Annotated in this window: 60 protein-coding genes, 3 pseudogenes and 1 riboswitch (1 of these 64 only partly in view); of the genes and pseudogenes, 48 read left to right on the top strand and 15 right to left on the bottom strand. The window is 63.9% G+C overall.

Annotation, left to right across the window (positions count from 1 at the left end; translation table 11 throughout):
• Positions 1-84: pseudogene (locus tag F4U95_RS19900) on the bottom strand (IS5/IS1182 family transposase); the annotation flags it as partial.
• A 60-nt stretch (positions 85-144) separates the two neighbouring features.
• Here F4U95_RS19900 and F4U95_RS19895 point away from each other — a divergent pair.
• From F4U95_RS19895 to F4U95_RS19815, 17 genes and pseudogenes are all read left to right on the top strand, one after another.
• Positions 145-918 (top strand): annotated as a pseudogene (locus tag F4U95_RS19895) (chloride channel protein); the annotation flags it as partial.
• A gap of 26 nt (positions 919-944) precedes the next feature.
• The gene (locus F4U95_RS19890; RefSeq protein ID WP_063690145.1) at positions 945-1,280 is read left to right on the top strand and encodes a DUF190 domain-containing protein; all 336 of its coding nucleotides are present in this window, start codon (positions 945-947) and stop codon (positions 1,278-1,280) included.
• Between the two features lie 147 nt (positions 1,281-1,427).
• A riboswitch (Fluoride riboswitch) is annotated at positions 1,428-1,504 on the top strand.
• A gap of 24 nt (positions 1,505-1,528) precedes the next feature.
• On the top strand, positions 1,529-2,920 hold the full coding sequence (locus F4U95_RS19885) for a voltage-gated chloride channel family protein (RefSeq protein WP_043060742.1): 1,392 nt from the start codon (positions 1,529-1,531) through the stop codon (positions 2,918-2,920).
• A complete protein-coding gene (locus tag F4U95_RS19880; RefSeq protein ID WP_043060743.1) occupies positions 2,920-3,339 on the top strand; it encodes a DUF190 domain-containing protein in 420 nt (139 codons plus the stop codon). Before F4U95_RS19885 ends, F4U95_RS19880 begins: the two co-directional genes overlap by 1 nt.
• A 2-nt stretch (positions 3,340-3,341) precedes the next feature.
• On the top strand, positions 3,342-3,779 hold the full coding sequence (locus F4U95_RS19875; RefSeq protein ID WP_043060744.1) for an EamA family transporter: 438 nt from the start codon (positions 3,342-3,344) through the stop codon (positions 3,777-3,779).
• A gap of 23 nt (positions 3,780-3,802) precedes the next feature.
• Positions 3,803-5,662, top strand: a complete 1,860-nt coding sequence (locus F4U95_RS19870) for an alkaline phosphatase family protein (RefSeq protein ID WP_061780587.1) — start codon at positions 3,803-3,805, stop codon at positions 5,660-5,662.
• A complete protein-coding gene (locus tag F4U95_RS19865; protein ID WP_150426783.1) occupies positions 5,659-6,237 on the top strand; it encodes a histidine phosphatase family protein in 579 nt (192 codons plus the stop codon). Before F4U95_RS19870 ends, F4U95_RS19865 begins: the two co-directional genes overlap by 4 nt.
• Positions 6,234-6,446, top strand: a complete 213-nt coding sequence (locus F4U95_RS19860; RefSeq protein WP_043060745.1) for a hypothetical protein — start codon at positions 6,234-6,236, stop codon at positions 6,444-6,446. Before F4U95_RS19865 ends, F4U95_RS19860 begins: the two co-directional genes overlap by 4 nt.
• The gene (locus F4U95_RS19855; RefSeq protein WP_043060746.1) at positions 6,443-7,261 is read left to right on the top strand and encodes an ABC transporter ATP-binding protein; all 819 of its coding nucleotides are present in this window, start codon (positions 6,443-6,445) and stop codon (positions 7,259-7,261) included. Before F4U95_RS19860 ends, F4U95_RS19855 begins: the two co-directional genes overlap by 4 nt.
• On the top strand, positions 7,258-8,076 hold the full coding sequence (locus F4U95_RS19850; RefSeq protein ID WP_229664494.1) for a universal stress protein: 819 nt from the start codon (positions 7,258-7,260) through the stop codon (positions 8,074-8,076). Before F4U95_RS19855 ends, F4U95_RS19850 begins: the two co-directional genes overlap by 4 nt.
• A gap of 3 nt (positions 8,077-8,079) precedes the next feature.
• Positions 8,080-8,709, top strand: a complete 630-nt coding sequence (locus F4U95_RS19845) for a 2,3-bisphosphoglycerate-dependent phosphoglycerate mutase (protein ID WP_076718498.1) — start codon at positions 8,080-8,082, stop codon at positions 8,707-8,709.
• A gap of 13 nt (positions 8,710-8,722) precedes the next feature.
• Positions 8,723-10,024, top strand: coding sequence for a phosphopyruvate hydratase (eno, locus tag F4U95_RS19840; protein WP_198355580.1), 1,302 nt, complete (start codon positions 8,723-8,725; stop codon positions 10,022-10,024).
• Positions 10,021-10,833, top strand: a complete 813-nt coding sequence (locus F4U95_RS19835; protein ID WP_150426782.1) for an undecaprenyl-diphosphate phosphatase — start codon at positions 10,021-10,023, stop codon at positions 10,831-10,833. The genes eno and F4U95_RS19835 overlap by 4 nt, the downstream gene beginning before the upstream one ends.
• A gap of 55 nt (positions 10,834-10,888) precedes the next feature.
• On the top strand, positions 10,889-11,275 hold the full coding sequence (gene crcB / locus F4U95_RS19830; RefSeq protein ID WP_061780585.1) for a fluoride efflux transporter CrcB: 387 nt from the start codon (positions 10,889-10,891) through the stop codon (positions 11,273-11,275).
• Positions 11,276-11,378: 103 nt separating this feature from the next.
• On the top strand, positions 11,379-11,636 hold the full coding sequence (locus F4U95_RS19825; protein WP_052814241.1) for a PepSY domain-containing protein: 258 nt from the start codon (positions 11,379-11,381) through the stop codon (positions 11,634-11,636).
• A 37-nt stretch (positions 11,637-11,673) separates the two neighbouring features.
• Positions 11,674-12,390 carry a sulfite exporter TauE/SafE family protein gene (locus tag F4U95_RS19820; protein WP_043060750.1) on the top strand — a complete coding sequence of 239 codons (717 nt, stop codon included), beginning with the start codon at positions 11,674-11,676 and terminating at the stop codon, positions 12,388-12,390.
• Positions 12,391-12,448: 58 nt separating this feature from the next.
• On the top strand, positions 12,449-13,186 hold the full coding sequence (locus F4U95_RS19815; RefSeq protein ID WP_061780584.1) for a sulfite exporter TauE/SafE family protein: 738 nt from the start codon (positions 12,449-12,451) through the stop codon (positions 13,184-13,186).
• Here F4U95_RS19815 and nhaA read toward each other — a convergent pair.
• The 4 genes from nhaA to F4U95_RS19795 form a co-directional block, all read right to left on the bottom strand.
• Positions 13,179-14,360 carry a Na+/H+ antiporter NhaA gene (gene nhaA / locus F4U95_RS19810; RefSeq protein ID WP_043060751.1) on the bottom strand — a complete coding sequence of 394 codons (1,182 nt, stop codon included), beginning with the start codon at positions 14,358-14,360 and terminating at the stop codon, positions 13,179-13,181. The genes F4U95_RS19815 and nhaA overlap by 8 nt on opposite strands.
• Before the next feature lie 326 nt (positions 14,361-14,686).
• Positions 14,687-15,232: a DsrE family protein gene (locus tag F4U95_RS19805; RefSeq protein WP_373284538.1), complete on the bottom strand. Its 546-nt coding sequence runs from the start codon at positions 15,230-15,232 to the stop codon at positions 14,687-14,689.
• A gap of 28 nt (positions 15,233-15,260) precedes the next feature.
• The gene (locus tag F4U95_RS19800; protein WP_043060753.1) at positions 15,261-15,671 is read right to left on the bottom strand and encodes an ArsR/SmtB family transcription factor; all 411 of its coding nucleotides are present in this window, start codon (positions 15,669-15,671) and stop codon (positions 15,261-15,263) included.
• Positions 15,668-16,291, bottom strand: coding sequence for a peroxiredoxin (locus tag F4U95_RS19795; protein WP_043060754.1), 624 nt, complete (start codon positions 16,289-16,291; stop codon positions 15,668-15,670). The genes F4U95_RS19800 and F4U95_RS19795 overlap by 4 nt, the downstream gene beginning before the upstream one ends.
• Before the next feature lie 72 nt (positions 16,292-16,363).
• On the opposite strand from F4U95_RS19795, the gene F4U95_RS19790 reads away from it, so the two are divergent.
• The 10 genes from F4U95_RS19790 to F4U95_RS19745 are packed head-to-tail and all read left to right on the top strand — an operon-like array spanning position 16,364 to position 23,607.
• A complete protein-coding gene (locus tag F4U95_RS19790; RefSeq protein WP_174521626.1) occupies positions 16,364-17,293 on the top strand; it encodes an MBL fold metallo-hydrolase in 930 nt (309 codons plus the stop codon).
• A complete protein-coding gene (locus tag F4U95_RS19785; protein ID WP_043060755.1) occupies positions 17,293-17,733 on the top strand; it encodes a YeeE/YedE family protein in 441 nt (146 codons plus the stop codon). The genes F4U95_RS19790 and F4U95_RS19785 overlap by 1 nt, the downstream gene beginning before the upstream one ends.
• Positions 17,733-18,158 carry a DUF6691 family protein gene (locus F4U95_RS19780; protein ID WP_150426795.1) on the top strand — a complete coding sequence of 142 codons (426 nt, stop codon included), beginning with the start codon at positions 17,733-17,735 and terminating at the stop codon, positions 18,156-18,158. Before F4U95_RS19785 ends, F4U95_RS19780 begins: the two co-directional genes overlap by 1 nt.
• Before the next feature lie 18 nt (positions 18,159-18,176).
• Positions 18,177-18,611, top strand: a complete 435-nt coding sequence (locus F4U95_RS19775; RefSeq protein WP_043060757.1) for a protein tyrosine phosphatase family protein — start codon at positions 18,177-18,179, stop codon at positions 18,609-18,611.
• Complete coding sequence (locus F4U95_RS19770) at positions 18,608-19,840, top strand: NAD(P)/FAD-dependent oxidoreductase (RefSeq protein WP_150426781.1); 1,233 nt, start codon at positions 18,608-18,610, stop codon at positions 19,838-19,840. Before F4U95_RS19775 ends, F4U95_RS19770 begins: the two co-directional genes overlap by 4 nt.
• Positions 19,837-20,619, top strand: a complete 783-nt coding sequence (locus F4U95_RS19765) for a sulfite exporter TauE/SafE family protein (protein WP_150426780.1) — start codon at positions 19,837-19,839, stop codon at positions 20,617-20,619. Before F4U95_RS19770 ends, F4U95_RS19765 begins: the two co-directional genes overlap by 4 nt.
• Complete coding sequence (locus F4U95_RS19760; protein ID WP_150426779.1) at positions 20,619-21,428, top strand: TlpA disulfide reductase family protein; 810 nt, start codon at positions 20,619-20,621, stop codon at positions 21,426-21,428. Before F4U95_RS19765 ends, F4U95_RS19760 begins: the two co-directional genes overlap by 1 nt.
• A complete protein-coding gene (locus tag F4U95_RS19755) occupies positions 21,425-22,051 on the top strand; it encodes a DsbA family protein (RefSeq protein ID WP_150426778.1) in 627 nt (208 codons plus the stop codon). Before F4U95_RS19760 ends, F4U95_RS19755 begins: the two co-directional genes overlap by 4 nt.
• A gap of 53 nt (positions 22,052-22,104) precedes the next feature.
• Complete coding sequence (locus tag F4U95_RS19750; RefSeq protein WP_246171657.1) at positions 22,105-22,695, top strand: DsbA family protein; 591 nt, start codon at positions 22,105-22,107, stop codon at positions 22,693-22,695.
• Between the two features lie 21 nt (positions 22,696-22,716).
• Positions 22,717-23,607 (top strand): MBL fold metallo-hydrolase, encoded by an 891-nt coding sequence (locus F4U95_RS19745; protein ID WP_150426776.1) that lies wholly within the window; start codon positions 22,717-22,719, stop codon positions 23,605-23,607.
• 96 nt (positions 23,608-23,703) lie between these two features.
• On the opposite strand, the gene F4U95_RS19740 is transcribed toward F4U95_RS19745, so the two are convergent.
• Both F4U95_RS19740 and F4U95_RS19735 read right to left on the bottom strand, forming a co-directional pair.
• Positions 23,704-25,473, bottom strand: coding sequence for a chloride channel protein (locus F4U95_RS19740; protein ID WP_229664497.1), 1,770 nt, complete (start codon positions 25,471-25,473; stop codon positions 23,704-23,706).
• Between the two features lie 16 nt (positions 25,474-25,489).
• Positions 25,490-25,771 (bottom strand): hypothetical protein, encoded by a 282-nt coding sequence (locus F4U95_RS19735; protein WP_150426775.1) that lies wholly within the window; start codon positions 25,769-25,771, stop codon positions 25,490-25,492.
• Between the two features lie 216 nt (positions 25,772-25,987).
• Here F4U95_RS19735 and F4U95_RS19730 point away from each other — a divergent pair, with 216 nt between their 5' ends.
• A complete protein-coding gene (locus tag F4U95_RS19730) occupies positions 25,988-26,929 on the top strand; it encodes a serine hydrolase (protein ID WP_246171656.1) in 942 nt (313 codons plus the stop codon).
• A gap of 23 nt (positions 26,930-26,952) precedes the next feature.
• Here the strand turns inward: F4U95_RS19730 and F4U95_RS19725 are convergent, their stop codons facing one another.
• Entirely contained in the window at positions 26,953-27,843 is an 891-nt protein-coding gene (locus F4U95_RS19725; RefSeq protein WP_150426774.1) for a hypothetical protein, read from the bottom strand.
• Between the two features lie 115 nt (positions 27,844-27,958).
• Between F4U95_RS19725 and F4U95_RS19720 the strand changes: the two genes are divergently transcribed.
• The 4 genes from F4U95_RS19720 to F4U95_RS19705 all read left to right on the top strand — a co-directional run bounded on the left by F4U95_RS19720 (position 27,959) and on the right by F4U95_RS19705 (position 31,802).
• The gene (locus F4U95_RS19720) at positions 27,959-29,260 is read left to right on the top strand and encodes an SLC13 family permease (protein WP_150426773.1); all 1,302 of its coding nucleotides are present in this window, start codon (positions 27,959-27,961) and stop codon (positions 29,258-29,260) included.
• Between the two features lie 51 nt (positions 29,261-29,311).
• Positions 29,312-29,509, top strand: coding sequence for a hypothetical protein (locus F4U95_RS19715; RefSeq protein ID WP_150426772.1), 198 nt, complete (start codon positions 29,312-29,314; stop codon positions 29,507-29,509).
• Between the two features lie 112 nt (positions 29,510-29,621).
• Positions 29,622-31,007: an alginate export family protein gene (locus F4U95_RS19710; protein WP_150426771.1), complete on the top strand. Its 1,386-nt coding sequence runs from the start codon at positions 29,622-29,624 to the stop codon at positions 31,005-31,007.
• Positions 31,008-31,244: 237 nt separating this feature from the next.
• A complete protein-coding gene (locus tag F4U95_RS19705; protein ID WP_150426770.1) occupies positions 31,245-31,802 on the top strand; it encodes a recombinase family protein in 558 nt (185 codons plus the stop codon).
• A 77-nt stretch (positions 31,803-31,879) separates the two neighbouring features.
• Here the strand turns inward: F4U95_RS19705 and F4U95_RS19700 are convergent, their stop codons facing one another.
• Positions 31,880-32,527, bottom strand: a complete 648-nt coding sequence (locus tag F4U95_RS19700; protein ID WP_211364021.1) for an NADPH-dependent FMN reductase — start codon at positions 32,525-32,527, stop codon at positions 31,880-31,882.
• 125 nt (positions 32,528-32,652) lie between these two features.
• On the opposite strand from F4U95_RS19700, the gene F4U95_RS19695 reads away from it, so the two are divergent.
• The 7 genes and pseudogenes from F4U95_RS19695 to F4U95_RS19670 all read left to right on the top strand — a co-directional run bounded on the left by F4U95_RS19695 (position 32,653) and on the right by F4U95_RS19670 (position 37,565).
• Entirely contained in the window at positions 32,653-32,982 is a 330-nt protein-coding gene (locus F4U95_RS19695; protein WP_150426792.1) for an ArsR/SmtB family transcription factor, read from the top strand.
• Between the two features lie 12 nt (positions 32,983-32,994).
• Positions 32,995-33,507, top strand: a pseudogene (locus tag F4U95_RS25160) (arsenate reductase ArsC); the annotation flags it as partial.
• Positions 33,508-33,525: 18 nt separating this feature from the next.
• On the top strand, positions 33,526-33,942 hold the full coding sequence (gene arsC / locus F4U95_RS24940; RefSeq protein WP_281347243.1) for an arsenate reductase (glutaredoxin): 417 nt from the start codon (positions 33,526-33,528) through the stop codon (positions 33,940-33,942).
• The gene (gene arsB, locus F4U95_RS19685) at positions 33,942-35,003 is read left to right on the top strand and encodes an ACR3 family arsenite efflux transporter (protein WP_150426767.1); all 1,062 of its coding nucleotides are present in this window, start codon (positions 33,942-33,944) and stop codon (positions 35,001-35,003) included. Before arsC ends, arsB begins: the two co-directional genes overlap by 1 nt.
• A 12-nt stretch (positions 35,004-35,015) precedes the next feature.
• Positions 35,016-35,450, top strand: a complete 435-nt coding sequence (arsN2, locus tag F4U95_RS19680) for an arsenic resistance N-acetyltransferase ArsN2 (RefSeq protein WP_150426766.1) — start codon at positions 35,016-35,018, stop codon at positions 35,448-35,450.
• Positions 35,450-36,202, top strand: a complete 753-nt coding sequence (gene arsH, locus F4U95_RS19675) for an arsenical resistance protein ArsH (RefSeq protein ID WP_150426765.1) — start codon at positions 35,450-35,452, stop codon at positions 36,200-36,202. The genes arsN2 and arsH overlap by 1 nt, the downstream gene beginning before the upstream one ends.
• Complete coding sequence (locus F4U95_RS19670; protein ID WP_211364020.1) at positions 36,138-37,565, top strand: FAD-dependent oxidoreductase; 1,428 nt, start codon at positions 36,138-36,140, stop codon at positions 37,563-37,565. The genes arsH and F4U95_RS19670 overlap by 65 nt, the downstream gene beginning before the upstream one ends.
• A 186-nt stretch (positions 37,566-37,751) precedes the next feature.
• Here F4U95_RS19670 and phoU read toward each other — a convergent pair whose 3' ends face one another.
• The 6 genes from phoU to F4U95_RS19640 all read right to left on the bottom strand — a co-directional run bounded on the left by phoU (position 37,752) and on the right by F4U95_RS19640 (position 43,122).
• Entirely contained in the window at positions 37,752-38,480 is a 729-nt protein-coding gene (gene phoU / locus F4U95_RS19665) for a phosphate signaling complex protein PhoU (protein ID WP_150426764.1), read from the bottom strand.
• Positions 38,481-38,494: 14 nt separating this feature from the next.
• Positions 38,495-39,301, bottom strand: a complete 807-nt coding sequence (gene pstB, locus F4U95_RS19660) for a phosphate ABC transporter ATP-binding protein PstB (protein WP_150426763.1) — start codon at positions 39,299-39,301, stop codon at positions 38,495-38,497.
• Complete coding sequence (gene pstA / locus F4U95_RS19655) at positions 39,298-40,131, bottom strand: phosphate ABC transporter permease PstA (RefSeq protein ID WP_150426762.1); 834 nt, start codon at positions 40,129-40,131, stop codon at positions 39,298-39,300. Before pstA ends, pstB begins: the two co-directional genes overlap by 4 nt.
• A complete protein-coding gene (locus F4U95_RS19650) occupies positions 40,131-40,574 on the bottom strand; it encodes a PstC family ABC transporter permease (RefSeq protein WP_150426761.1) in 444 nt (147 codons plus the stop codon). The genes pstA and F4U95_RS19650 overlap by 1 nt, the downstream gene beginning before the upstream one ends.
• Before the next feature lie 397 nt (positions 40,575-40,971).
• On the bottom strand, positions 40,972-42,390 hold the full coding sequence (locus tag F4U95_RS19645; RefSeq protein ID WP_150426760.1) for an ISNCY family transposase: 1,419 nt from the start codon (positions 42,388-42,390) through the stop codon (positions 40,972-40,974).
• 165 nt (positions 42,391-42,555) lie between these two features.
• Positions 42,556-43,122, bottom strand: coding sequence for a hypothetical protein (locus tag F4U95_RS19640; protein ID WP_150426759.1), 567 nt, complete (start codon positions 43,120-43,122; stop codon positions 42,556-42,558).
• Between the two features lie 264 nt (positions 43,123-43,386).
• Between F4U95_RS19640 and F4U95_RS19635 the strand changes: the two genes are divergently transcribed.
• From F4U95_RS19635 to F4U95_RS19595, 9 genes are all read left to right on the top strand, one after another.
• Positions 43,387-44,145 (top strand): LuxR family transcriptional regulator, encoded by a 759-nt coding sequence (locus F4U95_RS19635; protein ID WP_211364022.1) that lies wholly within the window; start codon positions 43,387-43,389, stop codon positions 44,143-44,145.
• Positions 44,146-44,165: 20 nt separating this feature from the next.
• Entirely contained in the window at positions 44,166-44,915 is a 750-nt protein-coding gene (locus F4U95_RS19630; RefSeq protein ID WP_150426758.1) for a LuxR family transcriptional regulator, read from the top strand.
• 73 nt (positions 44,916-44,988) lie between these two features.
• Entirely contained in the window at positions 44,989-45,603 is a 615-nt protein-coding gene (locus F4U95_RS19625) for an acyl-homoserine-lactone synthase (RefSeq protein WP_150426757.1), read from the top strand.
• An 18-nt stretch (positions 45,604-45,621) separates the two neighbouring features.
• Positions 45,622-46,533, top strand: a complete 912-nt coding sequence (locus tag F4U95_RS19620) for a phytanoyl-CoA dioxygenase family protein (RefSeq protein WP_170267507.1) — start codon at positions 45,622-45,624, stop codon at positions 46,531-46,533.
• A 130-nt stretch (positions 46,534-46,663) separates the two neighbouring features.
• Positions 46,664-47,026 (top strand): hypothetical protein, encoded by a 363-nt coding sequence (locus F4U95_RS19615; RefSeq protein ID WP_021243529.1) that lies wholly within the window; start codon positions 46,664-46,666, stop codon positions 47,024-47,026.
• The gene (locus tag F4U95_RS19610; RefSeq protein WP_021243530.1) at positions 47,023-47,706 is read left to right on the top strand and encodes a lytic transglycosylase domain-containing protein; all 684 of its coding nucleotides are present in this window, start codon (positions 47,023-47,025) and stop codon (positions 47,704-47,706) included. Before F4U95_RS19615 ends, F4U95_RS19610 begins: the two co-directional genes overlap by 4 nt.
• Positions 47,703-48,044 (top strand): TrbC/VirB2 family protein, encoded by a 342-nt coding sequence (locus F4U95_RS19605; RefSeq protein WP_150426756.1) that lies wholly within the window; start codon positions 47,703-47,705, stop codon positions 48,042-48,044. Before F4U95_RS19610 ends, F4U95_RS19605 begins: the two co-directional genes overlap by 4 nt.
• A 10-nt stretch (positions 48,045-48,054) precedes the next feature.
• On the top strand, positions 48,055-48,390 hold the full coding sequence (locus F4U95_RS19600; RefSeq protein WP_021243532.1) for a VirB3 family type IV secretion system protein: 336 nt from the start codon (positions 48,055-48,057) through the stop codon (positions 48,388-48,390).
• Positions 48,383-48,508, top strand: the beginning of a protein-coding gene (locus tag F4U95_RS19595) for a VirB4 family type IV secretion/conjugal transfer ATPase (RefSeq protein ID WP_150426755.1). 2,292 nt of this gene lie beyond the right edge of the window; the window shows 126 of its 2,418 coding nt (coding positions 1-126); its start codon is at positions 48,383-48,385; its stop codon lies beyond the right edge, outside the window. Before F4U95_RS19600 ends, F4U95_RS19595 begins: the two co-directional genes overlap by 8 nt.

Here is a 48,508-nt window from a genome sequence, read left to right as displayed (position 1 = left end):
GACCCGGGGGCGGCCATGGCTCTTGGGGAAAAATGGCTCAAGCCGTGCCATCTGCTCATCCGTCAGCCAGTACAGGTCGCTCATACTCAGTCTCCTTGCGGAGCCTGAATCATATCGAGCCTCCCATTTCAATGGGTCCTGACCCTAGTACCGTGCCTAGTCGCGGCACTGGTGGGTGACTGGACCTGTCTTGCCTGGGGCATTCATCACGGCGCCTACCATGTCGATGCGATGGTGCCGGTCGACGCGTTGCTCGTCGCCAAAGCCGGCGTCGCGGGCGTTGTATTCGGATTGGTCGGGCTGGCCTTTGCAGAGGCCAACCATGCGCTCGGCGGATGGCTGAAGCGCGTGATACCCTATGGCCCACTACGACCCGCTATCGGTGGTGTCGCCGTGATCGCGCTGGTCTGGCTATTTGGCACGCGAGACTATCTCGGCCTGGGCACGCTGGCGGCAACGCCGGGCGACCTGACCATTGCCAGCTTTTTCGGCCCCGATACGCACCCGTGGAGCTGGGCGCTGAAGCTGCTCTTTACCGTCGTTACCCTGAGCGCTGGCTTCAAGGGCGGAGAGGTGACGCCGCTGTTCTTCATTGGCGCGGCGCTCGGCAATGCGCTCGCGCCCATGTTCGGAGTGCCGACAGGGGTTTTCGCGGCGATCGGTTTCGTCGCGCTGTTCGCGGGCGCGGCCAACACGCCGCTGGCTTGCACGTTCATGGGGATCGAGCTGTTCGGCGCGGCCTATGCGGTGCCGATCGCAGTCGCGTGCTTCGTCGCCTATCTCTGCTCAGGCCACAACGGCATCTACCTGTCGCAGCGCGTCGCCGTGCTTAAGGTGCCTGCCGCACACCTCACACCCGACGCCACCCTGCGCGATGCCCGCACGCGCCGCGCTTCTCGCCGGCGCGCGCGCGCCTGATCCCGCTTCCTGTCGAAAGCTCTACCATGCCCGACCTTTTCACCGTTCAGCACCGCGAAGTCGGGATGCTGCGCATCTATCTGAAGCCGTCCGACAAGATCGGCCCGCGTCGCTTCTGGGGGGCAAAGCCGCTCTATCGCGAGCTGATTCGCACCGCGAAGGCGGACGGCATCATCAACGCCGTCGCGCAAAATACCCATTACGGCTTCAGCAATCACGAACCGATCCGGGAGAACGGCTCGGAAATTGCCGATCCGCATCTGACGATCTGTGTTGAACTGGTCGGTGATCGCGATCAGCTCGACCTTTTCTGTCGCCGTCATGGCGATCTGCTCGGCGACAAGGTGATCGTCTACAACTAACTGGAGCATTGGACGATCACGCGCCAAACTGAGCGAGCCAGAGCTTGATCGGCGTTCCCGGTTGGGAAACGACCAACGACATGGCCAAGGCTTCCCCGCAAGGATGGTATTTCGGGAATTGACGTTGCTGCATTGCAGCGACATATATCTCTTCAAGGCGATGGATTTCCGCCGGGTCGTCTGACCGAACCGCCCTAGCAAGGGCCGATGATTCCTACTTGGCGCCGCAAGGCAGCAAAGGAGGAATCGTGCGCGCGACGTTTCGCAATCTGTACCATGAGTTCAACGTGGCGGCGTTCTTTTGCGACCGGCACGACCATGCCATGTCGGTGGTTCGCTGGACGCTGATCCTGCTGCCGATGGCGGCGCTGGTCGGGACGTTGTGCGCGGCTTTCCTATGGAGCCTCGATGCCGCTACACAGGCCCGCTTCGATCATCCGTGGCTGCTGTATCTCCTGCCCGTGGGCGGGGCAGCCGTCGCGTTTCTCTATCATCACACCGGGCGCTCGGTCGAAGCCGGCAACAATCTGATTGTCGAGCAGATCCATGAGCCCGGGGGTGGCGTACCGCTCCGCATGGCACCGCTGGTGTTCCTTGGCACGATCGCGACGCATCTGTTCGGCGGCTCGGCGGGACGCGAGGGAACCGCCGTGCAGCTCGGCGGCAGTCTCGCCAGTGCCATCGCCGGCCTGTTCCGTCTCGATGCATCCGGTATTCGCATCCTGCTGATGGCCGGCGTCGCGGCGGGCTTCGGCGCGGTGTTCGGCACGCCCTTGGCAGGCGCGGTGTTTGCTCTTGAAGTGCTGGCGCTTGGCCGCGTCGAATATGGCGGGATCATTCCGTGCTTGCTCGCCGCGCTGGTCGGGGACTGGACGTGTCATGCCTGGGGCATCCACCACACGCCTTATCACATCGCCTATGCCGCCCCCGCCACGGGCGCGCTGCTGGTCGAGCCGCTGATGCTCCTCAAGGCGACGATCGCGGGCGTCGCCTTCGGGTTCGCCGGCCTCGTCTTCGCCGAAGCGAACCACGCATTCGGCGGCTTCCTCAAGCGCCGCATACCTTACGGACCGGCCCGTGCCGCTCTGGGCGGCGTCCTGGTCATCGCGCTCGTCTGGATCGTCGGCACCCGCGCCTATCTGGGTCTGGGCGTATGGTCCGCCATCCCCGGTGATCCTACGATCGCGGGCTTCTTCAGCGGCCCGGTCGATCGGTGGAGTTGGGCGCTCAAGATGCTGTTCACCGTCGTGACGCTGAGCGCAGGCTTCAAGGGCGGCGAGGTGACGCCGCTGTTCTTCATCGGTGCCGCGCTCGGCAACGCGCTGGGGTGGCTGCTCGGTGCACCGCTCGACCTGTTCGCAGCGCTCGGTTTCGTCGCCGTGTTCGCCGGGGCGGCCAACACGCCGCTGGCCTGTACGATCATGGGGATCGAGCTGTTCGGCGCCACCCATGCCGTGCCGATCGCGGTGGCCTGTTTCGTCGCCTACATCTGCTCGGGCCATAACGGCATTTACCTGTCGCAGCGGATCGCCGTGCCCAAGCGTCCCGCCCGCGCTCATACCGGCACCTTAACGCTGCGCGACGCCCGCGCATCCCGCCGTAGCCGGCGTCCTTCCAACACCGTCAAGGAGCATAACTGATGCCCCACAAGGTCACGCCCAGCGAGATCGGGATGATCCGCATCTACATGAAGCCGTCCGACAAGGCTGCGGGCGCGCGTAGCTTCTGGTCGCGCAAACCGCTGTACCGCGAGCTGGTCGCGCAGGCGAAGCGCGACGGCATTATGAACGCCGTCGCCCATCACACCCATTACGGCTACAGCAATCATGGCCCGATTCGGGAAAATGGCTCCGAGATTTCCGATCCGCACCTGACCATGTGTGTCGAGCTGATCGGCCAGCGCGGCGAACTCGAACGCTTCTGCGAGGGGCATGGCGATCTGCTCGCGGGCAAAGTGATCGTCTACAAGCATCTGGAGCATTGGAGCATCGGTCCGGGCGGCGTCCGGCATGAAGATGCGGTGCCCGCCGAGCTGGCCGATGAAACGGGGCAGGCGTGAGAGTGGGAAGCGTCAGCTCCTCCTCGTGGCTCGTCTGGGCGCTGGGTTCCGCCGGATTTGCCGCGCTGACCGCGATCTTCGCCAAGATCGGGGTCGAAGGAATCAACTCCGACCTGGCGACCCTTTTCCGCACGCTCGTGATTGTCGTGGTGCTGACCGCCCTGCTCGCGCTTACCGGCAAATTTCAGCCCCTCGGGACCATCGCGCCACGTACCTGGCTGTTTCTCGGGCTGTCCGGCCTGGCGACCGGCGCGTCATGGCTCTGCTATTTCCGCGCCCTGAAGATCGGCGACGCAGCGCGGGTCGCTCCCATCGACAAGCTGAGCGTCGTTTTTGTCGCCGTCATCGGCGTGACGCTTCTTGGTGAACACCTCTCCCTGCGGGGCTGGTTCGGCATCGGTTTGATCGGTGCCGGCGCCGTGCTCGTCGCGCTTGCCTGATGCCTTTCGAACGGAAACCAACGATGCGCTATCTCCCGATCGTCGCCGCTGCCGTCGCCATTGCCGCTACACCGGCACTCGAAGCTCGCACCGCAAAGCGCGCCCGCACTCCGCACAACGTCATTCTGGTCGTCATCGACGGGTTGAGAGGCAAGATCGTCACCCCTCAAACCGCGCCTGAACTGGTCCGGCTACGGGATGCCGGGACCTACTTTCCCAACAGCCATTCGGTATTCCCGACGTTCACGACCGCCAATGCCTCCAGTCTCGCGACCGGCCATCAGCTTGGCGATACCGGCGATTTCAGCAACACGATCTGGACGGCCGCCCCGATCGCAAGCGCGGCGGGCAGCGTCACCCCGTTCCTCGAAAACGATGCCGTGCTCGGCGAGGTCGATACGCACTTCGGCGGCAATTACCTCAACGAAACGACTGTTCTCGAAGCCGCACGCAAAGCGGGATACGGCACCGCTGCGATCGGCAAGCTCGGCCCAGCGCTTATCCAGGATCACCTCGCTCGCGACGGTATGACGACGATCATCGTCGACGACTCCACCGGACGGCCGGGCGGCATCGCGCTTTCGCCCGACACTGTCACAGGAATGACCAGGGCGGGGCTGCCGCTCGTCGCACCGGACAGGGGTGCCAACGGCCGTTCGGGGGACGCTCGCACACCCGGCACGCGCGAGGCCAATCGTGCGCAGCAGGACTATTTCATCGATGTCGCCACCCGCGTGGCGCTGCCGTCATTCAAGGCACGTCACCGGCCTTTCGCGATGGTCTTCTGGTCACGCGATCCCGATGGGACCCAGCACAATCAGGGCGACAGTCTCAACCGCCTGACGCCCGGAATTAATGGTCCGACGACCTTTGCTGCGATCCGCAACGCGGATGGAGATCTCGCAAAGCTGCGAACGGCGCTCAAGCGGCTTGGCCTAGATCGGACGACCGATATCATCGTCACGTCGGACCACGGCTTTTCCACGATCTCGAAGCAAAGCGACACGAGCCGTGCAGCACGGACGCGGTATGCCGATGTTCCTGAAGGCTTCCTCCCGCCCGGCTTTCTCGCGCTTGATCTGGCGTCGGCGCTGAATATGCCGGCATTCGATCCCGAGGCCGGCAACGCGCCGGTGACAACGGGTGCTCATCCCAGTCGCGGCAACGCACTGCTGGGGGCCGATCCCTCTCATCCCGACATCGTGGTTGCCGCCAATGGCGGGTCGGACCTGTTGTACCTGCCTGGACGCGATCCGACGCTCGCGCGCCGTATCGTCACCGCGCTGCTTGACCAGGATTATATCAGCGGAATCTTCGTCGATGATCGGCTCGGCTCGATCGCCGGCACGCTGCCATTATCGTCGATCAACCTCAAAGGGGCAGCGCTGCCCCCCGTACCGTCGATCGTCGTCATCTTCCGCTCGGCAACGACCGGCTGCGCAATACCGACGAACTGTCAGGTGGAGGTGGCGGATACGACGCTGCAGCAAGGCCAGGGCATGCACGGCAGCTTCGGCCGCGGCGACACCCTCAACTTCACAGCGGCGATCGGCCCCGATTTCAAACGGCGTTTCGTCGATCCGGCACCGGTCAGCAACGCGGATATCGGACACACGATGATGGCCTTGCTACGCCTCTCCCCGACGCCGCATGGTGCGCTGACCGGCCGGGTATTGAGCGAAGCGATGCCCGGGGGGCGGATGACCCCCTATGTCCGGGGCGAGCAGCGATCCGCTGCCGCCGGGAATGGTCTCGTCACCCTGCTGCGCTATCAGGAGGCGGCAGGCATTCGTTATCTCGACGCCGGGGGTTTTGCGGGCCGCACTCTCGGCCTGGCTGATGTGGCAGCACCTGAAGCCGCTGGCCGGGGAGCGCGTCGATGACGGGGCTGCCGCAATTCTGGCTTGTCCGTCATGGTGAGACGGCCTGGAGCCTGACACGTCAGCATACGGGTCGAAGCGACATTCCCTTGACGAAGGGCGGGGAGGAAGCTGCCCAACGCCTGAGCGAGCGCCTGCCGGCACGTCCCTTTTCGCAAATATGGTCCAGCCCGTCGCAGCGCGCGCGTCGAACCGGCGAACTGGCAGGCTTCTCCCGGAAGATCGCAATCGTCGATGACCTCGCGGAGTGGGATTACGGTGCCTACGAAGGTCGAACCACGAAAGAGATTCTGGCCGATCGCCCGGATTGGATGCTGTTTCGCGATGGCTGCCCGCAAGGTGAAACACCTGACGACATCACGGCGCGGGCGGATCGCGTCGTCGAACGCCTGCGGGCCTCCACGTCCGACATCCTGATCTTTTCCAGCGCCCATATCCTGCGGGTGCTGGCTGCGCGCTGGCTGGGGCTTCCCGCCGCGGCCGGTGCGCTCTTCATCCTCGACACCGCCAGCATCAGCATTCTCGGTTACGAGCACAATGATGCCGAGCGGGTCATTCGCGGATGGAATCTGGCATGAACCGGACTGCCCTCCTCGCATGGGCGATAGGGGGCATCTTCGCACCGCTGGGCGGGATCAGCGCCGGCATCATCACTTACGCCGAATATAGCCAGCACCGGCTTCCCAAGGGGCGGGCAGCCCGTGAGGCCCTGCGAAGCGGGGCGGTGGCGACGGTCGTCCTCCTGACGGTCACCGGCCTGTTCGGTTGGTGGGTGGGCCGGTCATGACGAACACGCATGACGATGCCTCTCCGCTCATTCTTGAGGGCGTTGTGACCGAACTGAGCGGCCGGATCATCCACGACGGTGTGGACCTCGTCATGAAGCGTGGCGAGGTTCTTGGCTTGGTCGGCGCGTCGGGATCGGGAAAATCGGTTCTGCTTCGATGCATTATCGGCCTGCTGCCACCGAAAGCGGGCACCGTCAGGCTGTTCGGAGACGATCTGTACCAGGCTGACGACCGGACGCTGGCCGCGATCAAACAGCGCTGGGGCGTGCTCTTTCAAGCCAACGCACTGTTTTCCGATTTCAGCGTTCTGGACAACATCGCGATGCCGCTGCGCGAACATCACGGTTTGCCGGAAGAGCTGATCCTGTCGGTCGCAAGAATGAAGGCGCTCGCATCGGGACTTCCCGAGGATGCGCTGTGGAAGTTCCCGTCCGAGCTTTCCGGCGGGTTGCAAAAGCGTGTGGGGGTGGCGCGGGCGATCGTGCGCGACCCGGATCTCATCCTCCTCGACGAACCGACTGCCGGTCTCGATCCGATCATGGCAGCACAGATCGATGCCCTGATCGGTGGTCTGGCAAGCGAACTAGGCCTGAGCGTGGTGGTCGTGACCCACGACCTCGATACCCTCTACACCATCTGCGACCGTGTCGCGGTTCTGTCGGATCGCACGATCCTTGCCGTCGCCCCCGTCCGTGAGCTGGAGCACAGCCAGGACCCGTGGCTCCGCAACTATCTGCTGGGCACACGGACGCGGGCCGGGCGCATAGCTGATCCAAAAGTCGTTCATCCCTCGCCACAGGAGATCATGTCATGAAGCTGCTTGCTGTCATCGTGGGCGCGGACAGCGCGCCTGCCTGTCTGGATGCGGCGGTTCTTGCCGCAAAAGCATTGGGCGACGCTTCGATCGAAGCACTCAACGTCGTCGTCGATCCCGATAGGATTCACGCCTCCAGCGATGAGGAAATCCAGTTCCAGCGCATGCGCGAACGTGATGAAGGGACCGCGCAGGAGCGTGCCGATGCGGCCCATGCCGCCTTCGTCGCGTGGAACGCCGGGGCAGGCGAGGACACGCCACGGGTATTCTGGCGGTCGGTCGTCGGCACGGAAGAAGCCGTCGTTACGAGCGAGGCCGCGAACGTCGATGCGCTGATCGTGGTCGCGCGCGAACAGAGCATGGACAGTGGCGATGCCATTCACGCAGCCCTCTTTTCCACCGACAAACCGGTCCTGATCGTACCACCGCACTGGCAGCCCGGTGCCGTCACCGCATTCAGCCATATGGCTGTCGGTCTCAGCGACAGCGATACGGCCCGCCATGCGATCAGGGAGGCGGCACCATGGTTGCGGGTGGCAAGCCGGGTCACCGCGATCCGCATCGGCGAGGATGGCGATCCGGCGCTGAAGCTCGAGGCGCTGCTCGACGAACTGTGCGTGACGCACGAACTTCATGTCGTCCCCCGACAGGGTGACAATCTGGGTGCGCAGCTCGTCGCGGAAGCCAAGGCTGTCGGAGCCGATCTACTGGTGACCGGCGCCTACCGGCACAACCAGCTCGTCGAATGGTTCATGGGCGGCACCACGCGGCATCTGCTCGCCGCAGCCGAAATCCCGTTGCTGATGGCCCATTGAACGATGAACGGAGCTGCCCATGCGCGCCTGATCCTGCTTCGACATGGAGAAAGCGAAGCCAACGCCGCCAATCGCTTTACCGGATCGGCCGATCCCGCATTGACGGCAAACGGGCGCGGACAGGCCGACGCCGTTGCCCGTCAGTTGCTGGACCGCGGCATTCGGCCCGCCCGCATCTTCCGGTCGACGCTACGCAGGTGCGCCGACACCACTGCCATCGTCACGGCCGTGACCGGCAGTCAGGACGTTCCCGTCATCGCAAACCTGGCTCTCAACGAACGCGATTACGGCGCGCTGACAGGGCTGAACAAGGCGGAAGCCGCAGATCGGTACGGCGTCGAACAGGTGCTGCGCTGGCGCCGCTCCTATGCCGATGCACCGCCCGACGGGGAGAGCCTGCGCGATACGGCAGCGCGCGTGCTCGCCTACCACATCCACGTCATGCTGCCTGCCATTATGCAAGGCGGCGCCACGCTGGTCGTGGCGCACGGCAACAGCCTGCGCGCACTCGCCATGGCGCTCGACGGCATCGATGCGGTCGGGGTCGAGACGTTCGACATCCCGACCGCCGGTGCCATCCTCTACGAATTCGCCGCAACGACCGCGATCCTCGATCGCGCGATCATCTCCTGACAGGAAATTTCCCATGTCCATCGACAGCCAGATCGCCCGTCTCCAAGCCCTGGAAATCCTGGATTCCCGGGGCAATCCGACCCTGTCCGTCACGGTGACGCTGACGGACGGAAACTCGGCAACCGCCTCGGTCCCGTCCGGGGCTTCGACCGGCCTGCACGAAGCCGTCGAACTTCGCGACGACGACCGTAACCGTTACGGCGGCAAGGGCGTGCGGCGCGCTGCCGCTCATGTCGAAGGCGAGATTGCAGATGCACTCATGGGGTTGGATGCCCGCGCGCAATCCGACATCGATCATGTGATGATCGCACTCGACGGCACCGACACCAAGGGCCGGCTCGGTGGCAACGCCATCCTGGGCGTTTCCATTGCCGTCGCGCGCGCCTCCGCGCTGGCACAAGGGCGACCACTCTACCGGAGCCTGAACGACGCCGATGACTATCTCCTGCCGGTGCCCTGCATGAACGTCCTGAACGGCGGCAAACATGCCGACAGCAGCCTGGACTTCCAGGAATTCATGATCGTGCCGCACGGTGCGCCGGGTTTCGCGGAAGCCGTGCGCTACGGTGCGGAAACCTATGCCGCCCTGCGTAGCCTGTTGCACGACCGCGGGCTTGCGACCTCGGTGGGTGACGAGGGTGGCTTCGCGCCTCGGCTCGACAGCAACGAGGCCGCCTGCGAGCTGATCGTCGCAGCCATCGAACGTGCAGGGTATCGCCCCGGGGTCGATATCGCGATTGCGCTCGATCCCGCCGCATCGTCCTTTGCCGAGGGTGAGAGCTATCACCTGTCGCGGTCGCGCACCGGACGGCTCGATCGGGCGGCACTGCTCGCACTCTACGGGCGCTGGATCGATGCCTATCCGATCGTCTCGATCGAAGACGGCTTTGGCGAGGAAGACTGGGCCGGGTTCATCGATCAGACCGCCGACCAGGGCGATCGGATACAGATCGTCGGGGACGACCTGTTCGTCACCAACCCCCGCATCATCCGTGAAGGCATCGCCCGACACGCTGCCAATGCCGCCCTCATCAAGCCGAACCAGATCGGAACGGTGACGGAGACGATCGAGGCCGTCCGCATCTGCCAGCAAGCGGGATGGGGGACGATGGTGTCGCATCGCTCCGGTGAAACCGCAGACGACTTCATCGCCGACTTTGCGGTCGCGATGGGTGCAGGCCAGATTAAGTCGGGCGCCCCGTGTCGCGGCGAGCGGCTTGCCAAATATAACCGCCTCATCGCGATCGAGGCGGAGCTGGGCGATCGTGCCCGCATGGCGGCTCCGTTTGCCCGTTACGTCGAGAGGCGGGCATGATCGATCCTGCCGCATTGGTCGCACCCGTCGTCCTCGGCATTGTCGAGGGCCTGACCGAGTTCATTCCCGTCTCCTCGACGGGCCACCTCATCCTCACCGAGCGTCTGATCGGCTATGAGGGACGGCAAGCGGGCATCGTCGATGTCGTCATCCAAGTCGGCGCGATTCTGGCAGTCTGCTGGCTCTATCGCGCAAAGCTGTGGTTGGTGGTGACCGGATTGAAGGGCGATGCCGGCGCACGACGCTTTTCGCGCAACGTCCTCATCGCCTTCATTCCGTCCGTCATCGTCGGCGGACTGGCACACGACTTCATCAAACAGGTGCTGTTTTCGCCCTATGTCGTGGTCGTCAGCCTTGTTGCAGGCGGGATTGCGATCATCGTGATCGAACGGTGGGCCAAGCGCCGTGCGGTCGTTGCCGGCGACGTCGAACACCTGTCGCCATCGCTCGCGCTCGGGATCGGGCTTTGCCAGCTTCTCTCGCTCATCCCCGGCGTGTCTCGCTCCGGCGCGACCATCATGGGCGGCGTTGCGTTGGGTGTCGAGCGTCGAGCGGCCACGGAATTCTCGTTCTTCCTGGCGATCCCGACCATGTTCGGCGCCGCTACGCTCGATCTCTATAAGAACCGCGACATCATCGGGGTCGATGACGTGATGGCGATCGGTGTCGGGCTGGTGGTGTCGTTCGTCGTCGCGATGGCGGTCGTAAGATGGCTCGTCCGCTACGTCGGTCGGCACGGTTTCGAGCCGTTCGGGTGGTATCGGATCGTCTTCGGCTTCGTGGTCGCCGGGTTGCTCGCCTCGGGCTGACCGACGCGCTGCCTTCCGTCGGCTTCTTTGCCACTCTGCAAGCAACGGAATGACAATGCCTCTTTGGACAGGTTTCCTGGTCGTGTTCCTTGGCTCGGGCATCGGCGGAATGCTGCGCCACGGGGTTGGTCTGCTTGCCCTGCGTTTCACGGGTGCGAACTTTCCCTGGGGTACGCTCGTCATCAACGTCGTCGGCTCGGCGTTGATGGGCCTGATGATCGGCCTGTTCGCGGCAAGGAGCATCAACGATCCCGAACTGCGGCTGTTCGTGACGACCGGACTGATCGGCGGCTTTACGACATGGTCGACCTTCTCGCTGGATATCGTGACGTTATGGGAACGCGGCGAGATCGGCTCTGCCATTGCTTATGCCGCTGCCAGCATCGTGCTGTCGTTGACGGTCCTGGCAATCGCCCTTCTCGCCGCGCGGCGCTGGGGATGATGCGAACAGCTGCACCAACGCACGGTGTTGACCGATACTGATATCGATCAGGAACGCTCTCGAAAGAATGACGTTTGCCCGGAACTGCAACGGGAGAATTTTCATGAAGATGCTGCTTGCGGCAACGGTCGCGATCGCGTTGGCGACGCCTGCTTTTGCCGATAATGACATGCCCACCAAGGCGCAGCGCGCATCGGTGATGAAGGCAATCCGCGCCGCTGGCTGCACCAATCCGACGAAGGTCGAGCGTGACGACGGTGGATTCGAGGTGGACAACGCCCGTTGCAAGGACGGCGTGTACGATCTGAAGCTGTCAGCGGACTACAAGATCATCTCGCGCGAGCGCGAGGACAACGACTGACCATGCCCGGCGCTCGCGCCGGCAGGCCGGGCGCCGCATGACTGACTATTTGCTACTCGTCCTGGGTGCGTTCGTTGCAGCCGCAATCTCGGGGTCTGCGGGCTTCGGAGGCGCATTGTTGCTCCTGCCGCTCCTCAACCAAGTCGTCGGCGTGACCGAAGCAGTGCCGCTGCTGACGATCGTCCAGATCATCGGTAACGGTGCCCGTGCCGTCATGAACTGGCAGCAGATACGCTGGCGCCCGGTCTTGCTGTTTCTCGCGGCGGCCATTCCGCTGTCGATGCTGGGGGCATTGTCCTTCGCATCACTTCCGACCAGCCTCGTCACTCGCCTGGTCGGTGGAGCGATCCTGTTGCTCGTCGTTCTCAAGGCGACGGGTATGATCGCGTTCAAGCCATCGCGCCGGGTTCTGGTCGTCGGGGGTGGCATTACCGGCCTGCTATCCGGCCTTGTGGGCAGTGCCGGACCGCTCGGCGCCGCGGTCTTCCTCAGCCTCGGCCTGCCCCCGCTCGCCTATGTTGCGAGCGATGCGACTGCGGCCATTGCCATGCACGGTGCCAAGACCATCGTTTATGGCGCGACGATCGATCTTGGACCGGCTTTCTGGCCCCTTGCGATTGCGATGGGCCTCGCGATGATCGCCGGCACCTGGGCCGGGCGCTCGCTTATCAAGCGACTGCCCGTCGACCGCTTTCGCCAATTCGTGATGGTCCTGCTCGCACTGATCGCGGTGCAGATGATCGTCATGGGCTGACAATAGGGGATCGGCGCAATAGCCGTATCCCGTCACTGCTTATCCGAAAGTCCGTGCGATGGATGCCTCCACCGTACTGCTGCTCGCCCTTCTGATGATGGCGGGTGCGGCACTCTACACCTCGGTCGGCCATGCCGGCGCATCGGCCTATCTGGCGATCATGGCGCTGTTCTCGCTGCCCGCCGAGACGATGCGCCCGACCGCGCTGATCCTCAACATTCTCGTCGCAAGTTTCACGACCTGGCGCTTCGTGCGCGCCGGGCAATTCAATGCAAGGCTGCTGCTGCCGTTCGTGATCGGCGCGATCCCGGCCGCCTATCTGGCAGGGCAAGTCCATCTGCCGGGGTACATCTACCGCCCGATCGTCGCGGCCGTGCTGCTGCTTGCCGCGATCCGCCTGTTGTGGCCGTCGAAGCATGAAGCGCCGGAACCGGTGCCGCCTCGCCATGGAATCGCGATCCTCTCCGGAGCGGGCATCGGCGCGCTGTCTGGGCTGACCGGGACAGGGGGCGGCATATTCCTCAGTCCGCTCGTGCTGCTCCTGGGCTGGGAGACGCCGCGCCGCACGTCGGGACTGTCGGCCGCCTTCATCCTGTGCGTCTCGATCGCCGGGTTGCTTGACAACCTCACGTCGGTCGGCCGGTTGCCGCGCGAGTTGCCGATCTTTGTCGTGGCCGTCTTTCTCGGCGCGCTGATCGGCACCCGGCTCGGTGTGTCGAAGCTCGATTCCCGGCGCCTGCTTCAGGCGCTCGGCGCTGTCCTTCTGATCGCAGCCGGGAAACTGGCGCTCACCTGACGTTGCCCCCGGAATCACGCTTGGCCCATCGCAGTGTGAAATAGCCGAGCAGACCGGAAATCAGCGAGCCGGCAAGAACACCGATCTTGGCCTCCGCCTGGAGGAGGGGACTGCTCGGAAAGGCGAGCAGCGTGATGAAGATGCTCATCGTGAACCCGATGCCGCACAGGAGCGCTACCCCGAGCATCTGAAGCCGCCCCGCATGTGCGGGCCTGTCGGCCAGCCCCAGCCTGACCGCGATCGACGCAAAGCCGAAGACGCCTCCGACCTTGCCGAGCAGCAATCCTGCCGCGACGCCGAGCGTGACGGGCGCGACCAGCGCGCTCGGCGGGAGCCCCAGCACCGGCACCGCGGCATTCGCCAGCCCGAAGACGGGAACGATCAGAAAGCTCACCGGCAGATGCAGGGCATGTTCCAGTCGATGCAGCGGGCTGACGCAGGCATGGTCGGATCGACCGGGAGTGCGCTCCATCGGTATGGTGAAGGCCAGCATGACACCGGCGAGCGTCGCGTGGATGCCCGAGCGCAGAACCAGTACCCAAAGAACGATGCCCACGAGAAGATAGGGCGACAGGCGTCGTACCTTGAACAGGTTGAACCCGATCAAAACCGCGAGCGCCGCTCCCGCCCCCGCTAGTGCAGGCAACGAGAGGTCGGCCGTGTAGAACAGCGCGATGATGAGCACCGCGCCGAGATCGTCGATGATCGCCAGCGCCGCGAGAAACACGCGCAACGATGCAGGCACGCGATTACCGAGCAGTGCGATGACGCCCAGCGCGAAGGCGATATCGGTCGCCGCGGGGATCGCCCATCCGGCCGCGGTCGGTCCGGCATTGAATGCGAGATAGATAAGAGCGGGCACGATCATGCCGCCGGCGGCTGCGATGCCCGGCAGGACGCGCCGCGGCCATGTCGAGAGCTGGCCGTCTACTACCTCGCGCTTGATCTCCAGCCCGACGAGCAGGAAGAACACCGCCATCAGACCGTCATTGATCCAGTGTTCGAGCGACAGCGGCCCGACATAGGCGTGCAGCATCGCTGCATAACCCGGTCCGAGAGGCGAGTTGGCGATGATGAGCGCAACCACCGCGGCGGCCATGAGAACCAGTCCGGCTGATGACTGTGCTTCGAGAAAACGGCGGATCGCACTGGGGTGCGATTGGGCATGGCTCATCAACAGGGTATCCGGACGTGAGAATTCGGACGCTGGCGGCCCGACCAGCGTAAGAACCTGCCCACCTCCGAATATGGCGGCGAACACCCGGGGAGAGCTATCGCATCGTCACATCATCAGGGCAACGTCATGTCGTGCCGTGAGCCCATCGTACAATTGAAACGATCCAAGCAGGCCCATGAGAGCTGCAGCGGCCGCTATCATCAAACAGGCGGTCGACATCCGATCGGTATCCGAGGTCTTATCGCTCGTCCCACCAAGGAACGGCCAACGAGACGAGGGGACGTTCTCGGAATCGATCGCGCTTCGGGACAGTGTGAAAGCGATCAGTCCGGGATCAATGCCCAACCGCGTATCTGCAACGTCGCCATCGTCGTAAGCGCCGACACATCGACTTCGACGACCTTGTCGACCTCAGCAGGGGCAATCCCGTTCCCGACCAGAGCCTGGCTGCACACCCGAACGGACACGCCTGCTCGTTTCAACGCCGCTATCAGGGCAAGATTAGGGTTCGTGGCAGCGCCGGTTTTCGTCGCATACGCCCCATTTTCAGCAATAATCGGTGTCGCCGGGCCGTGGACGATCACGACCACATCTCCCTGTGCTGGCCGCACGTTGTCCGCGCCGAGCAGATTCAGAAAGCGCGCGACCTTCTCCAGCGAGGGATTGACCTTGTCGGGGGATGACGCCGCCTTCGTCACGCTGAACAGTACCCGATAGCGCAGGGAGCGGTCCGGCCGCTCAACCGCGCCTTCTACCGGCGTGATCTTGCCATAGCCGGCAATCACGGGCTGTTGAGCGGTGCCTCCCGCTGACCCGGCACTGCTCATGACGGCAAGGCATCCTGCAACTGCGATAACGGGAAGCCGCATCTCATTTTTCCTTCCACAACCGGAATGATCATCCGACCCTCGCAAACACGGCCGCGCCCATGTTTCGCGGCCGCGCGGCAACCGACGCCCCGCGCGCTCGCGCCGGACGGGGAGCGGGAGCTGCTTCCTCCACGGCTGTATCGTCAGCGCCGAACATCGCTTCCAGCGTGCGCACGCACAGTGCAGCTGCGTCATCGGCAAGCCGGTAGTGAACCTGCTTGGCTTCACGTCTTGTCTTCACCAGATCGGCGCGGCGCAGCTCGGCAAGCTGCTGGCTGAGGGCCGGTTGGGTCACGCCGGTAGCAGCCTCTATGTCCGCAACCTGACGCTCACCGCCGAGCAGATAGGACAGGATCATGAGGCGCTGAGGCTGGGCGAACACGCGCAGCTTTTCGACCGCCGCATCGGCGATCGCGCGGGATTGATGGATCGCTGTCATCGATCGGCCTTTAACTGATGAAACCAGTCGTCACCGGCGCTACCCGGCAAGGCAGGCGGCAGCAGGACATCATCACCCGGCTGCCAGTCGGCCGGCGTATAGGCTTGCCCATCGGCCGAACGCTGCAATGCCCTGACTGTGCGGAGCATCTCGTCGACGGATCGCCCGACGTTCATCGGATACCAGTTGAGCGCACGGATAATGCCTTCGGGATCGATGAAATAAGTCGCGCGGACGGCTGAGGCGTCGCCGGCCTGTTCGTCGAGCATGCCGTAGGCGTAACCCACCGCCATCGACGGGTCTTCGACGACCGGGAACGGCACCTCTACACCGAAGACATCCTTGATCGCGCGCAACCAGGCGACGTGCGAATACAGGCTGTCGACCGACAACCCGAGCAGGACGCAATCCAGCTCCTCGAATTGCGGTGCGGCCTTCGCCAAGGCCACGAACTCGCTGGTGCAGACCGGCGTGAAATCAGCCGGGTGCGAAAAGAACACGACCCAACGACCACGATACTGATCGAGCGACATCTCGCCCTGCGTCGTGCGGGCAATGAAATTCGGGGCCGCGTCCCCGATGCGCAACGAGCGCGGTACGTCTGCATCCATCGTTTCCATGCTTTTCAGATGGCACGGGCAGCCCGTTGACGCAAGCAGATTATACAACTACATAAACCATGAAATCAATAAATGGAGACGATCGTGGAGTCGGCGTTAAACAAGGCAGTTGCGCAGATTGAACGTGCGAAGGCGGCAGGAGCGCCGATTGTCCATTCCTTCTTCGATGAGCCGACCAACACCGCGACCTACGTCGTCTGGGACCCTGCCACGCGGAAGGCGGCGATCGTCGACAGCGTCCTGGACTTCGACGCCGCGGCAGGCCGCACCGGGACGACATCAGCGGACGCGGTCATCGCATATGTGCGGGAGCACGGCCTCTCGATCGAATGGCTGCTCGAAACCCATGCCCATGCCGATCACCTGTCTGCGGCGCCCTATCTGCAAAAGGTGCTGGGTGGTCAGCTCGCGATCGGCCGCGAGATCATTCGCGTGCAGAACGTCTTCGGCAAGATTTTCAACGCCGGAACCGACTTCGAACGCGACGGCTCCGAGTTCGACCGCCTGTTCGACGATGGCGACCGTTTTGCGATCGGCGACATCGAGGCCATCGCGCTGCATGTGCCGGGGCACACCCCCGCCGACATGGCCTATGTCATCGGCGACGCGGTCTTCACCGGCGATACCCTCTTCATGCCGGATTACGGCACCGCACGCGCGGATTTCCCCGGTGGTGATGCGCGCCAGCTATTCCGCTCGATCCGCCGGCTGATGCAGTTGCCTGACGAGACGCGACTGTTCCTGTGCCACGACTACAAGGCTGCGGGTCGCGACCGGTATGTCTGGGAAACGACCGTGGGCGCGCAGCGCGTCGGCAACGTCCATGTCCACGAAGGGGTGAACGAAGACGACTTCGTCGCGATGCGCACCAGTCGGGACGCCACCTTGGCGATGCCCAAGCTCATCCTGCCGTCGGTGCAGGTGAACATGCGCGGCGGCCATCTGCCGGCGCCGGAAGCCAACGGCACCCGCTACCTCAAGATTCCACTGGATGCGCTGTGATGCCCGAATTTTTTCCCCATGCCATGCCGCTTGCCGGCTTCATCGGTGGCCTGATGATCGGTGTCGCTGCGGCGATCATGTTGCTGGGCAACGGTCGGATCGCCGGGGTCAGCGGGATGTTCGCGCGTGTCCTCGGCCTCTCCGAAGGGGGCGCTCCCTGGATGACAGCACTGCTTTTCACGGCAGGGCTGCCGCTGGGTGCGGCGCTGGCCGCGGCCGATGTGGATGTGGAAGCCCGCTTCCCGACATCCCTTGGGCTGATCGCCGTCGCCGGGCTGATCGTCGGGATCGGTACGCGGCTCGGCGCGGGGTGCACCAGCGGTCACGGCGTCTGCGGCCTGTCGCGCCTGTCGCCGCGGTCCATCGTTGCGACGGGTACGTTCATGGCGACCGGTATCGCCACCGTGACCCTCATGCGTCTGGCGGGAGTGGTATCGTGATGCGCCAGAGCCTCCTTTCGCTCATGAGCGGCACGCTGTTCGGCGCCGGCCTCGCCGTGTCCGGCATGATCGATCCTGCGCGGGTGCGGGCGTTCCTCGACGTCGCCGGTGCCTGGGACCCGACCCTCGCCTTCGTCATGGCCGGAGCGATCCTGCCGATGGCGCTGGCCTGGCTCATCGTGCGTCGGCGCTCCACGCCGATCGTCGCCGAGCAATTCCATACGCCCGCCACGTCGCCGATCGACGCGCGCCTCATCGGCGGTGCCGCCCTGTTCGGCATAGGCTGGGGCCTTGTCGGCCTGTGCCCGGGCCCTGCCATCGCCGCACTCGCGATCCAGCCTGCCCCCGCGCTGCTCCTCATCGCTGCAATGGCGCTCGGCGCAGCCATCCACTGCTTCGCACTCACCCCACGCCGTTCGGCGTGACCGGATAGGAGACGTCACATGGCCTTCAAGAAGATCACATCGTCCTTCTCGGCTGCTCCCCAACTTACCCGAAATGACGTCGCTGCTGCCGCACAGGCAGGATACCACTCGATCATTTCGAGCCGGCCCGATGGCGAGGAGCCAGGGCAGCCGAGCGCGCACGAAATGGCCCGGATCGCCGAAGAACATGGCCTTGGGTTCGCCCATGTCCCGATCGTGCCGGGCAAGGCGACCGATGCCGATGCGGACCGGATGAAGGAAGCGCTGGCCTCGCTGCCGGGGCCGACGCTCGGCTTCTGCCGAAGCGGCACGCGGGCGGCCACCCTATGGGCGCTGGCGGAGGCGGATCACGCCGATCCGGCGACGATCATCGGTCAGGCCAAGGCAGCCGGATACGATCTGGCCGATCTGAAGTCGGCGCTCGCCCGCCGTTCCGGAAAGGCCGGCAAATGACCTACGACATCGTCATCATTGGAGGCGGAGCCGCGGGTATCGCAACGGCCGCCAGCATTCTGAAGCGCAACGCCCAAGTGTCGATCGCGGTCGTCGATCCGGCCCAAGATCACTATTATCAGCCCGGTTGGACGTTGGTCGGGGCGGGCGTTTTCACCCCCGAACAGACCCGCAAGGCGGAAGCCGACGTGATGCCCAAGGGCGTCGAATGGATCCGGCTGCCTGCGATTGCCATCGACCCCGAGCGTCGGGCGATCACCCTGGGCGACGGGGATACGATCGCTTACCGTGTCCTGATCGTCGCCCCCGGCCTGCGCCTCGCATGGGAAAAGATCGCCGGGCTTCCCGAAGCACTCGGCCGCAACGGTGTCACGTCCAATTACCGCTACGATCTGGCACCTTACACCTGCCAGCTTGTCCAGGAATTGCAGCGGGGACGCGCGCTGTTCTCGCAACCGCCGATGCCGATCAAATGCGCCGGCGCTCGTCAAAAGGCGATGTACCTGTCCTGCGACATCTGGCGCGATCACGGTGTTCTTCCAGCGATCGACGTCGAGTTTCACAACGCCGGCCCGGCGCTGTTCGGCGTTGCGACCTACGTCCCTGCGCTGATGGAATATGTCGGGAAGTACGGGATCGACCTCAGGCTCGAATCCAACCTAGTCGCGGTCGACGCCGATCGGCGTATTGCCACGTTCGAGCACAAGCGGGACGGCGTCAGCGAGCGGGTCGAGCGCGAGTTCGACATGCTCCACGTCGTGCCGCCTCAGGTTTCGCATGACGTCGTCGCCAAAAGTCCGCTCGCGGCGGCAAACGGCTTCGTCGAGGTCGATGAGGCCACGCTGCGCCACAAGCGGTACGACGACGTCTTTGCCTTGGGCGATGCTGCCGGGACGAGCAATGCGAAGACGGCCGCGGCAGCCCGCAAGCAGGCACCCGTGGTGGCGGTCAACGCGCTCGCCGCACTCGATGGTAAAGCCCCAGTCGCCGACTATGACGGTTATGGATCGTGCCCGCTTACCGTCGAGCGCGGCAAGATCGTCCTTGCCGAGTTCGGCTATGGTGGAAAACTCCTCCCCAGCTTTCCGTCGTGGCTGCTGAACGGCACGCGCCCGACGCGCGCGGCCTGGTTCCTGAAGGAGCGGATGCTGCCCCCGATCTATTGGCAGGGCATGCTGAAAGGCCATGAGTGGATGGCGGCTCCGCATGAGATCGGCAAGGCGGCATGACCCTCGAACCGATCCAGTATCTGCTGGGCGCGCTGTCGGGCAGCCTGGTGGGCTTCACCCTCGGTCTGGTCGGCGGGGGAGGCTCGATCCTCGCTGTCCCGCTCATGGTCTATCTGGTGCGCGTGCCCAACGCCCACCTCGCCATCGGCACGAGCGCGTTCGCGGTCGCCGCTAACGCTGCAACCGGGCTGATCGGTCATGCAAGGGCGCACACCGTTAAATGGCGCTGTGGCGGCATGTATGCGACCGCCGGCGTCATCGGTGCCCTGTTCGGCTCCACTGCGGGCAAGGCCGTCGACGGCGGCAAGCTCCTATTCCTGTTCGCGCTGGTCATGGTCGTCGTCGGCGTCGTGATGCTGCGCGGGCAGGGTGACACGGGTAGCCCGGGAGCGGAGTGCAACCGGGAAAAGGCACCGAAGGTGCTGGGCTATGGCCTCGGCACCGGTCTGTTCTCGGGCTTCTTCGGCATCGGCGGGGGCTTTCTGATCGTCCCCGGCCTGATCGGGTCGACGGGCATGCCGATTTTGAACGCTGTCGGCACGTCATTGGTCGCCGTCACCGCGTTCGGGCTGACGACGGCCGCCAATTACGCGTTTTCCGGTCTGGTGGACTGGCCGCTCGCTTTCGTGTTCATCGCCGGTGGGGTTGTCGGTGGCCTGATCGGCACGCGGATCGCGAAGCGCCTCGGCACCGGCGGCACGCTCACCACGGTCTTCGCCGTCCTGATCTTCGTGGTGGCGGCCTATATGATTTGGAAGAGCACGGCCGCGTTTCTCTGATGGGGGGTGCGATTGCCATCGGGCCGCTGATGCTGGTCGTCGATCGCGGGCTTGCTGTGCTATGCATCGTCGTGTTCCTTGGCGTCACGACGCTGGCCGGTCGGTTCCGCTTCCCTCGCGTATCGGCAGCCGCAACCAGCGCCATCGTCGCTGGAATGGTCGCGGCGCGGACCGGTTACGTCGCAGCGCATTGGTCGAGCTACGCCGACGCTCCGCTGTCCATCCTTGCCGTGTGGAAGGGCGGCTTTTCCCCCGTCGCAGGGCTTCTCGGCGCTGCGGCGACGCTGGCCACCCGGCTTGGCCGCTCAAGCGCGCTGGCGGCAGGCTGGGGAGCGTTGGCTGTTGCGGGTGGCCTCTGGTTCTCGCTTCAGGCCCTGATGCCTCCCGTGACCTACGGCCCGTTCCCCTATCATTTCAACCTGACGACCCCGTCCGGCGCTCCGCTTCCGCTTGATCGCCTCCGTGGCAGGCCGTTCGTGGTCAACCTGTGGGCGACATGGTGCGGCCCGTGCCGGCGTGAGCTGCCGATGCTCGATGCGGTTGCATCGCGCCCTGGCGAGGTCCCGATCCTTCTTGCCGATCAGGGCGAGGCACAAGCGATCGTCAGCGGCTTTCTCGACCGTGAAGGTGTCGGTGCGCGGCATGTCGCGCTCGACCCCGATCGCGGGCTTTCCCAAGCCCTGAAGGTGGTGGGATATCCCGCAACGGCTTTCGTCGCAGGCGACGGCACGATCGTGCAGCTCCAGCTCGGCGAATTGTCACGCGCTGCCCTCGCCGATGGAATCGAATTAGCAAGGAAACACCGATGAACCGTCGCAACCTGTTGTCGCGGGGCCTCCTGGCTGCGCTTGCCTTCGCCGCACCGATCACGCCTCTCAGGGCCCAGCAGCCCGATCTGTCGCGCAAGTCCGTCGTCGATGATCCCGCGGCTCCCAAGCGCGCGGGCAAGACCTATGATGTCACGGTGGTCGAGTTCTTTGACTACAACTGCCCCTATTGTCGTCGCATGGAGCCGGTGCTGAACGCCCTGCTTCACTCCGACCCGAAAGTACGGGTCGTGTACCGGGACTGGCCGATCTTCGGACCTGCCTCGCGTGAGGCGTCACGCGCGGCCGTCGCGAGCCAATGGCAGGGCAGGCATGCCGCCTTTCACGAGGCCCTCATGACCTCGCCGGCGCGGCTCGACAGCGCGGGCGTCAAGGCAGCGGCTGCCAAAGCCAGGGTCGACTGGCCCCGTCTGCAACGCGATTTGAAGACGCGTGGCGCCGAAATCGACGCACTGCTCACGCGCACCGATAGCATCGCCCAAGCGATCGGTTTCAACGGAACGCCGGCGTTGATCGTCGGCTCGCAGGTCGTCGCCGGTGCTGTCGATCTCCCGACGTTGCATCGTCTCGTCGCGGAAGCGCGCAAAAAACCTGCGGCGCGCTGACCATGCCCGGGCCGCTCAATCGGAGACAGCTTGCCGGCTTAGGCGCGGTGGTCGTGGGTGGTTGGGCAGTCGGGCAGGTTCTGTGGCGTACCGCCCCGATCGGGCGCGACGTCGGGCCGACCGCTGACCTGATCCTGGCCGGCAATGGCTCGCCTGAGGACGGGCCTGCCGACGCTACGCTCCGGCTTGCCGTGTTCAGCGACTATCGTTGTCCGGCTTGCCGTCACGGGTTTCCCGCGCTGGAAGAGGCTGTGCAGCGCGACGGCAAGGTGTGGGTCATCTACAAGGACTGGCCGATCTTCGGTCCACCATCCGAACGTGCCGCAAGCGTGGCGCTCGCGTGCGCCGAGCAAGGGATTTACCCAGTCGTCCACCGTGCGTTGATGACGGACAGCCGCACGATCGACGACGCAATGCTGCGGGACGTCGTGATGCGCGCTGGCGGCGACTGGCTGCGCGCGACGACTTGGCTTGCGGCCCATGCTGACGCTGTCGCAGCCCGCCTGCGGGCGAACGGTCAGGAAGCCTATTCGATCGGGCTAGCCGGCACCCCGGGTTATCTTGCCGGTCGCCTGTTGGTGATGGGCGCGATCGACACCGGCGATTTCAAACGGCTGTTCGCGCGTGCGCGGGAAGAAAGCTGACGATGCGAGAGGATACGAAACATGATCGAGTATAATCACAAGGGCATGACGATCGCGTCACTCCATGACGAGCGCACCGGCAGCTTCCAGTATGTCGTAGTTGACGAGGCCACGAAGGTCGCCGCGATTATCGACCCGGTCCTCGATTTCGATCCGCGCGCCGGTGCGACCGCAACCGACAATGCCGATATGATCCTCGAATATGTGCGCGCGAAGCGTCTTACAGTAGAATGGGTACTCGATACCCATTCCCACGCCGATCACTTCTCCGCTGCTCCGTACCTTGCTGAAAAGACAGGTGGCAAAACCGCGATCGGCGCCAAGGTCATAGAGGTGCAGAAGCTTTGGCAGGACATCTACTGCCTGCCCGACCTGCCCGTCGATGGCAGCCAGTGGGATCGCCTGTTCGCCGATGGCGAGCAGTTCAGGATCGGCTCGCTCGACGCGCACGTCATGCTGTCGCCCGGCCACACGCTCGCCTCGATCACCTATGTCGTGGGTGACGCGTCGTTCGTTCACGACACCCTTATGGTGCCTGACAGCGGCACGAGCCGGGCGGATTTCCCTGGCGGGGACGCGCACGCGCTTTGGCGCTCGATCCGCGCTATCCTCGACCTCTCGCCTGAAACCGCCACCTATGTCGGGCATGACTACGGCAAGGACGGTCGCGAGGTAGTCGGCCGCTCGACCGTGGCGGACCAGCGCCGAGACAACATCCATGTGCGCGACGGCATAGACGAGGCGGAGTTCGTGGCGACCCGCGAGAAGCGCGACGCTTCGCTGCCATTACCCGACCTGATGCTCGCTGCGCTTCAGGTCAACATTCGTGGCGGCCGGCTCCCCGATGCGGAGGCGTGCGGGACGGCTTTCCTCAAGGTGCCTTTGAACCGCTTCGGCCCAGCTGCGGAATAGTCCGGTCTGCCGCGATGCGTCTGATAGCGGACCGGACGCTCCTGACATTCTCTCCTTCTAACTGCGACGAGCAAATCAGCTCGTCGTGGTCAAATATCAATCCTCGCGAAACATCTCGCGCTGAGACTTGTCCAGTTCCTCGGCATAGCGTCGTCGGGCATAGGATTCCGATAGAATGCCGAGGACTTTGCCGTCACCGGCGACAATGGCCATTTCGTCGGCTCCTGCGGTATCGAACGCTGTCATGACCTCCTTGATGCCTTCGTCAGGCTCCAGAACCTGCTCCCTGTGGATCGCGAGCGTTCCGACCGCGTCTGTTGTCGACACACCCTCAGCAAAGGCGCTGGCCGTCTGTACGATCCCAGCGTAACGATCCTGATCGTCGATCACCACGACCCGGCTCGTCGATCCTAACGGGAAAAGCCGTCGAAACTCGGCGACAGTGATCCGGGCGGGCGTCGCCCGCTCTACCTTCCGCATCATCCGTCCGGCGGTCAGCGTGCGAACCCAACCGACGTCGCGGGCACTCTTGATGGTTTCTCCACGAAGATGGAGACGCCACGTCGAGAAGGAATAGCCGAACGTCTCGCGTACGATCGTCGACGATACCAGCCCAGCGGCGATGGTCGCGCCGGCGAGGGAGAAGTCGTGCGTCGCCTCCAACACCAGCATCGCCATCGTCATCGGGCCCCCGACGACGGCAACGGCCAGCGCCGCCATCCCCACCAGCGCTGCATTAGTAGGATCGACCAGCGGATGCCCTGCAAGCCAACCCAGTCCACCCGCGTAGAGCTGGCCCAGAAGACTGCCGAGGAAGAGCGATGCGAAAAAGAGTCCGCCTCGGAAACAGAAGGCCAGCGATACGATCGATGCCGCGCTTTTCAGAACGAGAATGGCTGCCAGGATCATCAGCGGCACGCCATACTCCAGATCGATGTGAAGGGCGCCGTGACCCGCCGACAGGACTTGGGGTGTTAGCCAGGCCAGCGGAACAAGCAGCACCCCTCCGATGATGGGTCGCAACGAGGCGCGGATCGGCAGGCGTCGGCTCAGCGCCTCGACATCGGCCACGGCGCGCATCAGCAGGATGCCGATCGCCGCGGCGATGGCGCCGAGGCCGGCGTAGATCAGGTAATGGTGGGTCTGAACCTGCTCGCCGACCGTCGCGTCGACGATGTAAGGCTGCGCACCGAAGCCCTGTGCCACGAGCACGCCGGATAGCGACGCTGCCGCAACGGGTGCGATCGCAGCGGGTGTGTAGGCACCGATGACGATCTCGAACGCGTAGAAGGCACCTGCCAGCGGTGCACCGAATGCCCCTGCAATGGCTGCACCGGCACCGGCCCCTACGAGGACGCGAAGGTCGGCGCGTCTCAGCCTGAACCATCCGCCCGCGATCGATGAGACAAGCCCCCCAAGCTGCGCATAGGCGGCTTCGAGGCCGACCGAGGCGCCGAAGCCGTTCGAGATGATCGTCTGGCCGGAGATAACAAGACTGTCGCTCCACGACATGCGACCGCCGTGCAGAGCATTGGCCTCCACCGCGTCGACCATCTTCCGGGCTCGCGCCTTCACGACCCACGAGAACAGCGCCAGGATGGCACCGCCGAGGGGCAGCGCGAGGAGCGCCAAGGCGGGGATCGCCGGCGTCGAGCTCAGGCGCTGTCCGCTTGGCAGCGCGAATAGCAGGTGCTGTATGGTCCGGGCGATCGCGCCTTGCACCACACTCAGCAGACCGGCAGCACCGCCGATTACAACGGCCAGAAGGATAAGGAACGCCTCGCTGGCACGCACTCTTCGGCGCAACCATGACGCCGCCATTCGCAGTGCTGTGACGTCCAGCCTCATGCCATCGTCATCACGCATGTCGCGCCGTGCGCCTTTAGTCGTCATCACGAAGGAGCACCGCGAACACAATCAGGGCGATGGCACCGCTGAGCGTCCAAAGCACAACCGAACCCGCCCATGTCTCTGTCCAGGCGGCAGCGGTCAAGCTGATCAGCAGGGTGATAATGAGTAGCGGCGCGAGGAGAGGAGAGCCGGGAAGACGCATGGTCCCCGTTAGCCCCAAGCTCTTGTCCGGACTATCCTTCTTGGTCGAATTGTCCTTCGGCAGCGCATCCGGAACAGTTTGTGCGGCAAGCCGAGCGCGATGCGCGGCCAAGGCTCCTTGCTTCCGTTCCGCTCCCTGAGGAGGCCATTAGAAGGCTCGGAAAGGGAAGCCTCATTGTCGTTTGATTCGCTGTACCGTCGTCTCTCTATCGTTGCTGGTCTGACCGTGGTTACCGGATGCGTTCCGGCCGGACGACAACCCCTGCCACCCGCATCCGTACCGATCACCGTCCAGACGACCACACCCGTCCGGATACCGCCGAAATTGGTGCAACCCCGGCCACAGCCATCTGCCGGCCTGCTCAATACCATCCAGGCGCTGGGAGCAGGCTTCAACGGCCAAGTGGGCATCAGCGTCCGCGACATCGACGAAGGTTGGGTTGCCGCATGGGAAGGCGACATCCCGCGCCCCCAACAGAGCGTCAGCAAATTATGGGTCGCGATCGGGGTCATGGATGCAGTTGATCGACAGCGATTGTCGCTGACCGATCCGGTGACAGTCACCCGCGCCGATCTGACCGTCTTCCACCAACCGATCCGGACGCTGGTCGGCAAGACCGGCTACAAGACCACCATCGCCGACTTGCTGCATGGTGCCATGGCGCGCAGCGACAACACCGCCAGCGACGTACTCTTGTGGCGCATCGGCGGTCCCGCCATCATCAATCGACTGCTTGGCGACAAGGGGATTGGCGGTGTCCGCTTCGGTCCCGGCGAGCGGCAATTGCAGGCCCGTACCGCTGGACTGGAGTGGCGACCCGAATGGGCCGGGGGATGGGGCTTCCTGCAAGCACGAGCCGCGATGACATCCGAAGCGCGCAACAAGGCGCTGCGCCGATACCTCGCGGCACCGCTGGACGGCGCTTCGGCAAACGGCGTGACGCTCGGGCTATCGTTGCTGGCACAGGGCAAACTGTTGAGCCCGCAATCCACCGCGTCGCTGCTGACGCTGATGCGATCCAGCAAGACCGGTCCGCTACGCCTGAAGTCCGGCCTTCGCCCCGGTTGGACGCTCGCCCATAAAACCGGCACCGGGCAGGACCTCGGCAATCTCTCGACCGGCTATAATGACGTCGGACTGCTCGTTGCGCCGGACGGGCACCGTTATGCGCTCGCCGTGATGATCGCGAGTACACGCCAACCTATCCCCGTGCGGATGCGCCTTATGGGCAACGTGACGCGGGCCGTGATTGCCTCGACTAGCCGCTAATCCTTTACGCTGTGTAGGCCGGCCTATCGATCAGCCAGGCCCGCGCGATCGGCAGTCCAAGTCGCCAGCGACTTGCCGGTTCGCGGGTTGTCGATCGCCACATCGTTCAGCGTAACTGCGATAATGCAGATCGGGCGCTGTTCGGGACCGGCGGGCTGTCGGCACGAAACGGGCGTTCCGTCCGCTGTTTCGCCGATCCGCCCGCGCAAGCGAAGCCGTAATCCCTGACCGTCAGGCACCTCGTCCGCGGCAGCGCGTACCACAGTTTCATATGGCTTTCCGTCCCGCAGCCGTTGTCCTGCGCCACCGGAAAACTGGGCGACCGCCAAGGCCTGTCCGGGCAGTGTAACTGCATCGGCTCCCGTAGGCGCGACACTGTCCTGCGAAGGCGGACAGGCTTCGCTGGCTGTCCACGGACGGGGGATCCAGAAACCCTCCGCTACCACATCGCTGGCCGATCCGTCCTCCGACGCACGCAGTCCGTCGCTGCTCCAGACGACGGGAGAGACATGCACTCGCAGCGCCTTTGCGTCTGCATCGTATCGCCAGCGCATCGGGCTATCGCTGCCCGCCTCGGACGGTCCGCGACAGCCGAAGGGGAGCCGCAATTCAAACCGTTGTCCCGCCAGATCGGCGACCCCCTCTGGCAGGGGCTGGCCCGATGCAAGCGCATCCGATGCCTGCGATGCCAGCGCGATCAGGTCAGCGCGCGTTTTGACGAGATCGCGAGGGTCGGGCAGCGATGGCGTTGGTTGAGCAGCGACAGGTGCGGTTGTGACCGGAGCAGCGGAGGGTTCGACCTCCCGTGGTGATGTGCCACGTCCAATCAGGAACCCGGTCCCGCCGACTGCCAAGGCAATCACCAAACCGCCCGCCAGGGCGAGCCGACTTTTCCGCAAGGTTGGCTCGTTCATACGGCATCGATAGCAAAGACAGCCAAATTCGCCTACCCAAGGCCATGACTTCCGCCGACATAATCCTGGAAGTGCCGGTTGATCCCGGCGTTCCTTCCTCTTGGACAATACCGGCGTGACCTTCGATCAGGTCCTGACCCTGTTCGTATTGGTGGCAGTGGTTGCGGCACTGATCTGGGATAAGATGCGCTCGGATGTTGTTGCGCTGAGCGGTGCGGCCGTCCTGTTAATTGCCGGGGTCGTGCGGCCGATCGATGTCCAGAGCGCTTTCGCCAGCCCGGCGATCATCGCGCTCGCCTCGCTGTTCGTGATCGCCTACGCGCTCGAACTATCAGGGCTGCTCGACCGGGCAATCGAAGCCGCGGTCAAGATGTGCAAGCGACTGGGATCTGCGGGCATCTGGCTGATGCTCGGCGCGATCGGGGTCGCTTCCTGTTTCCTGAACAGCACACCGATCGTCGTGCTGGGCGCGCCGGTCGTCCGCGATGTCGCGACCGCTCTGAAACTGCCACCCAAACGCTATCTGATGCCGTTGTCGTACATCACGGTGCTGACCGGCTGCTGCACCCTGATCGGAACTTCGACCAACCTGCTGGTCGACGACATGGCCCGCAACGCCGGGCAACCGCGCTTCGGCATTTTCGAGATCACTCCCGTAGGTCTGCCGATCGCGTTGGCGGGGGCAATCTACCTGTTCCTGTTCAGCGGCAAGCTGATGCGCGGCAGCATCGCTGATGACAGTCCGGTTCCGGACCGCCGCGACGTCGACGTGCCGAACGCGCAGGTCGGCGATCCAACGCTGTTCGCCGAACAGCGCGTCTTCCAACCGGCCAAGGCGGCAATCGCGTTTGCTGTGTTCGTCGGCACTGTCGCGGTGGCTGCGGCCGGCATCGCGCCAATTGCCGCATCGGCCTTTGCCGGCGCCGTGCTGCTGATCCTGCTGCGCGTCATCACCGCTGACGAGGCTTATGGCGGGTTGCGGCCGCAGATCCTGATCCTGATCGCAGGCATGGTCGTCATTGGGCTGGCGATGGAGCAAAGCGGTCTGGCTGCGACAGCTACCGGGGCGCTGGTGGGGTCGATGCAGGAGTTCGGACCGCTGACGGCGCTGATCGTCCTGTACGGCGTGACGATGGTGCTGACCGAGTTGTTGTCGAACGCGACGGTCGCAGTGCTGGTCACCCCGATCGCGGTCGCGCTGGCGGAGAGTCTCGGCGTCAGTCCGCGGCCGTTCCTGGTCGCGGTGATGATGGCGGGCAGCGCCGCATTCGCGACGCCGTTCGGCTATCAGACCAACGTCATCGTCTACCAGATGGGCGGGTATCGATACATGGATTTCGTGAAGGTCGGCTTGCCCCTGAACCTCATCACGTTCGCCGTTGCGATCATGGCAATCCCGGTCTTCTTTCCGTTCTGAACGATGCTGCGGCCCGATCGTCGATCGACCGCGCCACCCTAAAATCCTGCCATGCGCATTCTCGTCTATCTCGTCCGCGACCTTGCGGTGCTGGAGGATGTCGGCTCCGACCACCTGCCGGTCCACGCCCGTCTGTGCCTCACCGGACGACCAGCGGACAGCAAGCGTCCCGAAACCGTGTCGCCCGAGGATCGCCGCGACGTGAAGGAGGTCTTGCAGGAATATCACGAGGAGCAACGTCGCCCCTGACATTGGTCGGCCGTGGACGGGATCGATCAAGGCATACGACAATTCAGCTAGAGCGGCAGGTTGGGATTTTGCACGAACGCGGGTTCCACATTGACGATCAAAGGGAGCAGTCGTGCCCGTATCAGGCAACACTATTTTTCAGGTACTGGCTGGACTAGCCGCGCTCACGCCGTCGATAGCCGTTGCACAGATCACGAGTGACGGCCTGCTGCACGAAGCGATGGGCGCGCCAGACGACTGGCATTTGTCCGGCAGTATCCGCGCCCGCTTCGAGGCGATCGACGGTCAGTTTCGCGAAGACGCCGTGAACCGTGACCAAGTGCTGGCGCTACGGACAACCTTGTTCGCGGAATATGACAGTGGTCCGGTTCGCGTCGGAGCCGAGTTTCACGACGCGCGCGCTTATTTTCAACGGCGTGGATCGTCGGTCGGCACCGACGTGGTCAACGCTCTCGAGTTTTCGCAATATTATGCGCAGGGCGACCTTGGCGAGACATTCGGAGCTGGCACTACCAGCTATCTGAAGGCCGGTCGGATGACGATGCAGCTGGGATCAGAACGGCTCGTCGCACGACAGGGATTCCGTACCTCGGTAACATCGTTCACCGGCGTGCGGCTGACGCGAGAAGGTGAGGATGGTCGCGAATTCGTCGCCTTCTGGACCATGCCGACAGTTCGGCTGCCGACCGGGACCACCGCCATCCGGCGCAACCGACCGCAATGGGATCGCGAGAATACCGACCTTCAGCTGTTCGGCGTGTTCAATCGCGTGCCGATCGGTGACACGACGCGGCTCGAAACCTATGCCTATGGCCTGATCGAACGCGGTGAGAGTCAGGCGGATCGCAGCGACCGACGACTGTTCACGCCAGGGGTGCGGTTGCTTGCCCGACCCGATAACGGCATGACGTTCGAGGTCGAGGCAATGGCGCAGTACGGACGCGGGCGCGACGGCAGTCCGGACAGCGGCAAGCTGGTTGTTCCAGTCGAAGCCTATGGCTTCCACGGCGATCTCGGCTATCGCTTCGCGGGCGGGTGGAAACCCGAACTGACCGCCTTCTTCGATTTTTATACGGGCAATCGGCGGGAAGGACGGATCGGTCGGTTCGATACGCTGTACGGCGCCCGTCGGTTCGAGTTCGGCCCGACCGAATTGTTTGGCGCGGCTGATCGATCGAACATGCTTTCTCCTGGCGTCCGCCTGAATGCATCACCGGCGGGCGGCCTGTCGATAATGAGCGACTACCGCTTGCTCCGCCTCGCCAGCGCGGTTGACCGCTTCAGTAACAGCGATGTTCGAGACGCGACCGGACGCGCCGGGCGCGACGCCGGGCAACAAATGCAAATACAGTTCGAATACGATCTGGTACCAGACGTGGTCGTAGTCGATCTCGGCTATGCTCGCCTGTTCAAAGGGCGCTTCCTACGCAATGCGCCGAACGCACCGGACCCTCGTGACGTGAACTATGGATATGCCACGGTGATGGTGTCTTTCTGATGCACTGATCTTCGTCTGAGCTCGGCGAAGACCTCATCAAACGGGTCGGCTCAAGGAGACATAACGTCATTGCGTAGATGGCGAAACTCCAGCCAGATGGCTTCCCAAAAACGAACCTCCAACGGGACGGATCGGACCAGCATAAAAATGCGCCCGATGAACGCCGGAGCTTTCCCAAAATATGTTCCCGAAATATGAGTCCCGAAATTCGCTGTTCGAGTTGGGATAACGGGACTCATGCTGGTTGGTTATGCGCGTGTCTCGACGTCCGATCAGGACCTGACGCTGCAAACCGATGCGCTGACCAGAGCCGGGTGCGAAAAGCTGTTCACCGACAAGGTTAGCGGCGCGAAGCTGAACCGGCCCGGCCTGATCGAGGCCCTCAATTTCGTGCGGGCCGGCGACACGCTGGTCATCTGGAAGCTCGATCGGTTGGGCCGCTCGATCCAAGGCCTGATCGAACTGGCGGCCGACCTCTCGGCGCGCAAGGTCGATTTCCGGTCGCTGACGGATGGGTTCGACACGTCCACGCCATCGGGGCGGCTGCTGTTCCATATCCTTGCCTCGGTCGCGGAAATGGAGCGCGAGCTGATAAAAGAACGGACCATCGCCGGCCTAGCGGCAGCGCGTGCCAAGGGTGGCACCGGCGGGGGTCGCAAATCGGTGATGACGCCAGACATGCTCGACACTGCGCGCAAGCTGCTGGCGGCGGGCGACAGCCCCGCCAAGGTCGCCAAACTGCTGCAAGTCGGCCGCTCGACCTTCTACCGTCACTTCCCAGCCGGCGAACGATAGCCGGTGTCATAACCGGACGGTTCTGACACCGGCACCAGGATATTGCTTTCCCGCAACTCATGCGGTGATGAGTAAGTTCAGGACTTCGGTGCGTCCCGTTCCGATGGATTGATTATAAACGCTCCCGGGCGGGCGCCATCTTCGTGTCGCGCATGCGCCGCTGCTTTCGCCCACCAGCATAGCTGATCGAACGTCCGATCGAGATAGCCATCCCACCGCTCGCCATCGACGCCGTCGAGGTATCCACCGTCCTCGGCGAACACATCCTGCGCATGGGGCACATGGATCATCGCGGATACGGGAAGGCAGCCGAGTTCGGACAAAAACGTCCTCATACCCACCGCGGCGCGCGTCCCGCCCCACTGCCCGGCGGAATAGGTCACGATCGCGCTGGGCTTGTAGGAAAAGAGCGAGCTGCCGAAATGATTGAGCAAGTCGCTCAGCGCCGGGCTCATCATATGATTATATTCCGGGCTGACCATGACATAGCCGTCCGCGCTCTCGATCTCCTCGGCCAATCGCTCCATCGCCTCCGGCGCCTTTCCCTTGGAATAGGCGAAATGCGGCTTGAAGGGATGCGGCAGGTCGATGTCCACCGGATCGATCAGCGCCGCATCGACATCCTTGCCTGCGAGGCGCGTCATGCACGCAGCCGAGACACGTTCACCGAGCCGGGCGGGCCTGGGCGGACCCGACACGCGCTCGGAACCGAGAAATACCAACATTTTTCCCGTCATCGCACTTTCTCCGGACGCGCAAAGCCGCGGCGCGTCGTTTGTCGAGCGCCTAGCATTCTTATCGGTAAAAAACGATGGTTGCATTCCAGCGTTCCATCGTTTATTTACGATGGATGACCGATGAAGACGCGCTTTCCTGCCTTGCCGCGCTGGGGCACCCGACGAGGCTCCAGACCGTCCGGCGTCTGGTAGAAGTAGGGCCTGACGGCCTTTCAACCGGCGAATTGGTCGATGCTGCGGGTCTTAGCCAAAGCACGTTCTCGACTCATCTGGCCGTGCTGGTCGCGGCGGGCCTGGTGACGCCGGAGAAGCGGGGCCGCCAGATGATCCAGCATGTCGATATCGCCCGCCTGCAAACCCTGATGCTGTTCCTGGTGAAGGACTGCTGCGGGGGCCGCCCCGATCTTTGTGAACCGCTGATGGCGGAACTCGCCTGCTCCTGAAGGTATCGATCCATGACCGACAGAATCTACAATGTGCTGTTCCTGTGTACCGGCAATTCGGCACGCTCGATCCTGGGCGAGGGGCTGATGAACAAGCTCGGGGAAGGGCGCTTTCGCGCCTATAGCGCCGGAAGCCAGCCCAAAGGCACGGTGCATCCGATGGCGATCTCCGTGCTGAACGGGATCGGCATCGACACGACCGACATGCGGTCCAAGAGCTGGGACGAGTTCGCCGGTGCCGGCGCGCCGCAATTCGATTTCATCTTCACCGTCTGCGACAATGCGGCGGGTGAGACCTGTCCGGTCTGGATCGGCCATCCCACCAGCGCGCATTGGGGAATCGAAGACCCGGCAGCGGTCGAGGGAGAGGGGCAGCGCGACGCCTTCATCCGCGCCATTCATTATCTGCGCAACCGGATAAGCCTGTTTCTGGCGCTTCCGTTCGACAGCCTCGACGACATGGCGGTCCGTCGCAAGCTCAGAGAGATCGGGCAAGGCGAAGGCGCGAGCGTGCAGGCCAGTGCGGAAACACCCGGCGAAGGCATCACCATCTACCACAACCCCGATTGCGGCACGTCGCGCAACACGCTGGCGATGATCCGCAATGCCGGCATCGACCCGGAGGTCATCGAATATCTGAAAAACCCGCCCTCGCGCGAGACGCTGGTCGATCTCATCGACCGCGCCGGCCTGACGCCGCGGGCGCTGCTGCGCGAGAAGGGCACGCCCTATGCCGATCTCGGCCTCGGCGATGAAAGCCTATCCGACGACGTACTGGTCGATGCGATGATGGCGCATCCCATCCTCATCAACCGGCCACTGGTGGTGACGCCGCTGGGCGTCCGGTTGTGCCGGCCTTCGGAAGTCGTGCTCGACATTCTGCCATCCGAGCAGCGCGGCGCCTTCACGAAGGAAGACGGCGAACGCGTGGTCGATGATGCCGGCCGGAAGGTGAACTGATGGAACAGCTTTCCAAACCCGAGCGGCTCGGCTTCCTCGACCGCTATCTGACCGTCTGGATTTTTGCCGCGATGGCGCTCGGCGTCATCCTCGGCACCGTCTTCACCGGCCTGCCGAATGCGCTGCACGCCATGTCGGTCGGCACCACCAACATTCCGATCGCGATCGGGCTGATCCTGATGATGTATCCGCCGCTCGCGCGCGTGCGTTACGAGGACCTGCCCAAGGTGTTCGCCGACAAGCGCGTGCTGGCGCTGTCGCTGGTCCAGAACTGGCTGATCGGCCCGACGCTGATGTTCGCGCTCGCAGTGATCTTCCTGCGCGACCAACCCGAGTACATGACCGGCGTGATCCTGATCGGCCTCGCCCGCTGCATCGCGATGGTGCTGGTCTGGAACCAGCTCGCCAAGGGCGACAACCAGTATGTCGCCGGGCTGGTCGCGTTCAACTCGGTGTTCCAGATCGCGTTCTTCAGCGTCTACGCATGGCTGTTCCTGACCGTCCTGCCGCCGCTGTTCGGACTGGAAGGTAGCGTCATCGACGTGAGCTTTTGGACCATCGCGGAAGCCGTGCTGATCTATCTCGGCCTGCCGTTCCTCGCCGGATTCCTGACCCGCAAGCTGCTCGTCGCGAAGCGCGGGGTTGACTGGTACGAGGGCGTGTTCCTGCCGCGGATCGGGCCGGTGACGCTGGCGGCGCTGCTGTTCACGATCGTCGCCATGTTCACGCTGAAGGGCGGGGACGTCGTGCGGCTGCCGTTCGATGCGGTGCGGATCGCGATCCCGCTGACGATCTATTTCATCGTCCAGTTCCTCGTCAGCTTCTTCATGGGCAAGCTGATCGACGCCGACTATCCGCGCACCACCGCGATCGCCTTCACCGCATCGGGCAACAATTTCGAGCTGGCGATCGCGGTCGCGATCGCAGCGTTCGGACTGGCGTCGCCGGTGGCGTTCGCGGCGGTGATCGGCCCGCTGGTCGAGGTGCCGGTGCTGATCCTGCTGGTGCATCTGGCGCTGCGGCTCGGGCGGCGCTGGTTTCCTGCCACAGCCCCGCGCTGATCGGACGCGACCATGACGGAACTGACTGTCGCACCGCTCGAACCGGAACAGTTCGATGGTCTGGCGTGGTTCCTGAATGCCGCTGGGCTGCCGAGTTCCGACCTGGGCGACCCGGGGCGTACCTTCTACCGCATCGATGCCGAAAGCTTGATCGGCTACGCGGGGTTGGAGGGCGAAGGCGACGACCGGTTGCTCCGTTCGGTCGTCGTCCTTCACGATCGCCGGCGCGCCGGCCTGGGCTGCCCGCTGGTCGCCGCGATCGAGAAGGAGGCGCGCGAAATCGGTGTGCGACGCCTCCATCTTCTTACTACGACGGCCTCGGGCTTCTTTCGCGCGATCGGCTATCTCGATGCCGATCGCGTGTCGGCACCTTCGTCGATCGCCGCGTCGCGCGAGTTCACCGCGCTCTGCCCGGCCTCGGCGACCTATTTCGTAAAGGTTCTGTGATGCCGCTACGCACTCTTCCAGACCCCGACACGCTACCCGCGCTCGATCGGCGCTTCGCCTTCGACCGGCCGGCATCGGGCATCGGCACCGACGATCCGCCGCCCCGCATTCTGCTGCTCTACGGCAGCTTGCGCGAACGCTCCTATTCGCGGCTCTGCGTCGAGGAAGCGGCGCGGCTGCTGCAATTCTTCGGCTGCGAAACCCGCATCTTCGATCCCTCGACGCTGCCGCTGCCCGATCAGGTGGCAGGTGACGATCACCCGGCCGTCCACGAGCTGCGCGAACTGTCGTTTTGGTCCGAGGGACAGGTCTGGTGCAGCCCGGAGCGGCACGGTCAGATCACTGGCGTCATGAAGACCCAGATCGATCATCTGCCCCTGTCGATGGGAGGGATGCGCCCGACGCAAGGACGCACCCTGGCGGTGATGCAGGTGTCGGCGGGGTCGCAGTCCTTCAACAGCGTCAACACGCTGCGCGTGCTGGGGCGCTGGATGCGGATGGTCACGATCCCCAACCAGTCGTCGGTCGCCAAGGCGTTCAACGAGTTCGACGAGGCCGGGCGGATGAACCCGTCGAGCTACTATGATCGGATCGTCGATGTCATGGAGGAGCTGGTCCGCTTCACGGTCCTGCTACGCCCCCATGCCGATGCGCTGGTGAACCGCTATTCCGAGCGCAAGGAAGCCGGTGTCCCGATCGATCCGGACACCGACCTGTCCGCCATCGCGATCGGCGCGGGCGGCAGGCGGTAAGGTGACGGCGATGCATCTGGTCATCATCGGCGGCAGCGATGCCGGGATCGCCGCGGCGCTGCGCGCGCGCGAATTGAGCAAGGACGTGCGGATAACCGTCCTCCTCGCCGACGACTATCCCAACTACAGCATCTGCGGACTGCCGTACCTGATCGGCGGTCAGACGCCGGATGCATCGAAGCTCGCGCACCGCACGACCTTCCCCGCCGTCGATATGCGCCTGCGGCACCGCGTCACCGCGATCGACCCCGCCGGCAAAAGCGTATCGATCGAGCGGCCGGGCGGAACGACCGAGCTGCAATACGACCGACTGATCGTCGCGACCGGCGCGCACCCCGTTCGTCCCGATATCCCCGGCGCCGATCTGCCCGGCGCCTTCGTTCTCCATACCATCGATGACGGCCTCGCCGTCCTCGATGCCGTGCGACGGCATCGCGCGGGCAAGGCCGTGATCGTCGGCGCGGGCTATATCGGCATCGAAATGGCGGAGGCGCTGCAACAGCGGGGAATGCACGTCACGCTCCTCAGCCGATCCGACGAGGTGATGCCCGGCGTGTTTTCCGAGATCGGCGCCATGATCCGCGAACGCCTGACCACGGAAGGCGTCGAGGTCGTGACGCAGGCCGGTGTCGAGCGGATCGAGCAGGGCATGGTCGTCGAGCAGAGGCTGGTCGTCTTCACGACGGACGGACGACGCCGCCCGGCGGACCTCGTCATATTGGCGACCGGGGTACGGCCGGCGACCGATCTTGCGCGCGACGCCGGTATAGCGCTCGGGGAAGGCGGCGCCATCGCCGTTTCCGACACGATGGCTACATCGCATCCCGATATCTTCGCGGCCGGCGATTGCGCCGTCACCCGTCATCGCCTGCATGGCAAGCCGACGTGGATCTCGCTCGGCACGATCGCGCACAAGCAGGGCCGGGTCGCCGGCGAGAACGCGATCGGCGGTTCGCGCACGTTCCACGGTATCGTCGGGACACAGAGTCTGAAACTCTACGATCTGGTCATCGCCCGCACCGGCCTGTCTGATACCGAAGCGCGGGAAGAAGGCTATGAACCGTTGACGGTCGAAATCGGGGCGTGGGATCACAAGAGCTATTATCCCGGTGCGACCCAGATCGGCGTCTGGATCACCGGCGATGTGAAGACCGGACGGCTGCTGGGCGTGCAGATGGTGGGGCGTGCCGGCGCGGAAGTATCGAAGCGACTCGATATCGTCGCGGCCGGTCTGTTCCACGGCATCGGCGTGGACGCCCTCAACGATCTGGACCTGTCCTATACCCCGCCACTTAGCAGTCCCTGGGACCCGATCCAGCGCGCGGCGCAGGACTGGTCCCACGCCGCAGCCCGGTCAGGCTGACGCTGAACTAAAAATCAGCGCCGTCGCGATCTGCGCCGGGAGCGCCGTGATCCGGGCCACATGACATCGAGCGCGGTGTAACGGCGCCGAGGTGCGTGCCTTGGTCCGTAGAACCGATACAGGATCGCAACGATTGCAAGAATGAAGGCGATCGCAGACAGGACGCTCGACAGCATGGTCCTGGCTTCAGCGATCGGCGGGCGCAGGCAGTGGCGCATAGGCCGCGCCGGCCGTCGATGCGCGCGATGCGCCCGGTTCGCCGGTCGCCGTGTAGCAGACCATTTCGGCGATGTTGGTCGCATGGTCGCCGACCCGTTCGAGGTTCTTGGCGACGAACAACAGATGCGCGGATTGGGTCGTCTGCCGCGGGTTTTCGATCATATGGACGAGAAGCGAGCGGAACAGGCTGTTATAGAATTCGTCCGCCGCGGTGTCCGCCTCAATCACCTGCTTCGCCAGCGCCACGTCGCGTCCGATATAGGCGGCGATGGCATCGTCGATCATCCTCACGACGAGTTTCGCCATCTCGGGAACGATGACCGCCGGAGCGACCGGCGCCGTCTCGCCGATGACGGGGACGCGCTTGGCGATGTTCTTGGCATAGTCGCCGACCCGCTCCAGTTCGCCGGCGATCTTGATCGCGGAGATGATCTCGCGAAGGTCGTCCGCCATCGGCGCGCGCCGCCCGATCGTTCTGATCGCCTGCTGTTCGGTCGCCGCCTGCAACTGGTCGATTTCCTCGTCCGCCGCCACGATCGCAGCCGCGCCGACGAAATCCCGGCGCACCATCGCATCGACGGCGCCGAGAAGCTGTCGGCCGGCCAGTTGTCCGCTGTCGCGGATCAGTCGGCGGATATGGTCCAGCTCCTCGTCATAGGAGTGAAGCGTGTGGCGTGGACCTGCCTGCTCGGTCATATGCACGTTTCCGATCAGCCGAACCGCCCGGTGACGTAATCACGGGTGCGGTCATCCTGGGGATTGAGGAAGATGCGATCATGGTCGCCGACCTCGATCAGGTCGCCGTCGAGCATGAAGGCGGTGCAACCGGCGATGCGGGCGGCCTGTTGCAGATTGTGCGTGACGATCACGAAGGTGAACTCGCGGGCCTGCTCGGCGATCAGCTCCTCGATCCTCGCCGTCGAGACCGGATCGAGCGCCGATGTCGGCTCGTCGAGCAGGATCACCTCGGGCCGTACCGCCAGCGTGCGCGCGATGCACAGCCGCTGCTGCTGGCCGCCGGACAGCGCCAGCGCCGAACGATTGAGCTTGTCCTTTACCTCATCCCAGAGCGCGGCCTGGCGCAACGAGCGTTCGACCCGTTCCTGCGTTTCGGTTTTCGACAGGCGCTCGTAATGCTTCAGCGCGAAGGCGACGTTGTCGTAGACCGACAGGTTGAAGGGCGTCGGCTTCTGGAACACCATGCCGATCCGCGCGCGCAGCCCCTCCGGATCGACGCCGGCCCGCAGCAGATTATCGCCGTCGAGCAGGATTTCGCCGCGTGCCGACTGGTCGGGATACAGCTCGTAGATGCGGTTCATCGTCCGCAGCAGCGTCGATTTGCCGCAACCGGACGGGCCGATGATCGCCGTGATGCCGTTTTCGGGAATGTCGAAGCTGATGCCGTTCAGCGCCCGGTGCTTGCCGTAGAAGAACTCGAGATCGCGGATCGCGAGCTTGACCGGGCGATCGGCCGGAATCGCCATCGCCTTGAGTGCGGGATCGAGCCGGACGCTCATTTATATGTCCTCGGTCGGAGCAGCACGCGGACCAGGATGCTGAGCGCGAGCACGAAGGCGGTGACGACGAGCGCGCCCGCCCAGGCCAGCGCGTGCCAGCTTTCGTAGGGGCTCATCGCATACTGGAAGATGACCACCGGCACGTTCGCCATCGGCGAGGCAAGATCGGCGGTCCAATATTGGTTGTTGAGCGCGGTGAAGAGCAGCGGCGCGGTTTCGCCGCTGATCCGGGCGATGCCGAGCAGCGCGCCCGTCGCGACGCCGGTCGCGGCCGATCGGTAGACGATGTGGGTTACGACCTTCCACTGCGGCAAACCCAGCGACAGCGCCGCCTCGCGCAACTGGTTGGGGACGAGGCGCAGGGATTCGTCGCTGGTGCGGACCACGACCGGCACCAGGATGATCGCGAGCGCGAGACCACCCGCATAGCCCGAGAAATGCCCGGCGGGACGCACGACCAGCTCGTAGACGAAGAGGCCGATCACGATCGACGGCGCGCTGAGCAGGATATCGTTCACGAAGCGGATCGTCTCGGCTAGCTTCGAGCGCCGGCCATATTCGGCGAGCCAGGTGCCCGCCAGAATGCCGATCGGCGTGCCGATCACGACCGCGAGGCCGATCATCACCGCGCTGCCGAAAAAGGCGTTCAGGAGGCCGCCATCGGCACCGGGAGGCGGCGTCATCTCGGTCAGGAGCCTAGGACTGAGCGCTGCGAAACCCTGGCTGACGGTGGTCCAGAGAATCCACACCAACCAGAACAGCGCGAACAGGGTCGCTGCGATCAGCACTACGGCATTCACCGCTTTCCGGCGTCGGACGATCGAGCGCATCAACGGGCCTTCCGCTCGACCCGCACCAGCATGAGCTTGGCGATGGCGAGCACGATGAACGTGACGACAAAGAGGAGGAAGCCGAGCGCGATCAGCGCGGACAGGTAGATCGCCGAATCCGCCTCGGTGAACTCGTTGGCGATGGCCGCTGCGATGGAGTTGCCCGGCATCAGGAGCGAGACGGAGAAATCGTGCGCATTCCCCAGCACGAAGGTCACCGCCATCGTCTCGCCGAGCGCGCGCCCGAATCCGAGGAAGATCGCGCCGATGACCGCCGAGCGGGTATGCGGGATCGTCACCTTGCGGACGACCTCCCAAGGCGTCGCGCCGAGCGCGAATGCCGATTCCCGAAGGGCGGGCGGCACGGCCTGGAACACGTCCCGCATGACCGAGGAGATGAAGGGGATCGTCATGATCCCGAGGATGATGCCCGCGGTCAGCATTCCGATCCCGATCGGGGGACCGTTCGACGGCCATTGCGGCGCGTGGGCGGGCCTATGGAGAAAGCCGGATCATCTGCGGCGTGCATAACCGCAGCGCGGTGGATGCCGGCCTCATGACCGCTTCCGCGACCCTGGCTGCTGTCCAAAGCTCGCCGGTATTCCAAAGCGACCTCGCTGCGGCACGCGCCGAAATCGACCGCCTGCGTCGCGATCCTTCCATCCCGCCTCCCGGCGCGGTCCGGACCGGCAGACCTGCGAGCCGCGCATCAAAGGTAATACTCATCGAGCCGATATAGGGGATAACGCCGCCCAGTTGCGACCACCCGCCTTTCCCGACGTCCGCAATTGAGAACGGATCGGAGCATCATGAGCGGCGCCTTGTGGCCGCTTTCGAACGCTAGCGGGCGTACTCACCAAGGCCACGCGCAACCAACTCCTCGTTGGAGAGACGTGGACCACGCTTGAGCCTGCTGTTGCCGAGCGTGCGACGGTCCAGCTTCTGACTGGATGGAGCCGGGGAGGGGGCCTTGAACAGGCCGGCGGGCTGCGCGGTGCGCGCCGGCTCGTTGTTGTTGCGCTTGGCGTGGTGTGGCTGAGCCTGCTGTATCACGCGGGCGAGCGCCAGCGCCGCGTCGAGGTGCTTGTTGTCGACCACAGCAGCCTGGTTCACCCGGCGCATCTTATCGAACATGCGATAGGGCAGGGCCGTGCCCTCGTGCTGGATCTCAAGCCGACCGTCCGGGTACTCGCACACGTCCACTTTCTTCCGCGCGAGCGCCTTCGTCGCAGGCGAGGGCTCAAGGATGAACATGACCTTGTTGTAGTGCAAGGTGAGGGCGCCGGTGACGGTGCGCTGCTCGCGCCAGACCAGCTCCGCCTCAAGGTCATCGTGGATGGCCAGCGGCCGGTGAAGGTCGCGCGGGTCGAACGGCGCCTTGGCGAACCGACGATTGTGCTGCGCCATGTAGGAGGGGAGGAAGGCGTTGGCTTGGTCGATGGTGGAGATGCGGTGGAGCCGCATGGCCTTGACCAGGCGATCCTGCAGCGTCGCATTGACTCGCTCGACGCGTCCCTTCGCCTGCGGCGAGTTCGCGCAGATCAGCTCGATGTTGAGCCGGTACAGCGCACGGCCGAGGTGGGTCATGCCGTCGCCCTTTGCCGAGGCCGTGTTGTTGCGGAAGGCGCTGTGCTTGTCCGTGTAGAAGGCGACCGGCTTGCCGTGCCGCTCGAGATAGGTCCTTGTCGCGCGCATGTACGAGAAGGTGCTCTCGCTGCCGACCATCTCAAGGTGCATAAGCTCGCTGGTGGCATCGTCGATGAAGACCAGGAGCGTGCATTGCGGACCGCGGCCCTCGAACCACCAGTGCTTGGAGCCGTCGACCTGGATGAGCTCGCCGCGGCAGTCGCGCCGGTAGCGGGGCTGGTACGGGCGAGGGCGCTTGGCCGCACGGTCCTGCCACAGCCCGGCCTCCAGCATGATGCGCCGCAGGGTCTCGCGCGACAGGCCGATGCCATGGCGCTCGGCGAGGTACTCGCGCGCCAGCGTCGGTCCGAAGTCGGCGTAGTGCTCGCGCACCAGAGTGGCCACCTCGGCGCGGAAGGCGTCGCTGTAGCGTCGGTTGCTCGGGCGTCCTCGCTTGCGCGACACCAGGCCGCTCGCGCCGTCCTCTCGCAGGCGGCTCAGCAGCCGGTAAACCTGCCGCCTGGCAAGGCCGAGCAGCTCCATCGCGTCCGTAACCCGGATCTCGCCGCGGTCGAGCCGCATCAGCGTGTCGAACCGGGTAATCTCAGCAGCACTCATCGCCAGCACCGTCATACAATGCGCGTCCTCGTTGCCGAGAACGGCTATGACACCGACAGCCCGTCGATGGTACAAAGAGTGCCATTTCTATCTAGCGGGCTGGTGTCATTTGTACTTGGCGCTTACAAACATTTAGACCGATAATATTGGTTATGTTAAATTTGGCCAATCCCGGGGCGATTAGAACGCCAGTTCTGCCTGCCTCGGAACCGCTCTCGGCTGCTCCTGGCGACCGCCGATCAGACCGCGCGCGCACCCTGATAGAATATAGACGGCTTGGCGCTGCGCTCCGCGATTATGATGATCGACGCAATAGCCCTGATAGTGCCGCTTGAGCAAGCCAGCTCGCACAAGTTCGGATACCGCCCGGCTTACATTCGTTTTTCCCGACGCCCGTACTTGCTCACGGATAGCGTCGTCGATGATTGCCGTGGCCTGATCGACGTTGGCGGGCAATGCGCCTGACATTGCCAGATCGCTGCGTATCCGCTCTTCCAGGGCAACGCGCCTGGGGTCACGCTGCCCCATCGGGGTAAGCGCATCACAAAGCCAATCACGCAAGGGAATGAGGCCGCCGCCCTTGGCCACCAACGGCCCCGCGCTGCCGTCGGATCGGGAAACCTGTGCAATCAGGTTGAGCACCATGAAAGCGTAGCGCGGTCGAGACGAGGACCGCGCAAGCATCTCTAGCAAGCAGGGCATATCCAGTTGCGGGCGGCCGTCGCCAATGATCGGAGCGTGCAACATAACAGGATTGAATCAAGCACATATAGGGGGTGAAGTGAATCCCCCTTTGCCGCAGATTTCATCATTTTGTCGGCTGTGACACTTTGCCGGAGGGTAAAGTGTCACGCGCGCCCTTCCACCATCATGCCAGGCAACGCCCACTAAAGACGACCTGTGCATTTCTTACGGGGAGTCGGACGTTAGAGGCAGCCGGCCTTGTTTTTCATTGGCTTCGCCGAATGGTGGCTGGACGAAGCCGCAATCGAGATGCGAACCGTTCGCATTATGGGAAGTTTGAAAGATGCCGGTCGCTTGGGTGACATCACTGCGTTCGAAGCAGAATGCTGGCAGGCGACGACCCTCGATCAACTAAAATCCATGCTCGATGCGATCGTGCGTCAGTTCGGGTTCCGCTGGTTCGCATTGGTGCATAATGTCGATCTGAAACGGACCACCCGCAAAGCTCTCCTCATAACCACCTATCCGGTGCGCTGGATTGAGGAGGTGATGGATGCGCGCCTCTATATGGAGGATCCGGTTCACGCCGCCTGTGCCAAGACCGTCTCCGGGCTCACCTGGGATCAGATCGGGGACTACATCGCGCCCAATGCGCGCCAGCTATCAATTCTGCAGCGGGGTCGCGCGCACGGACTGGCAGCTGGGTTCACTATGCCGATCAGGATGCGCGACGAGCCCGACGCGATATTCACGGTGGCGCGTCAAGGCGACGAGATGATTTCGAGCCCTGATCTACTTTCGGCGCGTTTGGTTGGCACGGTTGCCTTCGACCGGGCTCGTACCCTCCTGGGTCCCGACGAGCTGGCCAACGTACCGATAGCGCTCAGCCCTCGCCAGATCGACTGCCTCGATCTCGTGGCACAAGGGAAAAGCGACTGGGAAATTGGCCAGATTCTGGGGCTGAGCCGCGACACGGTCCACGAATATGTCGAAGGCGCGCGCCGACGTTATGGCGTCCGCCGTCGAACGCAGCTCGTGCTTCGCGCTGTTCGCGATGGCCATCTCAATATTGAGGCTCTCGTGTAGCACAAGCAGATCGGCGGTTCATGATCACCCTTGCCGAAGTGCAGGCATTCTGCACCGTGGCCCGTGCCGCTACCACCCCTCATGCACTCATGCAGGCTGTTGAAGAAATCACGGCAGTGATGGGCTTTCGATATTTTGCGCTGGTGCATCACGTCGATTTACTGACCCCTGGCAGCACAATCGTTCGCCTCGTCAGCTATCCTCGAGATTGGGTCGACGCGTTCGAAGAGGGTCGGCTGTATGCTGCCGACCCGATACATCGCGCCAGCCACACCACGACCGTTGGCTTCGCCTGGTCGAAGGTGGCAACGCTGATCACCTTGAACCCGCGCGATCACGCCGTACTCGCTGCCGCTCGCACCGCCGGCCTAGGCGACGGATTTACAATCCCCGCCCATATCCCCGGCGAGGCGAACGGATCCTGCTCTTTTGCCATGCGCGACGGGGAGGAACTGGAGGATGCGCAATTGCCGCTGGTCCAGCTCGTGGGCAGTTTTGCATTCGAGGCCGCCCGCAAGATAGCCCGATCGGGCATCGCGCCCATCCCGCCTGCCCCGCAACTCACCGATCGGCAGACAGAATGCGTGGCGCTTGTCGCGCGGGGAAAGACCGATTGGGAGATCGCTAGGATCCTTGGTGTCGGGGTTGAAACGGTAACCCAACATTTGAAAGACGCCCGCGACCGTTACGGGGTGACAAAGCGAACGATGCTCGCCATTCGGGCGCTGTTCGACGGAGCCATCAGTTTCACCGACATTCTCCGGCGCTGATCTCCCCAGTTCTGGGGATAACGCCGCTCATTACAAACTGCTCGATTGACGGCCTCTCACGAGGAGGTGCGTTATGGTTGTTATTCGTAGTGGCATTGAGCAGGCATTGAGCGACCGCGTGTTTCGCTCGATGTTTGAGGAACGCAAGCGGGTCTTTGTTGATCTGCTTGGCTGGGACATTCCGGTTCTCGCCGGTCGATATGAGATTGACCAGTTCGATGACGATGAAGCGACCTATATTGTCGTGACCGACGAGACAGGCGAGCATTGTGGATCTGCCCGCCTGCTTCGGACGGACCGACCGCACATCCTCGACACAATTTTCCCCTACCTGTGCGACGATATTCCGCCAGCAGGACCGAGGGTCCGCGAGATTACGCGCTTTTGTTTGGCGCGAAGGCTCAAGGCTCGCGAGCGACTTGCGACCCGCAATCGTCTCGTGTCCGCTCTGGTCGAACATGCCCTTTGCAACGGCATCACGACATATACCGGCGTTGCTGAGTGGGCATGGTTTCAGCAGATCCTCGCATTTGGTTGGCAATGCCTTCCGCTCGGGATGCCGAGCAGCGCCGCCCGCGGCCTGTCTGCGATGCAGATAGAGATTTCGCCGGCGACACCGGGCCTGCTGCGCCAATCCGGCATCTTCACGCCGATCCAGCTGATGGATCTCGACCGCGCTGCCGCCTGAGAATTGGGAGATCATGATATGGCAACGAAAATAGCATCCGCGACGCTCGGGTCTGAGCCGCATCGTTCGCTCTGCGAGACATTGTTGGCGGAGGGTTTTTGCGTCGTGCCGAACCTGATGCCAGTGAGCGACGTCGCCCTGCTGGCGGCAGATCTTGCGCCTCACTTTGATGCAACGCCGTTCTGTGAAGGCGGATTTTATGGTGCCCGCACCAAGCGGTTCGGGAGTCTGCTCAAACGATCCCGACATGCGCCGGCATTCATCCAGCACCCGCAGATCATTGAGATGGCACAGGCCGTGCTCGGCACGTGGTGTGACACGATCCAGCTCAATCTCGCCCAGGCACTTGAACTGCACCCGGGTGCCCTGCCGCAATTTCCACACCGGGATCAGGATATGTGGGGCGGCCAGACCGGAGAAATCGAATATCTGATCAACGTGATGTGGCCGTTCACCGACTATCGGGCTGACAATGGGACGACCCTGATCTGGCCGAACAGTCACGCCGTAAATGCGCTGAATCCGGAGCCTCCCGAGAAGCCGGTTGCCGTGGAATGCAGCCCGGGATCTGCGATTGTCTTTCTCGGTTCGACGCTTCACGGCGCTGGCGGCAACCGGTCATGCGATGTGCGTCGCGGCATGATCGTAAGCTACTGCCTGGGGTGGCTGAAGCCGTACGAAAATCAATGGCTCGTCTATCCGCCTGAAGTCGCGCGTACGTTCGCACCCAACCTAGCCGCACTGGTCGGCTATCAGCAGCACAGACCCAATCTGGGGAACTACGAAGGGCGATGCCCCTCTATTCTGCTCGGGGACCAGCGCCTCGACCATCTCGGCGCGATTGATGCCCTCCGTCCAGATCAAGCGGCAGCGCTTGAGGAATTCCTAGAAGGTCAGCGCCGGTTGGGCGCCGCATCGAGCGAAAGCTGATCTCGGCGCGCTCCCCCCTTGCGGGGGGATTGCTCGAAAATGCCGGGGCGGGTTCAAAAGAGAGGTGATTTTCAACGGAGAGTGGTCGGCGCATTTTTAATGCAGCGGCGCTGAAAAGCGGAGAAATCAGATGCAGCGCCTGCGCATTGCCCTTGCTGTGCCGTTCGTGGTGATGTCCGCCCATACGGTTCCGGCGCGAGCCAATGATCTTGGTTGCCAGGTTCTGCTCTGCATCTCAAATCCGGGCGGTGCGACGCAATATGGCGCGTGCATCCCCCCGGTGACCAAGCTTTTGCAAAAGCTGGCGACCGGCGGCTCTTTTCCCGGCTGTAGCGGTGGCGGTGTCGCGAGGACCAGGGTTTACGACCGCGACTCAGCCACCCGCCGCCGTGTCGTGATGACGTTTGCAGATGGTCGGCAACAAACCTATTCGCTGGCCAATATCGAGCGCCTGACGCCGGTCCCGGATCCAGCCGGAATGGGTTCACAATGATCCTGCAACTGGCCAGCGTCGTCGCCCTCGCGCAGCAGTGCGCGCCTTCGGTCGCACCGGAAACACTGCTTTCCGTCGTGCATGCCGAAAGCAAGTTCGACACATTGGCCATCGGCGTAAACGCCCGCGGCGTCCGACCCGAAATACCCGCGACGCCTGCGGCGGCCGCCCGAATCGCCCGATCGTTGATCGCAAAGGGATATAATATTGACCTCGGCCTCGGGCAGATCAACAGCGCCAATCTTCGATGGCTGGGCCTTTCGGTCGAGGACACATTCGATCCCTGTCGCAATCTCGCCGCCGCAGCGCGGGTTCTGTCGAGCAATTTTCTTGACGCGGCGCGCACCCAGGGTTCGTCCGATCGCGCGATCGCCGTTGCTCTTTCGATGTACAATACCGGAAGCCAGGCCCGTGGCTTTGGCAACGGTTATGTGGCGAGAGTCTATGCGAGCTCTGCGGTCATCATTCCCGCGATCAGGGGATTAGCGCCAACTGGCGCAGGCTCGGTCCCTCCACCCCCTCCTAGACCCGCATCCGAGACGCCAATCCAGGAGCCTCGCATTGCGCAGGGGCCGGCGAGAGCACCGCGGTCCTGGGACATCACCGCGCGCGCCCAAACCGCCTCGACGATGGTGTTTGGCGACGGGACACCGCCATCGAGAGAAGGACCGACCGAATGACAATTTCCGCTTCGACCTTATCCACCTGGCTGCCGCCACGTCGCCGCGCTTTCGTCCAGACGCTGGCACTCATCGTCGCTGCCATGCTGGTTTCGATGCTGCTGAGCGACCCCGCGCATGCCCAGGCCGCCGACGGCGTCACGTCGATGGCCGAGAATATCAAGACCTGGCTGACCGGGACATTTGCCAAGACGATCGCGGTGATCGCGGTCGTCATCGTCGGCTTCATGTTCTTCACGGGCCGTGCAAGCCTCGGTCTGCTCGTGACGGTCATCGTCGGCATCTTCATCGTGTTCAGCGCGCAGTGGGTCGTCGATACCATCACCGGCGGCGCGTGAGTGCGCCGCGATGGACGACGAAAAGCTCAGGGAAGAAACGCTCTTCCTGGCCGTGACCCGACCAACGATGTGGTTGGGCGTTCCGATCGAGGCGTCACTGCCGATCGCGCTGGCAGCGTGCCTGACCCTCATCATCACCGGCAACCCGCTCTACGCTTTCGCATTGGCCGGTGCGTTTCTGGCCATTGCTCGACTGATTGTCCGGCACGACGCCAACGCCTTTCGCCTGTTGTGGCTGTGGACCACGACCAAGGCGCGCTGCCGCAACCGCGGCTGGTGGGGCGGCAGCTCTTACTCCCCCCTGCCGATCGAGGGCGCGAAGCGCCCGGGCTTCGCGCGTGGCTAGCCGGGCCAGCTCATTGAGCGGAGCGACAGCCCGCACGCCCTGGCGGATCCTCAAACAAGAGGCCGATCCGGCGCGTTACCTGCCCTATGCGCGCCATATCGACGAGAACGTCATTGCG

The sequence above is a fragment of the Sphingobium limneticum genome, from assembly GCF_008710165.1.
Lineage (GTDB): Bacteria > Pseudomonadota > Alphaproteobacteria > Sphingomonadales > Sphingomonadaceae > Sphingobium > Sphingobium limneticum.
Note: the sequence above shows the minus strand (reverse complement) of the source record. Positions and strands in the feature narration are given on the sequence as shown.

Coding starts and splice junctions, on each gene's coding strand:
- F4U95_RS19890 (WP_063690145.1), top strand. CDS start 945: ATGCCCGACCTTTTCACCGTTCAGCACCGCGAAGTCGGGATGCTGCGC.
- F4U95_RS19880 (WP_043060743.1), top strand. CDS start 2,920: ATGCCCCACAAGGTCACGCCCAGCGAGATCGGGATGATCCGCATCTAC.
- F4U95_RS19870 (WP_061780587.1), top strand. CDS start 3,803: ATGCGCTATCTCCCGATCGTCGCCGCTGCCGTCGCCATTGCCGCTACA.
- F4U95_RS19865 (WP_150426783.1), top strand. CDS start 5,659: ATGACGGGGCTGCCGCAATTCTGGCTTGTCCGTCATGGTGAGACGGCC.
- F4U95_RS19860 (WP_043060745.1), top strand. CDS start 6,234: ATGAACCGGACTGCCCTCCTCGCATGGGCGATAGGGGGCATCTTCGCA.
- F4U95_RS19855 (WP_043060746.1), top strand. CDS start 6,443: ATGACGAACACGCATGACGATGCCTCTCCGCTCATTCTTGAGGGCGTT.
- F4U95_RS19850 (WP_229664494.1), top strand. CDS start 7,258: ATGAAGCTGCTTGCTGTCATCGTGGGCGCGGACAGCGCGCCTGCCTGT.
- F4U95_RS19845 (WP_076718498.1), top strand. CDS start 8,080: ATGAACGGAGCTGCCCATGCGCGCCTGATCCTGCTTCGACATGGAGAA.
- eno (WP_198355580.1), top strand. CDS start 8,723: ATGTCCATCGACAGCCAGATCGCCCGTCTCCAAGCCCTGGAAATCCTG.
- F4U95_RS19835 (WP_150426782.1), top strand. CDS start 10,021: ATGATCGATCCTGCCGCATTGGTCGCACCCGTCGTCCTCGGCATTGTC.
- crcB (WP_061780585.1), top strand. CDS start 10,889: ATGCCTCTTTGGACAGGTTTCCTGGTCGTGTTCCTTGGCTCGGGCATC.
- F4U95_RS19825 (WP_052814241.1), top strand. CDS start 11,379: ATGAAGATGCTGCTTGCGGCAACGGTCGCGATCGCGTTGGCGACGCCT.
- F4U95_RS19820 (WP_043060750.1), top strand. CDS start 11,674: ATGACTGACTATTTGCTACTCGTCCTGGGTGCGTTCGTTGCAGCCGCA.
- F4U95_RS19815 (WP_061780584.1), top strand. CDS start 12,449: ATGGATGCCTCCACCGTACTGCTGCTCGCCCTTCTGATGATGGCGGGT.
- nhaA (WP_043060751.1), bottom strand. CDS start 14,360: ATGAGCCATGCCCAATCGCACCCCAGTGCGATCCGCCGTTTTCTCGAA.
- F4U95_RS19805 (WP_373284538.1), bottom strand. CDS start 15,232: ATGCGGCTTCCCGTTATCGCAGTTGCAGGATGCCTTGCCGTCATGAGC.
- F4U95_RS19800 (WP_043060753.1), bottom strand. CDS start 15,671: ATGACAGCGATCCATCAATCCCGCGCGATCGCCGATGCGGCGGTCGAA.
- F4U95_RS19795 (WP_043060754.1), bottom strand. CDS start 16,291: ATGGAAACGATGGATGCAGACGTACCGCGCTCGTTGCGCATCGGGGAC.
- F4U95_RS19790 (WP_174521626.1), top strand. CDS start 16,364: ATGGAGACGATCGTGGAGTCGGCGTTAAACAAGGCAGTTGCGCAGATT.
- F4U95_RS19785 (WP_043060755.1), top strand. CDS start 17,293: ATGCCCGAATTTTTTCCCCATGCCATGCCGCTTGCCGGCTTCATCGGT.
- F4U95_RS19780 (WP_150426795.1), top strand. CDS start 17,733: ATGCGCCAGAGCCTCCTTTCGCTCATGAGCGGCACGCTGTTCGGCGCC.
- F4U95_RS19775 (WP_043060757.1), top strand. CDS start 18,177: ATGGCCTTCAAGAAGATCACATCGTCCTTCTCGGCTGCTCCCCAACTT.
- F4U95_RS19770 (WP_150426781.1), top strand. CDS start 18,608: ATGACCTACGACATCGTCATCATTGGAGGCGGAGCCGCGGGTATCGCA.
- F4U95_RS19765 (WP_150426780.1), top strand. CDS start 19,837: ATGACCCTCGAACCGATCCAGTATCTGCTGGGCGCGCTGTCGGGCAGC.
- F4U95_RS19760 (WP_150426779.1), top strand. CDS start 20,619: ATGGGGGGTGCGATTGCCATCGGGCCGCTGATGCTGGTCGTCGATCGC.
- F4U95_RS19755 (WP_150426778.1), top strand. CDS start 21,425: ATGAACCGTCGCAACCTGTTGTCGCGGGGCCTCCTGGCTGCGCTTGCC.
- F4U95_RS19745 (WP_150426776.1), top strand. CDS start 22,717: ATGATCGAGTATAATCACAAGGGCATGACGATCGCGTCACTCCATGAC.
- F4U95_RS19740 (WP_229664497.1), bottom strand. CDS start 25,473: ATGCGTGATGACGATGGCATGAGGCTGGACGTCACAGCACTGCGAATG.
- F4U95_RS19725 (WP_150426774.1), bottom strand. CDS start 27,843: ATGAACGAGCCAACCTTGCGGAAAAGTCGGCTCGCCCTGGCGGGCGGT.
- F4U95_RS19715 (WP_150426772.1), top strand. CDS start 29,312: ATGCGCATTCTCGTCTATCTCGTCCGCGACCTTGCGGTGCTGGAGGAT.
- F4U95_RS19705 (WP_150426770.1), top strand. CDS start 31,245: ATGCTGGTTGGTTATGCGCGTGTCTCGACGTCCGATCAGGACCTGACG.
- F4U95_RS19700 (WP_211364021.1), bottom strand. CDS start 32,527: ATGTTGGTATTTCTCGGTTCCGAGCGCGTGTCGGGTCCGCCCAGGCCC.
- F4U95_RS19695 (WP_150426792.1), top strand. CDS start 32,653: ATGACCGATGAAGACGCGCTTTCCTGCCTTGCCGCGCTGGGGCACCCG.
- arsB (WP_150426767.1), top strand. CDS start 33,942: ATGGAACAGCTTTCCAAACCCGAGCGGCTCGGCTTCCTCGACCGCTAT.
- arsN2 (WP_150426766.1), top strand. CDS start 35,016: ATGACGGAACTGACTGTCGCACCGCTCGAACCGGAACAGTTCGATGGT.
- arsH (WP_150426765.1), top strand. CDS start 35,450: ATGCCGCTACGCACTCTTCCAGACCCCGACACGCTACCCGCGCTCGAT.
- phoU (WP_150426764.1), bottom strand. CDS start 38,480: ATGACCGAGCAGGCAGGTCCACGCCACACGCTTCACTCCTATGACGAG.
- pstB (WP_150426763.1), bottom strand. CDS start 39,301: ATGAGCGTCCGGCTCGATCCCGCACTCAAGGCGATGGCGATTCCGGCC.
- pstA (WP_150426762.1), bottom strand. CDS start 40,131: ATGCGCTCGATCGTCCGACGCCGGAAAGCGGTGAATGCCGTAGTGCTG.
- F4U95_RS19650 (WP_150426761.1), bottom strand. CDS start 40,574: ATGCTGACCGCGGGCATCATCCTCGGGATCATGACGATCCCCTTCATC.
- F4U95_RS19645 (WP_150426760.1), bottom strand. CDS start 42,390: ATGACGGTGCTGGCGATGAGTGCTGCTGAGATTACCCGGTTCGACACG.
- F4U95_RS19640 (WP_150426759.1), bottom strand. CDS start 43,122: ATGTTGCACGCTCCGATCATTGGCGACGGCCGCCCGCAACTGGATATG.
- F4U95_RS19635 (WP_211364022.1), top strand. CDS start 43,387: ATGGGAAGTTTGAAAGATGCCGGTCGCTTGGGTGACATCACTGCGTTC.
- F4U95_RS19630 (WP_150426758.1), top strand. CDS start 44,166: ATGATCACCCTTGCCGAAGTGCAGGCATTCTGCACCGTGGCCCGTGCC.
- F4U95_RS19625 (WP_150426757.1), top strand. CDS start 44,989: ATGGTTGTTATTCGTAGTGGCATTGAGCAGGCATTGAGCGACCGCGTG.
- F4U95_RS19620 (WP_170267507.1), top strand. CDS start 45,622: ATGGCAACGAAAATAGCATCCGCGACGCTCGGGTCTGAGCCGCATCGT.
- F4U95_RS19615 (WP_021243529.1), top strand. CDS start 46,664: ATGCAGCGCCTGCGCATTGCCCTTGCTGTGCCGTTCGTGGTGATGTCC.
- F4U95_RS19610 (WP_021243530.1), top strand. CDS start 47,023: ATGATCCTGCAACTGGCCAGCGTCGTCGCCCTCGCGCAGCAGTGCGCG.
- F4U95_RS19605 (WP_150426756.1), top strand. CDS start 47,703: ATGACAATTTCCGCTTCGACCTTATCCACCTGGCTGCCGCCACGTCGC.
- F4U95_RS19600 (WP_021243532.1), top strand. CDS start 48,055: ATGGACGACGAAAAGCTCAGGGAAGAAACGCTCTTCCTGGCCGTGACC.